Raw genomic sequence first — 50,484 nt, forward strand, 5'->3', positions numbered from 1 at the left:
GATCACCAGGGCCCGGATCCCGGCCGGGAGCGCCTCGCGTTGCCGCGCCACGTGCCGCCAGAGATCGTCCAGCTGATCACGGGCACGGGCTTCGGCGCCGTACAGCGCCGCCAGCCCCATCACCTTGGTTGCCAACGCCTCCCGAAAGTCGCCGTCGGCAAGTCCGACCTCTCGGACCCGAGCGATCCGCGCCAGCGCCTCCGCCGACTCGCCCTGTCGCCCGGTGATCAGGATCAGATCCGGCGCCAGCGTCCGCAACACCGCCAGATCCGGGACCTTCAGGGTACCGGCATCGGGCAGGCCGGCGGCCACCTCGGCGAGATAGTCCGGTAATCCGGCCTTGGGTACCGCCAGCACCCGTTGCCGCTGACCCAGGGCCACCAGGGTATCGAGGGCGCCGTGGTCATAGCTGACGACGGTGGGCCCGCTGCCGGGCGTGGCGCAGGCCGCCAGGCCCGCGACGGCCACGAGGGTCGCGGCTTTCAGACAGTTGAGCAGTTTCATGAATGTCTCCGATCAGAAATCGACGGTCAGGCCGAGGTTCAGGCGCCGGCCATCCAGCACCACGCCGTAGCTTTCGGTGGTCACTTCCTTGTCTCCGACGTTGTACAGGCCAGCCTTCACCCGGGCCTGGTCGGTCAGCCGGTAGTTCAGCCCCACATCCACGAAGCCGTACCCGGGCGTGCCGTCGCTCATGCTGGTGCGGCTCAGGTAGTCGCTGGTCCGGCCGCGGAGGTTGGTATCAAGCCACAGCCCCAGGCGGCTGGACGCCTGCCAGTCGAGGCCCGCGTTGAACATGTGCCGGGGCACCTGGTTCAGCGGCTCGCCCTCGAACTCGCCGGACTGCTGCTCCGAGTCGGTGAAGGTGTAGCTGGAGCTGAACCGCAGGGTGGAGGTGAGGTCGTAATCCAGGCTCAGTTCGACCCCCTGCATCATGGCCTCGTCGATGTTTTTGCGGGTGCTCAGGAACAGGTAGTTCCGGCCCTGATACTCACACTGCCAAGTGGACGGATCGTTGCGGTCGCCGCCGGGGTCGCAGAACCGATCCTCGGCGATCTTGTCCTCAAACCGGGTATGGAACAGCATGGCGCTGGCGTTCAGCCCCGTGGCACGGTCCCGGTACACGAAGCCGAATTCGTAGCTGGTGCTGGTTTCCGGCTCCAGGTCCTCGTTGCCGATGATCAGCGCCCGCGGGTAACCGGCCGGCGAGCCCCCGCCGCCGGTGCCCCGGCCAAAGCCCTCGGTGGCCTCGGGCAGGCTGGGCTGCTTGTAGCCGGTGGAGACGCCGCCCTTGAGCGTCCACGCCGGGCTCAAGTGGTAGTTGGCGTACAGCCTCGGGCTCAGGTGGCCGCCGAACAGTTCGTCGTCGTTGTAGCGCAGGCCGGTGGTGAGGTTCAGGTCGTCGGTGACCGACCACTCCACCTCCGTGAACACGGCGGCGATCCAGCGGTCGACGCTGGCGGTGGCTGTATCCAGGGTGCCGATCAGACCGTTGGTTTCATCCACCAGATCCTCGTACTTGTACTGACCGCCGAAGGTCAGCATATGGCGCCCCATGAACCAGGTGCCCTGAGTGTTGGCGGTGGTGACCTTTTCCTTTTTCTCGTCCAGCTGAACCCGTTCGGACACATCGTGCTGCAGGTAGGAATTCAGCAGCAGCCGGCCGTAGCGGCCCTGGTGGGTCAGGGCGTAAACGTCCTTGTGGTAGGTGTAGCTGGTTGCCGTTTCGGTGGCGGCGATGCTCAGCCCCGGGGTGTGCTCGTAATCGAGCTTGGAGGCGGTGTAACTCACGGCGAACTCGTTGTCGTCGTCGGGGGTCAGAATCAGCTTGGCGCCGCCCTGGCGTTCGTCCTTGTCCGGCATGCTCTCGGCATTGTCACTGCCCCCCTCGAAGTGGGACTCCTCCGCGCCCTCCCAGGAACCGCTCACCTGGGCCCCGAGCAGGCCGGGGATGATCGGGCCACCGGCGAACAGGGTGGCCTGTTGGGCATCCTCGTTCAGTTCGGAGAGGGACTTGGTGTACTCGGTGGTCACCGAGCCGGACCAGCGGTCCCCCTGCTTCCGGGTGATGATGTTGATGACCCCACCCATGGCCTCGGAACCGTACAGGGACGACATGGGACCGCGGATCACCTCGATCCGCTCGATCATCGACACCGGCGGCAGGGCAATCTGCTTGCCGCCGTCGTTGCCGTTGGTGTTGATGTTGCGGCCGGCGGACACCGGGCGGCCGTCCACCAGGTACAGGGTGTAGGCTTCGGTCATGCCGCGAATGGTGATGTCCTGGGCGTTGCCACCGCCGTTGACGTAGAGCCCGGGGATGTTCTTGACGGCATCGGTGATGTCATCGTACGAGCGCTTGGCCAGCTCCTCGCCGGAGATGACGGAAATACTGGCGGGGGCGTCCGAGATGTTCTGCTCGAACCCGGACGCGGTCACCACGATCTCGTCGAGCGACACCGCTTCCTCACTCTGGGCCCAGGCACCGGAACCGCCACCGGCCATGGCCACGGCGGAGGCCAACAGGGAAAGACGACGCATGACTATGACTCCTTACGTTGGGATGTTCGACACCATTAAAGATGCAAATGAATCTCATTGGCGTCGAACATTACCACAAGGTAAGTTGTCAGCGGTTGGTATGATGTGTTCCGGATTTCGCAACAAATGGCGCGGCCACCCCGGACGCGCCCCACCACGCCTCAGGCACCGCCGACCGGACGTGGGCAATGAATGCCCGCACCCGCCGGGGCAGGATGCCGTGGGGGTACAGCAGCGACACCGGCAACACCGGGCCCTGCCAGTCCGGCAGGCACAGCGCCAGAGTGCCCGGATGCGCCCGCAGCCGTCGCTCCACCAGCCAGTGCGGCATCAGGCCGAGCCCACGCCCCTTGGCGATGGCATCACCCTGAACACAGAACTGGTCTACCGTGAACGACCGCCCGGACGGGGCCAGCGGATAGGCGCCGTGGCGCGGGTGGCGCAGCACCAACCCGGCGTCGGCGGAACCGAGCATGTCCACCCAGGCGTGCCGCTCGAGGTCCGCCGGCGAACTGGGGTAGCCGACCCGGGCGAAATAGTCCGGGTGGCCGTAGATGCCTTGGGTCAGGTAGCCCAACGGCTCCACCCGCAGTGCGGTATCGCCGGTCGGGCCGAGCCAGACACAGACGCCGTCGGTCAGCTGCTCCGGTACCGAGCGCTGGGTCTGGACCGACACGTGGAGCGCGTCATGGCCCGCCATGAACGACTCCACCACCGACGAAAACCAGCCCCGGACAAAGGCCTCGTGGCAGCGCAGCACCAGCCGGCCGCTGACTTCCTCGCGCAGCTCGTCCAGTGCCTCCTGGCCGCGGGACACCAGATCCAGGATCTCCCGGCTGTAGCGGTAGAACATCCGTCCAGCCTCGTTGGGCGTCACCCGCCGCGACTGTCGACGCAGCAGCGGTTGCCCAAGCACCTCTTCCAGATGCTTGATGCGGCGACTGAGGGTGGACTTGGGCAGGTTCAGTTCCCGTGCGCTGGCGGTAAGGCTGCCGCTTTTCACCACGGAGACAAAGGCTTCCAACTCGTTCAGGTCATACATGGGCGGCCCCGTGTTCCAGGATTTGCAACCAGTTGTTGCACGCTAGCATATTCAAATTATGAATGCGAACAATTATCATTAGCTGATCACACTCACATACGACCCGCTATTCCCGGTTTCCACTGACTGTTTGCAAGGACCCCAAAGGCATGTTGACGCGTTTTCCCCGCTTGTCCGCCCGATACTGGCGTTGTGCCGCCACCCTGCTGCTGGCGCTGACTGCGTCCCTGGCCAGCGCGGCCCCCCGCACCTTGGACACCGCCTTTGGCGAGGTCACCCTCACCGGCACCCCGGAACGCGTGGTCACCCTGTACGAGGGAGCCCTGGATGCCGCCATCGCGGTGGGTGTGCAGCCGGTCGGCGCCATCGTGACCCGGGGCGGTAACCAGGTGGCGGAGTACATCCAGCCCAGGGTCGGCGACGTCCAGATCGTGGGCACGCCGGGAGAAACCAACCTCGAGGCAGTCATCGCCCTGGCCCCGGACCTGATTCTGGCATCCGCCCGCACCACCGAACCCCAGTACCGGCTGCTGTCCAGGATCGCACCCACCATCGTGCCGGACGTACCTGCCTTTCAACCGGACACCTGGAAACGGGAAACCCGACTGTTCGCCCGGGCACTGGACCGCGCCGAGGCCGGCGAGGCGGCGATCGCCCGGGTCGAGGCTCGGGTCCGCGAGGTTGCCCAGCAGCTGGACACCACCCTGGCGCCGGACCGGCGCGATGCCGCCCTGGTCCGCTGGATGCCCCAGGGCCCCCTGGTGATGAGCCGCGGCCTGTTCTCCGCCAGCCTGCTGCAGGCGGTGGGCTTTCAGGTGGACGACGCCGGCATCGTCGAGGCCGGACGCCCCCACAGCCATCCGCTCAGCCATGAGAACCTGGCCAAGGTGGATCGCCATGCCCTGTTCCTGGCGACCCTGAACGCCGACGGCGAGCAGGCCTTGGCCGCCGCCCGCCAGGCCCCGGCATTCCAGCGCCTGGAGGTGGCCAGGAACCACCGGATCGTTACCGTTAACGGCCAGCTGTGGACCAGCGCATCCGGCCCGCTGGCCGCCTTGGGCATACTGGACGACATCGCCGAGGCGCTGACCGACGGCCCCCTGGCCCGGCCGATGCCCTAGTGCTACGACAACCCGTTGCGTCTTTTGCCCGCCACTTCGGTCGCGGGCTTCTTTGCATCCTGGTATCCGCCATGACCACACGCGTTCGTTACCTGATCCCCTGGGGGCTTCTGCTGTTGGCGGCACTGGCCTCCCTGCTGTTCGGTGCCGGCTCCCTGCCCTGGCAGGAAGCGGCCTCGGCCCTGGTCGGCCAGGGCCACGAGGACGCCCGTTTCGTGTTGCTGGAACTGCGGCTGCCGCGCCTGGCGGTGGGCGCCACGGTTGGCTTGGCGCTGGGCGTGGCCGGCGCCCTGCTGCAGGCACTGACCCGCAATCCGCTGGCGGAGCCCGGGCTGCTGGGCGTCAGTGCCGGCAGTGCCTTCGCGGTATCACTGGCCATCCTGTTCGGCGCCAGCACCGCCACCCTCACCACCCTGGTGGCGCAGGCCGGAGCCCTGGCCGGCTGCGCCCTGGTTCTGGCGGCCACGCGCCTGCAGGGAACCGGCCAGGACCCGGTGCGTCTGGTGCTGGCGGGGGCCACGGTCACCGGCCTGCTGCTGTCGCTGACCTCATTGCTGATGCTGATCGACCAGCGGGCGGCGGATGAAATCCGTTTCTGGATCACCGGCAGCGTCGCGGGCCGGCAATGGCACCAGTGGTGGGCCACCCTGCCCTCCCTGGCACTGGCCACCGTCGTGATCCTGACCGTGATCAGGCCGCTGGCGTCCCTGGCTCTGGGCGAGCGGGTGGCCATGGGGCTCGGGCACCGGCCGGGGCTGATCCGGCTGCTGGTGATCCTGGTCGTGGCCCTGCTGGTGGGCGCCGCCACCGCCCTGGCCGGGCCGCTGGTGTTCGTCGGGCTGGTGGTGCCCTTCGCGGCCCGGGCGCTGGCAGGCGCCGACATCCGGCGAACCCTCTGGCTCTGCTTGCCCATCGGCCCCGCCCTGGTGGTGTTTGCCGACACCTTGTCCCGGTTGCTGGTGGCGCCGTCGGAACTGCCCCTCGGGGTGATCACGGCGCTGGTCGGTGCGCCGGTACTGATGGTGATTGTCCGCGCCCGGAGGATGCCGACCCTATGACCGTCTCGACGACCTCGCCCCCACCGGCCCGAAGCAACACCCGGATCACCGGGCACTGGTGGCTGCGGGCCGGGCGCTGGAGCCTGCTGATCAACCGCCGGGCGGTGGCCCTGAACCTGGTGCTGCTGCTGGTGCTGGCGGCCGTCTCGCTGGCATCCCTGGCCCTGGGCAGCCTGTCGATTCCGTTGCCGGAGGTGATTCGGGCGCTGCGGGGCGAGGGCTCCCCCGTGACGGCCCTGGTGGTGACCGAACTGCGCCTGCCACGCCTGCTGGCCGGGTGGGTGACCGGCGCCGCCTTCGCCCTGGCCGGTGTCGTGATGCAGACCCTGGCGCGCAACCGACTGGCCACACCGGGCATCATCGGCATCGACAACGCCGCCACGGCCTTCGCCGTGGCCTCGGTCGTGGGCACCGGCGTCAGCCTGGCCCCGCCGGCGATGGCGCTGACCGGCGCCGCCTGTGCCACCGCGCTGGCCTTCGGCTTGGCCGGCGCCACCGGCACCCGGGGCTATCGTTTCATCATTTCCGGAGTGGCCATCGGCGCCGTTTCCGGGGCCATCACCCAGGTCATGCTGAGCGCGGTGCCCCTCGATGCCGCCAACGCCGCCTACCCCTGGACCGTCGGCAGCCTCAATGCCCGCTCGCCCGACGCCCTCCGGCTGCTGGCCGTCGGCCTGGGCATCGGCTACCTGCTGGCCTTGGGGCTGCGGCGACCCATGGCGATCCTGCAGCTGCCGGAACCGGTTTCCACCGCCCTGGGCACACGCACCGGTCAGGTTCGCCTGGCCGGCCTGGCCCTGTCGGTACTGCTGACCGGGCTGGCGGTGGCGGTCGCCGGACCGGTGGGACTGGTCGCCCTGATCGCCCCGGAGCTGGCGCGCCTGGCCAGCCATCCCGGCCGCCTGCCGCTGACCGCCTCGGCCTTGCTGGGGGCGCTGCTGATGACGGTGTCGGACCTGGCCGGCCGGCTGCTGCTGTCGCCCCTGGAAATTCCGGTCGGCATCATCACCGCCCTGGCCGGCAGCCCCTATCTGCTCTGGCTGCTGCTGCGCCAATCCCCGGACATCAACCGATGACAGACGCCACCATGACTGACACCACCACCGCCCCGCTGTCGGCCCGGCACCTGACCCTGGCCCACGGCGAGCACACCATCATCCATGAACTCGACACTGCGCTGCCCGCCGGTCAGGTGACCGCCATCGTCGGCCCCAACGGCTGTGGCAAGTCCACCCTCCTGAACGGGCTTGCACGCATCCACAAGCCCCGGGGCGGGGCGGTGCTACTCAATGGCGCCGACATTCATGCCCTGCCGGCGCGGGAAGTGGCCCGCAGGCTCGCCCTCCTGCCCCAGGAAACCCATGCACCGGAAGGTCTGACCGTCGCCGATCTGGTGCGTTTCGGCCGTCACCCCCATCAGCGCTGGCTGCAACAGTGGTCAGAGGCGGACCAACGGGCACTGGAGCAGGCCCTGGCGGCAGCGGATGTGGCCGACCTGGCCGACCGCCCCCTGGACACCCTGTCCGGCGGCCAGCGTCAGCGGGCCTGGATCGCCATGAGCATCGCCCAGGAAACGCCGCTGCTGCTGCTGGACGAACCGACCTCGGCGCTGGATCTGGGCCACCAGATCGAGGTGTTCGAGCTGATCCGGAGCCTGGCCGGCCAGGGCAAGACCATTGCCATGGTGGTGCACGACCTGGCCAGTGCCTGCCGCTACGCCGATCACCTCATCGCCATGCGCGAAGGCCGCATCCTGCGCGCGGGCGCTCCCGCCGAGGTCGTCACCACCGAGCTGATCGAGGCGCTGTACGGCGTCACCTGCGACCTGATGCACGACCCGGCCTCGGGCAGCCCGGTCCTGATCAACCTCCGGCGGGTGGCGCGCTAGGTCCGCCCACTGCCTTCGTTTCGACACCAAACCATCATGGCTCTGAAAACTGGACAGGTCATTGTTGGCGAAGCCCCCTCACAAAGGAGTTGCCAACATGCTCAGAACACTCGCCTGGATCGCGCTGCCCCTGTTCGTGCTCGCCGGTTGCAACGACGACAATGACACCGATCGCGACACGGAAGCGGACGCCTTCACCGTCCACATCCTGCACATCAACGATCATCACTCCCATCTGGAGGAAGAGTCCCAGACCCTGGCGATCGCCGGCGCGGACACCACCTTCGCCCTGGGCGGTTTCCCCCGGGTGGTGGCCAAGATCGCCGAGCGTTCGGCGGCGCTGGACCCGGTCCTGACGCTGCACGCCGGCGACGCCATCACCGGCACCCTCTACTTCACCTCCTTCGAGGGCGAGGCCGACGCCGAGCTGATGAATCAGGTCTGTTTCGACGCCTTCGCTCTGGGTAACCATGAGTTCGACCGGGGTGATGAGGGCCTCAAGGCGTTTCTGGACATGCTCGACAGCGGCAGCTGCAGCACCCCGGTGCTGGCCGCCAACGTCAAGCCCCAGGTGGGCACGCCGCTGGCGCCGGTGTCCGAAACCGACTACCTCCAGCCCTACGTCATCAAGGAGCTGAACGGAAACCGGGTCGGCATCATCGGCATCGACATCGCCAACAAGACCCGGAACAGTTCCAGCCCATTGGCCAGCACCCAGTTCCTGGACGAAACCGAAACCGCCCAGGCAATGATCAACGAGCTGGAGGCCGCCGGCGTCAACAAAATCATCCTGATGACCCACTATCAGTACGCCAACGACCTCCAGCTCGCCCAGAACCTGTCCGGGGTGGATGTCATCATCGGCGGGGATTCCCACACCCTGCTGGGCGATTTTGACGACTACGGCCTGACCGCCGCCGGCCCCTACCCGACCGAGCGCACCGATGCCAACGGACACACCGTATGCATTGCCCAGGCCTGGCAGTATGCCTATGCGGTGGGCGAACTGAACGTCACCTGGGACAGTAACGGACACGTCACCGGATGCGACGGCACCCCGCACCTGCTGCTGGGCGAACCCATTGTGCGCGAGGACGGCAGCGGCACCGAGTACACCCCTACCGGGGCCGAGCGTGACGAGATTCTGGCCGCCCTCGACCAGGACCCGCAGCTGAGTCTGGTCACACCGGATACCGGTGCCACCCAGATTCTCGATGACTACACTCACCAGCTGGACGCCTTCCGCAACCAGGTGATCGGTACCGCCACCGAGGACCTCTGCTACGAGCGCATTCCCGGCCAGGGGCGCAGCCAGCTGCCCAGCTGCGCCGGCCAGACCGACGTGCGTGGCGGCGACATTCCCAACCTGGTGGCCCAGGCCTTCCTGTACCAGAGCAAAACCGCCGACGTCGCCATCCAGAACGGCGGTGGCGTACGCATCGACATTCCCGCCGGCAGCATCACCATCGGGGACGCCTACACCCTGCTGCCGTTCGCCAACACCCTGACCAACCTGACCATGACCGGCGCCGAGATCCGCCAGGTGCTGAACGAGGCGGTGGACTACGCCCACGACCCGGACGGCTCGTCCGGTGCCTATCCCTACGCCGCCGGGCTGCGCTGGCAGGTGGACATGACCCGAGCGGCCGGCGAGCGATTGTACAATCTGGAAGTCAAAGCCAAGGGAGAAAGCGTCTGGCGTCCCCTGGACGACGGCGAGATTCTGACGGTGGTCAGCAACAGCTTCACCGCCGGCGGCCGCGACGGCTATGTCACCTTCGGCACGGTCAGCGCGGACGGACGCGCCGAGGACACCTTCCTCGACTACGCCCAGTCGTTCGTAGACTATGTCACCGACATCGGCAGCCTGAGCAAGCCGGCACTGGAGGATTACTCCACCCAGTCCTACACCGCACCCTGACCTTTCCGGAGCCCGCCGAACGCGGGCGCCTTTCACTCTCCCGCTTGAAATTGCGCCCGGTTGCCGTCATCGTCCAATCACACATCGAACCCTGCCCCGACCGGAGCCGAACATGACCCGACCCACGATCCACGTCTTCCTGTCCCACGGCCTGGAAAGCGGCCCGGGCAGTACCAAGGTCCAGGCCCTGAAGCGGGTGGCCGAGCGTTTCCCCGGTGTTTATGCCGAGGCCATCGACCACCGGCCCAGCCGCGACCCGGACGAGCGCCTGAAGCAGATGCGCGCAGCCATGGCCCGCGCCGGCGCCGATCCCGAGCGAACCATTCTGGCCGGTTCCAGCATGGGCGGCTGGGTGTGCGCACAGACCAGTTCGGAGACCCCGGTGCTCGGCTGTTTTCTGCTGGCACCGGCGCTGGCCCTGCCCCGTTATCCACAATCTCGCCCGACCATCCGGGCCCGCCACTGCCAGATCATCCACGGCTGGAACGATAATGTTGTACCTGTAATGCCTGTTTTGGAGTTGGCCCGGGAACAGCAACTGCCGGTGCTGCTGCTGGCCGACGGACATCGCCTCGAACGCAGTGTCGGGCGGGTCGCCGAGGCGTTCGAGGGTTTCCTCCGGCGCTGCCTGCCAGAACAGAATCAGACCTAAATTCATTCACTTAGGATTCACGTAAAGCGCCGGAACGGGAGCAACCGGCGCCCGCCCGTTCCTTGCGAAACCCCGCCCGTTTTGCCAGTCTGTAATGATGCAACGATGGATGAAAGCAAATAACGAGCGGAGGCTACCCGATGAAAACCATGAATCACCTCAGGAAAATGGCCGGCGTATCCATGTTGGCGCTGGCGGGCCTGACCACGGCGAACATCGCCAGCGCGGATACCTGGCGCTACGCCCACGAAGAATACGAAGGCGACGTTCAGGACGTGTTCGCCTACAAATTCAAGGAATACATCGAGGACCACTCCGACCACACCCTGCAAATCTACCGCTTCGGCGAGCTGGGTGAATCCGACGACATCATGGAACAGACCCAGGCGGGCATCCTGAATTTCGTCAACCAATCCCCCGGCTTCACCGGCGCGCTGATTCCCGAGGCGCAGATTTTCTTCATTCCCTATCTGATGCCCACCGACATGGATACCGTGGTGAAGTTCTTCCGGGAGAGCACGGCCATCAACGAGGCGTTTCCGAAGCTGTACGCCGAGAAGGGACTGGAGCTGCTGAAGATGTACCCGGAAGGGGAGATGGTGGTCACGGTGGACGAACCGGTCACCAAGCCCGAGGACTTCAAGAACAAGAAGATCCGGGTCATGACCAACCCACTGCTGTCGGAAACCTACGCCGCCTTCGGTGCCACGCCGACCCCGCTGCCCTGGGGTGAGGTCTACGGTGCCCTTCAGACCAACATGATCCAGGGTCAGGAAAACCCGATCTTCTGGATCGAGTCGGGCGGCCTGTACGAGGTATCCCCGAACTTGGTGTTCACCGGCCACGGCTGGTTCACCACCGCCATGATGGCGAATCAGGACTTTTACAACGACCTGTCCAGCCAGGACAAACAGCTGGTCCAGGACGCCGCCGACTACGCCTTTGAAGCCATCATCGAGCACATCGATGGCCTGGCCGAGGCCTCCCTCGAAAAAATCCGCGCGGCCAGCGACGAAGTGACCGTCACCCGCCTGACCGACGAACAGATCGAGGCCTTCCGCGCCCGAGCGCCCCAGGTCGAGGAGAAATTCATCGAGATGACGGGCGAGCGCGGCAAGAAGCTGCTGGCGCAGTTCAAGGAAGACCTGAAAGCGGTTCAGAACGACTGAGCCTCAACCGCGGCCGGCGCCGGGCGGGTACCGGCCCTGGCCGCACGAACCCCGCTCCCGCCAAGGCATCTTCCCGCCGGGAGCGGCCTGACCGGGAGCAACCATCCATGACCGAGCCCTCTCCGGAGATCGAAGACGACACCGGCGCCTACCAGTCCGGCCTGCCGGGATTTCTCGGCACCCTCGATGTCTGGATTTCCAAGGTTGAAGCCGTCATGCTGGCGCTGGGTGTTCTGGCGATGGCGGTGAACACCTGCGCCAACGTCGTCGCCCGCTTCGTGTTCAGCGAAGGCCTGTTCTTTTCCGGCGAAATTAACCGGATCCTGATCATTCTGGTGACCTTCGCCGGCATCGGCTATGCCGCCCGGCACGGCCGCCACATCCGCATGTCGGCCCTGTACGACGCGTTCCCCACCCAAGTCCGCAAGGTGCTGATGATCGTCATCGCCCTGTTCACCTCGGCGGTGATGTTTTTTCTCTGTTATTACGCCTACGAGTACATCCAGACACTGTACAGTCGGGGCCGGATCCTGCCGGCACTGGGCTTCGAGATCTGGTGGATCTACATCTGGGCCCCGGTGGGGTTCGCCATCACCGGCATCCAGTATCTGCTCACCGCCATCAAGAACTTCACCACCCGGGATGTCTACCTCTCCACCGGGGTGATCGATGGCTACGCCGATACCGAATCCGAGGTCTGAAGCCGCCCGGCACACGGTTAAGGAACGTCCCCCATGGCAACCATAATGATGATAATCATGATCGGGCTCCTGCTCCTCGGGTTCCCGATGATGATCCCCCTGATCACCGCCGCGGTGGTCGGTTTCGTGATGATGTTCGATGGCTTCGGCCAGATGGGCACCTTCATCCAGCAGATGATGGGCGGCATCCGGCCGGCCTCGCTGATCGCCGTACCCATGTTCATCCTGGCCGCGGACATCATGACCCGGGGCCAGTCGGCCGACCGCCTGATCAACATGGTCATGGCCTTCATCGGCCACATCAAGGGTGGCTTGGCGATCAGCACCGCCACCTCCTGCACCCTGTTCGGGGCCGTTTCCGGCTCCACCCAGGCCACCGTGGTGGCGGTCGGCTCGCCGCTGCGACCGAAGATGCTCAAGGCCGGCTACTCCGACCCGTTCACCCTGGCCCTGATCATCAACGCCAGCGACATCGCCTTCCTGATCCCACCCAGCATCGGCATGATCATCTACGGGGTCATCTCCGAGACCTCCATCGCCGAGCTGTTCATCGCCGGCATCGGGCCGGGGCTGCTGATCCTGGTGATGTTCTCCGTCTACTGCCTGATCTACGCCTACAAGAACGACGTACCCACCGAGGAAAAGGCCAGCTGGAAGGCCCGTGCGCTGTCGGTGCGGGACGCGTCCTGGCCACTGTTGTTCCCGGTGATCATCGTCGGTGGCATCTACGGCGGCGTCTTCAGCCCCACCGAAGCGGCGGCGGTGTGCGTGCTCTATGCCTTCCTGCTGGAGTTCGTGGTGTTCCGGTCACTCCGGCTCAAGGACATCTACACCATTGCCAAGTCCACCGGCCTGATCACCGCCGTGGTGTTCATCCTGGTGGCGGTGGGCAACGGGTTTTCCTGGATCATCTCCTTCGCCCAGATCCCCCAGGCCATCCTGGCGGCGGTCGGCGTCAACGAGGCGGGCCCGGTGGGCGTGCTGATTGCCATTTGCGTCGCCTTTTTCATCGCCTGCATGTTTGTGGACCCGATCGTGGTGATCCTGGTGTTGACGCCCATTTTCGCGCCGGCCATCGAGGCCACTGGCCTGGACCCGGTGCTGGTGGGCGTGCTGATCACCCTGCAGGTAGCCATCGGCTCGGCCACGCCACCGTTCGGCTGCGACATTTTCACCGCCATCGCCATCTTCAAGCGGCCCTATCTGGAAGTCATCCGGGGTACACCGCCGTTCATCCTGATGCTGGTGGCCGCGGCCGGCCTGATCATCGCCTTCCCGGACATCGCGCTGTTCCTGCGGGACGTGGCGTTCCGGGATTAAGTGGAGAAGCCCCCGGGGCTTCCTGAGGAGGGATCATGTTCAAACGGATTCTGGTGGCCGTGGACGGCTCCAAGACCTCGCTCAAGGCCATGGATACGGCCATCGGGCTGCAGCAGCTGAGTCCCGACACGGAAATTCTGCTGCTCTGCGTCTACAAGCACCACAGTCTGTTCGAGGCGTCCCTGTCCATTGGCCGGCCCGTGGCAATGGACATTCCGGACAAGGTGCTGTCGGACTATGCCAAGGAAGTGGTCAACCACGCCAAGACGCGGGCCCGGGAACACGGTGCCACCCGGGTGCGGGGCTTCGTCAAAGCGGGGCGGCCCTCCAAAACCATCGTCAAGTTCGCCCAGGACAAGGACGCCGACCTGATCGTGGTGGGCACCCGGGGCACCAACACCGACAAGGACGGCCTGTTTCTGGGTAGCGTGTCCCACCGGGTGGCGTCCCACGCCAAATGCCCGGTACTGGTGGTCTGAGCCCGGATCAAAGCTCCGGCACTGCCGCCGCGACCACGCGGTTGCGGCCCTCGGACTTGGCCCGGTACAGGGCCGCGTCGGACTCCCGCAGCAGGCTCGCGAACACCTCCGTGGATTCCGGCCAGGTCGCCACCCCTACGGAAATGGTGATCCGCCCCAGATCCACCCCCTTGTCCATGACCGGTACCCGGGCAATCGACCCCCGCAGGGCCTCGGCCTTGTCCAGGGCCTCGCCCAGGCTGGCACGGGGCATCATCACCACGAACTCCTCGCCGCCGTAACGGCACACCGTGTCGCTTTCCCGGAACTGCTCCCGCAGCAGGCTGGCCACGAGCCGCAGGACCTGGTCCCCGGCCTCGTGACCATAGGTGTCGTTGAAACTCTTGAAATGGTCGATGTCCACCATCAGCAGGCTCAGGGCATGGCCGCTGCGTTGGGCGACGGCGCTTTCATGGTGAAACAGCTCGTCGAAATAGCGCCGGTTGCGCAGGCCGGTCAGCGCATCCTCGTAGGAAAAGCGCGCCAGATCCTCCCGCAGCAGGATCCCCGACAGGGTGATGCCAATCTTGTCCAAGAACTGCTGCAGAGACGCCAGGGTCTGGGACAGCCCCACCGCCTGGGGCGTTTCCAGTCCGGGCTCCGGCTGCACCAGCAGGATGCCCTCGGTCACCGAGCCGGCGCTGGCCGACTCCACATTCAGCCAGAAACAGTGCACCACCGGGCGCGACGGACCGTCGCCGGTGGCGCGCCCGGGCACCGCCCACTCCGATTCGGTGGGCAAGGGCACCGGCGTGTCCCCGCCCAGAATGTCCGGGAAATCCGCGTCGGCGCCGCCCCAGCGGCTGACCCGCTCGAACCGGTCCGGCGCAACCCGGCGATAAAAGGCCCCGCGCATGGGCTGGCACAGCGCCGGCAGCGACCGGACCAAGGCATCCAGACCCTGAGTCACGCCCTTGCAGTCCTGCAGGTCCGAGATCACATCCGCCAACTTGCGCGCCTTGTGGCTCTCCAGCAGCAGCTGGCGGGCACGGTCCTGCTCCCGCAACGCCAGCGCCTCGGCCCGGGCGGTGCGTTCGGCCACCTGCCGTTCCAGCGACAGGTTCAGCGCCGCCAGGTCCTTGTGCGCCCGGGAGTACTGCCGGATCGAGACACTGACCACCGCCACCGAGAATGCCAACGCGCCCCAGCTCACCGGAATCCGCTCCCAGGGCACCACACCGTGGGCCACGGCCATGTCCGCCACCAGCAAACCCGCGTACAGGCCATAGGCCACCAGAATCACCTGCTGCTCCCGGGACAGGCTGCGGTAGTGGCGGATGGCCACCACGCCCATCAGCAGCAGCGACACCAGGAACAGGCCGTCGAACACCGGGAAGGTGGAGGACAGGTCCAGCCAGCCGGCCAGGGGAAGCCCCAGGGCGCCGCACAGGAACACCAAGTGCAGCTTCCAGATCCAGTTCAGCAACCGGGACCCCGGTTGCCGCAGCCACTGCTCCAGCAACAGTGCCATGGCGACCGGGATCAGGTAATAGGAGCCGGCCGCCAGGTAGTCCCACATCAGCGGCTGGTAGGCGATGAGCAGGCTGGCCTGGCTCTCGGCCACCAACATCACCGCCGAGGCCAGGGCAAACAGGGCAATGCTGGCGAAGCCGCGCCGGTCCGTCTGGGTCGCCGCGAACACCAGGGAAATCAGGGCAATCAGGATCGACACGCCGGCAATGACCAGCGACTCCATCGAGGTGTTCAGAATGTTCAGGATCAGGTCCGGCTTATCCAGGATGGCCACCTCGCCCCAGAGACCGATGTCGGTGTAGTTGGAATACACCCGGAAATAGATGGGCTCGTTCTCGTAGCCAGCCGGCAGCTCGATGGCGTGCCAGGGCCAGCCTTCGAAGGCGCCCTGCCCCTCGGCGTCGAAGTGGCCGTACTGATACAGTTTCTGGCCCCGGAACCAAACCTGAACGATGATATCGACGCTGTAGATGTACAGCACCGGCGCCTGCCATTCGCCCTCCGGCAGGGTAATCCGGAACCACGCGTGGCGCCGGCCGTCACGGCCGGGCGGGTTGGAGGGAAAGTCGATGGCGTGCCACTGCTCCGGGGCATCTTCCAGTACCCATTCGGGCACGCCGTCGGCGGTGAACGGCGAATCGCCCCAACGGTACTCCCAGCCCTGGTCGAGGGCCTGGGCCCCTGTGTGGCCATAGGCCTGGGCCGACAGGCACAGCAGCAGCCAAGCCGGCAGGAACCATATCAACAAACCCGGGCGTCGTTCCAAGGGGGGCGTCCTGACTCTCGATGCGTCTAGTCAAGAGTATATGCATTCATTGTCGATTTGACGACCAGCGCCGCCGGGACGCCGGCCTGGGATCAGCCGTTGCGGGCACGCCCCCGGCCCAGAACGGCGAAGGCCAGCAGGGCGGAAGCCAGCATCAGCAACAACGCCACCGCGTTCAGCACCGGCGTCGAGCCCTCCCGCAACCGGTTGAACAGGGCCACGGTCAGCGGCGTGTCGCTGCCGGTCAGCATCACCGTGGTGTTGAAGTTCTCGAACGACATCAGGAAGGCCATGGCCGCCGCCCCGAAGATGGAGGGCATCAGCCAGGGCAGGGTTACGGTGAACCAGGCCACCACCGGGGTCGCCCCCAGGTTCAGGGCCGCCTCTTCCAGCTGCCGGTCAAACTTGCGCAGGCGGGCGGCAATCACCAGCGTGGCCAGCGTCCCGATGAACGCCACCTGTCCCATCACCACCAGGGGCAGACCGGGCCGGAATAGGTCCAGCTCGATGCCCCAGAGCCGGGAGGCCTCGTTCGCCAGGCCGGAATAGAACACCAGGATCGAAACCCCGAGAATCACGCCGGGGATCACCAGAGGCAGCAGCATCAGCAGGTACAGGAATTCCTTGCCCCGAAATTCCAGCCGTTCGAACAGCACCGCGTTGGCACAGCCCAGGGCGACACTGACCACGGTGACCCAGAAGGCGACACGGGTGCTGGTCCACAGGGCCGACAACAGAGTGTCGTCATGGAATAGCCCCGTACGGCCATGTTCACCGTTCGCCAGGTACCAGTCCAGGGTGAAGCCTTCCCAGGGCAATGACGGGAAAGGCGCGTCGTTGAAGGCGAACACCGCCGTCACCGCCAGCGGCAGTGCCAGGTACAGGAAGAACGCCACCATGTAGGCTAGGTAGAGGCCATCGAACCCGCGCGAACGGGGCACCGAGCGAATCATCGTCGCCTACCCCATGACCTTGCGCAGGGACTGGCCGGTGAGCCGCAACCCCAGCCAGACCATCAGCGATGACAACACCAGCAGCAGCACGCCCAGGGCCGCCCCCTGCTCCCAGTTAAAGCGGGTGATGAATTGGGTGAAGATCTGCTGGGTGAACCAGGCGCTGTCCTTGCCGCCCATCAGGATCGGCGTCAGGTAGCTGCCCAGGGTCAGCATGAACACCACGATGCAGCCGGAGACGATGCCGGGCATGGCCCAGGGCACCACCACCTCCCGCAACACCGTCAGGTGGCCGCCGCCCAAGTCGTAACCGGCCTCGACCAGGGTGTCGTCCATGCCTTCGAGGGTCGTCACCAGGGGCACCACCATGAACAGCAGGCCGTTGTAGACCAGGCCGACGATCACCGCGATGTCGTTATAGAGCATTTCCACCGGTCCGTCGGCCCAGCCCAGTGCCTGCAGGGCGGCGCTGAACACCCCGCTCTCCCGCAGCAGGATCATCCAGCCGTAGGTCCGTACCAGCTCGCTGGCCCAGAACGGTATCAGGCAGGCCAGGAACAGGAAGCCCTTGCTCCGGCCGCGGGCCAGTTTGGCGATGTACCAGGCCACCGGGAACGCCACCAGCAGGGTCAGAAAGGTGGTGAACAGAGACATCACCCCGGTGCGCACAAAGGTGCGCCAGTAGTAGGACTCGGTGAAAAAGTTCCGGTACTGGCTCAGCCCCCACTCCAGAGTGTCCCAGCTCTCGCGCACCTGGAACGACACCCGCAGCATCTGCAGGTGCGGCACCAGCACCAGCAGCAGGATCCACAGCAGGAACGGCGCCAGCAGCAACCACAGGGACAGACGACTGACCTGGCGGTTCATGGTTCCCCCAGGGCGAAGACCCGGGCCAGGGCCGGATCCCAGGCCAGGTACAGCGTGCTGCCCTCGGTCAGCCGGGGCGCGGAACCATCCTGGGGCAGGCGCGCGTACAGGGTCTGGTCTCCGTGACGGACTTCCACCCGGCTGTTGGCACCGTCGAACAGGGTGGTGCGGACCTCAGTCCGCACGGTGGCGTAGTCCGGGCGCAGGGCCTCGCCGGCCAGCACCAGGGCCTCGGGCCGGACAAACAGCGCCACCGGTGCCCCTTTGGCCGGCGCCTCGCCCGCCAGCCGGCCCCGAACCCGGGTACCGTCCGGCAGGCGCACATCGGCCAGCCCCGCGTCGAGGCCCACCAGCTCTCCCGACAGGCGGTTGTTGTCGCCAACGAAGCCGGCCACGAACGGCGTGGCCGGCTCCCGGTACAGCTGCTCGGGTGACGCCACCTGTTCGAAGCGACCGGCCCTCATCACCGCCACCTGGTCGGACATCACCATGGCCTCGGACTGGTCGTGGGTGATGTACACGAAGGTGGTGCCGAACGCCTTTTGCAGATGCTTGAGTTCCACCTTCATCTGCTCGCGCAGCTTCAGGTCCAACGCCCCGAGGGGTTCATCCAGCAGCAGCAGGGTGGGCCGCAGCACCAGGCAGCGGGCCAGGGCCACGCGCTGACGCTGGCCGCCGGACAGCTCCTGCGGGTTGCGGTCCGCCAGCCCCGGCAGGCCCACCTGTTCCAGCACCTCGGCCACCCGGCGCCGGCGCTCGGCGGCGGGGACCTTCTGGCGCTTGAGGCCATAAGCGATGTTGTCGCCCACCGTCATGGTGGGAAACAGCGCCAGATGCTGGAAGACCATGTTCACCGGTCGCCGGTTGGGCGGCACCTCGTTCATGCGCTGGCCCCGGATACGGATTTCCCCCTCGTCGGGCCGGTCGAATCCCGCCAGCAGGCGCAGCAGGGTGGTCTTGCCACAGCCGGACGGACCGAGAATGGAGAAAAAGGCACCCGCAGGCACATCCAGGGACACATGGTCCACCGCGGTGTGGGCACCGAAACGGCGGACCAGCCCCTGACAGGACAGGTCGGATTCCTGGGTCATGGCGTTCAGTTGGCGGCCTGTACCCGGTCCAGCACCTGCCCTTCCATCGTTTCCAGTCCCGGCGGTACCGGCGGATACCATTTGATGTTGTTGATGGCCTCGTCGTTGAAGCTGGCGCGGTAGGCGTCGCGCAGCTCCGCCTTGACGTAAGCTTCGGCGCCCTTGGAGGCGGTGAAGTTACCCGCGGCGTTGGTAATCCGGGCGGCGATCTCCGGCCGCATCACGAAGTTGATCCACTGATAGGCGGCGTCCTCGTTCTCGGCCCGGCGGGGAATGGCGAAGGTGTCGATCCAGCCCAGGGCCCCGGACTCCGGTGCCACAAAGCGGATCTCCGGATTCTCGGCGTTGAGCTTCCAGCCGCCGGCATCCCAGGCCATGGCCGCCTTCACCTCGCCGGTGCGCAGCAGAGCCAGCAGCTGGTCACCGCCGGTCCAGTACGTTTTCACGTTGGCCTTGCAGTCGATCAGGGTGTCTTCCACCTTGTCGAGGATGTCGGCGTACTTATCCGGGTCACCGTAGGCGGCAAAGGGGTCCATGCCCATGGCGAAGGCGAAGCCAATCAGAGTCGGCCGTTTCAGCCGGTAGCTGACCTGGCCGGCCACCGCCGGGTCACACAGGTCGGTATAGTCCTTGACCACGTCTGCCACGGAGCTGTGCACCACCAGACCACTGGTGCCCCAGACCGCAGGCACGCCGTAGTACTGGCCGTTGAGTTCGGTGGCTTCCTGGGTCGCCTTGACCATGGAGGGCTGCAGCTGGTCGGTGTTGACGCGGCTGTAATCAATGGGCTTGTAGATATTGAACTGGCGCTGGACGCCGACGATGCGGTCCTGACTCGGCTGGGCCAGGTCGAAACCGGCGCCGCCGGTGGCGCGCAGCTTGGAGATCATGTCTTCGTTGTTGGAGAGGGTCACCTTGACGTCGATGCCCGTTTCCTTCTCGAACTGGGCCACCACGTCGTCGGGGGCGTAGCCGCCCCAGGTGATCAGGCGGAGTTCCTGCGCCAGCAGGCTGCCAGAGAAACTGACAGCCGCCAGCAGCGTGGTACCAAGCAGTACGGATTTCCGTGTCGAACGCGATCTCATCTTTCCCATCCCTTGATAACGGTTAGCAAGCCAAGTGTTACAAATCGTTAAAAAGGAACTTATAGACCACTTTTGACAATTGTGTGAAATCAGACCACTTGGGGATGGGGGTCTACTGCCCGGATTTCAACATCTCCCAGTATTTGGCATAGACCTGAAGCGCCTCGTCGCCAATATCGGTCTGGAACTCGGCGTTCTTCATGTCCTCCGGCGCCGGATAGCTGGCGCGGTTGCTGGCCACCTCTTCCGGCAGCAGCGCCCGGGCCGCCAGGTTCGGCGTTGCGTAGCCGATTTCCTCGCTGATCAGAGCGGAGATCTCCGGCCGCAGCACGAAGCTGATGAACTTGTGGGCAGCGTCCGGGTTCTTGGCGTTCTTGGGAATCACGAAGCTGTCCAGCCAGGCGATGATGCCTTCCTTCGGGTACACATACTCCAGCGACGGCATGGTTTCCTGGGCCATCACCGCCTCGCCGTTCCAGATCATGCCCACATCGGTCTCGCCTTCCAGATAGGGCACCCGGGGTGCATCCGAGTTGAAGGTCCGCACCGACGGCATCAGCTCCCGGAGCTTCTCGTAAGCGGCCTCGATCTGCTGCGGATCGGTGCTGTTGCCGGAGTACCCCAGCACCCGCAGCCCCACGTGGAACACCTCGCGCATGTCGTTGGTCAGCATCACCCGGCCCTGGAAGCGCTCGTCCCACAGGTCCGCCCAGGCGGTCACCGGCTCGCCCTGGACATCGGCGGTGTCCACCGCCAGGCCGGTGGTACCCCACAGGTAAGGGATGCTGTACTGGTTGTCCGGGTCGATGTCGAGGTTGATCAGCTCGGGGTCGAGGTTGTCGAAGCCCTCGATTTTGCTGCGGTCGATCGGCATCAGCAGGCCTTCCTGGCGCATCTTGCTGACGTAATAGGTGGAGGGGACCGCCAGGTCATAGGCGGCGCTGTCGTCCAGCAGCTTGAGCTTGGCGTACATGGCCTCGTTGCTGTCGTAGGTGGTATAGACCACCTGGATGCCCGTTTCCTCCTCGAAGCGCGTCAGCACTTCCTGGGGCATGTACTCGGACCAGTTGTACAGATTGAGGACCTGGGGCTCCTCGGAACCGCAGGCCGACAGGCCCAGCGCCAGCGCGCCCGCCAGTGCGAGTTTCTTCATCGTTTGCTCCTTGTGAGTATCCATTGCGACAACATCAGCATCACCAGTGAAAACACCAGCAACAGGGTGCCCACGGCATTCACCTCGGGCTTGAGCCCCACCCGCACCATGGAATAGATGCGCAACGGCAGGATTTCGTAACTCGGACCGCTGACGAAGGTGCTCACCACCACATCGTCCAGGGACAGTGTAAACCCTAGCAGCCAGCCCGCCATCAACGCCGGCATGATCACCGGGATCAGTACCGTGCGGGTCATGGTGAAATCGCTGGCCCCCAGGTCCCGGGCCGCCTCCGGCAGGCGTTCATCGAAACCGCTGAGGCGCGCCATCACGGTGATCACCACGAACGGCAGGCAGAAGGTGACATGGGCCAGCAGCAGCGACACATAGCCCAGCTGGATGCCCACCAGCAGGAACAGCGCCAACAGGGAAATCGCCAGCACGATTTCCGGCGACATCATCACCACGAACAGCATGCCGTTGAGCACCTTCTTGCCGCGAAACCGGTACCGGTGCAGAGCCAGCGCGGTGAGCGCTCCGATCAGGGTCGACACGGTGGCGGCGGACAGGGCCAACCACAGGGAATTCCACATCGCCTGCACCATGGCGTGGTTGTTGAACAGGGACTGGTACCAGCGCAGGCTCAGCCCCCCCCAAGCGTAGCCGGTGCGGGAGTCGTTGAAGGAAAACACCACCAGCACCACGATGGGCAGATACAGCAGCAGGTAGACGGAGGCCAAGTAGGCCCGGGACAACCAGCGGGTCATGCCCCGCCCTCCTCACCGAGACGGCGCTTGCTGAGTTTGTGGGCGAACAGCAGGAATGCCATGGCCAGGGTCAGCAGAATGCTGGCGGCGGCGCCGAACGGCCAGTTGCGGGCATCCAGAAACTGGTTCTTGATGACGTTGCCCACCAACAGGTTGCGGGAGCCACCCAGGATGTCGGGTACGAAGAACAGGCCCATGGCCGGCAGCAGCACCAGCATCACCCCCGCCAGCACTCCCGGCAGGGTCAGCGGCACAATGACATGGGCAAAGGTGGCCCAACGCCCAGCCCCCAGGTCGTGGGACGCCATCAGCAGCTCCTCCCGCAGGTCATCGAACACCGAGTACAACGGCAGAATCATGAACGGCAGCAGCAGGTAGACCAGGCCGATGATGACCGCGCCTTCGGTGTACAGCAACTTCATCGGCTCGTCGATCCAGCCCAGCGCCAGCAGGGCGTTGTTAAGCAGCCCGTTGGTGGCGAGAATCAGTTTCAGGGCATAGGTGCGCACCAGGGAGTTGGTCCAGAACGGCACGATCAGCAGGAACACCAGCAGCACCTGGCGCTGCTTGCCGACCCGGGACAGCGCCCAGGCGAAGGGATAGCCCACCAGCAGGCAGGCCAGGGTCGTCATCACCGCCATGTACAGCGAGTGCAGGAACACCTCCAGGTAAAGCGGGTCCAGCAACTGGCGGTAGGCGTCCAGATTCAGTGGCAGGGACAGGAAACGGGCCGGATCCCGGCTCATGACGCTGGCCCCAACCACCAGCAGGTTCGGCGCCAGCACCAGGAACAACAACCAACCCCAGACCAGTATCAGCACCGCGGTTCGGAATGGCTGCTGCATGGGGCTAGGCTTCAACGGTGCGGTCCTCCGCCGGCGTCGGGTCCACTTCCTCGGGCAGCAGCCACTCCCAGCCGTCCACCCAGCTCACTTTGACCGGTTCGCCCAGCCGGTAATCGAAAGCCGGGTCGTCCTCGTCGAAGAACTCGCTGGCCAGCACTTCCGTGCCGTCGGCCAAGTGAATGACCGAATCCAGGGTGCTGCCCTTGTAGTTGCGCTCAACGATCTTGCCGGGCAGGCCGTCGGCATCGGCCGGGTCCAGCACCCGGATGTCCTCCGGGCGCAGCAACACGTGCAGACGCTGCCCCTCGGCAACGGCGAAGGTCGGCTTGCGCAGGGTGCGGGCGAGGCCCAGCACATCCACCCGCAGTTCATTCTCACCCACCGCGGTCACCGTACCGGGGAAAAAGTTGGTCTCGCCCACAAACCGGGCGGTAAACAGATTGGCCGGGCGCTCGTACACCTCCCGCGGCGTGCCCAGTTGCTGGATGCGGCCGTCCTTGAGCACCACCACCCGGTCGGACATGGACAGTGCCTCCTCCTGGTCGTGGGTAACGAACACGAAGGTGATACCCAGCTCACGCTGCAGGCGCTTGAGCTCCACCTGCATGGTACGGCGCAGTTTGTAGTCGAGGGCAGACAGGGGCTCATCCAGCAGCAGCACCTTGGGACGCTTGACCACCGCCCGGGCAATGGCCACCCGCTGCTGCTGCCCCCCGGAGAGCTGATGCGGCCGACGGTTGGCGTAGTCCTCCAGCTGCACCATGGCCAAGGCCTCGCGCACCCGCTGGCGGATTTCGTCCTTCGGCCGCTTTTCCATTTTCAGGCCGTAGGCCACGTTGTCGAACACCGACATGTGCGGGAACAGGGCGTAATGCTGGAACACCGTGTTCAAGGGCCGCCGCTCCGGCGGGGTGTGGGTCAGGTCGACGCCGGACAGGGTGATGGTGCCGGCGTCCGGCTGCTCGAACCCCGCCATCAGCCGCAGCAGGGTGGTCTTGCCGCAGCCGGACGGGCCAAGAAGCGTGATGAATTCGCCGTCGTAGATCTCCAGATCCAGCGAATCCAGTACGGTCTTGCCATCAAATTCTTTGCTGAGATGGTGCAGGGAAAGCAGTGTCTTGTTCATCGGCGCTGCCCACGAAGTGAGCGGCCTATTTTGCAAGAAACTGTCGCAAACCTAAAGGGGTGCGGGCTTCGGATTTTCCGGACGGTGCAAGCGCCCCGGCCCAGCAGGCCGGGGCCTGGGCGTCACTGGCCAGCGACGCTCTCCAGATAAGCCTTGTCGGAGATGTTGACCCAGGGACGGATCTGTTTCAGGTACTCGCGCTGGGAGGTGATGATGCGCTTGGCCATCGGGTCCTTCTCGGCGAACTCGTTCAGTAGCCGGTTGGTGGTCTCGCGCAGGGCCTGGATCACGTCCGGCGGGAACACCTTGTGCGTCACGTCGGGGTAATCCGCCTTCATGCGTGACCAGGCCACGCCGCTCTCATGCATGCTCTGGATGTACATATCGTAGGCAGCCGTGCGCATCGCCACCGTCAGGATCTGCCGGATGTCCTCGGGCAACCGCTCCCAGGTCTTCTTGTTGACCAGGAACTGGACCTCGGCGGACGGCTCCTGCCAGCCGGAGTAGTAGTACTTGGCGATCTGGTGGAAGCCCATGGGGAAATCCAGGGCCGGGCCGACCCATTCCACCGCGTCGATCACGCCCCGTTCCAGGGAGGTGTACAGCTCGCCCGGCGGCAGGTTGGTGACCGCCACGCCCAGCTCGCTCATCACTTCGCCGGCGAAGCCCGGCGTCCGCATTTTCAGACCCTTGAGGTCCTCCAGGGAGTTGATCTCCTTGCGGAACCAGCCGCCCATCTGGTTGCCGGTGTTGCCGCCCGGGAAGGACAGCAGGCCGTAGGGCTCATACACCTCCTGCATCAACTCCATGCCACCGCCATGATAGAACCAGGCATACATCTCCGGGGCGATCAGCCCGAACGGGATGGTGGTGAAGTACATGGCGTTGGGAATGGTGCCCTTGTAGTAGTAGGAGGCGGTGTGCCCCATGTCGTACTGACCATTGCGCACCAGGTCGAAGATACCGAAAGGCGCCTTGTGCTTGTTGGCGGCATCGATGCGCACCGTCACCCGGCCATCGGACATGGCCTCGGCCAGTTCGGCGAAGCGTTTGGTGGTGTCCCCCAGGATCGGGGAATTCGGGCCCCAGGTCTGGGCCAGTTTCAGGGTGTAGTGTTCCTCCGCCGAGGCCGAGAAGGACAAGGCCGCCAGCGCTAGCATACCCGCGGCAAGGAAGGTGTTTCGCAGACTCATTGTGTTGACTTCCGTTGTTATTGGTGGTGACTCCCGGTTGGAACCGGAGCCCCATCTTAGCATCATCACACCTTGAACTGACCAACCAGTTCGCGCAGGTTTTCGCCCAGGCGCGCCAGCTCGTGGCTGGCCTCGTTGGTCTGGGTGACCCCGGTGCCACTGCGCTGGGCCGCGTCGACGATGCGCACGACGTTCTGGTTGATTTCCTCGGCCACCTGGCTCTGTTGTTCCGCCGCGGTGGCGATCTGGGTGACCTGGTCGTGGATCTGGGTCACCGAGTTTTCGATGGTGCGCAACGCGTCGGTGGCGTGATTGATGCGTTCCACCGTGGCGTCGGAGCTCTTGCGGGAATTGTTCATGCGCTCCACCGCCGCCCGCGATTCGGCCACGAAGCCGTCGATCATTTCCCGGATCTGGTCGGCGGACTCGGCGCTGCGTTTGGCCAGTTGCCGGACCTCGTCGGCCACCACCGAGAAGCCCCGGCCGTGCTCGCCCGCCCGGGCCGCCTCGATGGCCGCGTTCAGGGCCAGCAGGTTGGTCTGCTCGGTGACGGCATGGATGACATCCAGCACGCCCTGAATCTCATCCGACTTTTCCGCCAGCGCGTCGATGGAGCGTGCGGTTTCCAGCATCTCCGACGACAGCTGGTTGACCGCACCCTGGGCGGCGACGATGGTGGCGCCACCCTCGCGGGCCATGCGATCGGCGTCGGACGCGGCGCGCTCGGCATCACTGGCGTTGCCCGCAATCTGCTGGATGGTGGCGGCCATTTCGTTGATGGCGGAGGCGATCTGGTCGGTCTCCGACCCCTGTTCCTCCACCGACTGGCGGGTCTCGTTGGCCACCGAGCTCAGCTCCTCGGCAGCGGACGCCAGCTGCTCGGTGGTCTTGCCGACCTCCCGCATGGTGTCCTGGATCTTCACCACGAAGTGGTTGAAACGCCGGCCAAGTTCGGCCAGCTCGTCGGTGCCATCCTCGGGCAGGCGCTGGCGCAGGTCGCCGTCACCGTCGGCGATGTCCTTCATCAGCTCCGACACCCGGTTGAGCGGCTGACTGACGGTACGCCCCACGAAGGCGCCGATCAGCAGGGACACGACAATGACCACGGCGGCGGTGAGCACGGTGGAGATCAGGGCATCCGCCATCGCCTCGTCGATCTCGGCCCGAGTGGCCGCCACTTCCGCCTCGATGTCGGTGACGTAGACACCCGCTCCGATCATCCAGTCCCAGCCGGGGATGACCGTGGAATAGGAGATCTTGGGCTCTTCCTTGCCGGAGGCCGGGTTGATCCAGGAGTAAGAATAAAAGCCGTCGCCCCCCGCCGCCCGGAACAGATCCGCCACCAGTTGGCGGACCTTCGGATGGGTGGTCGGGCCTTCCTTGGACGGGTCCGGCGCGTAGGCGAGATTGTAGACATCCCGGGTGTAGGCAAACACGTAGTTGGTCTTGTCGAAACGGATGGAGCGCAGACGCGAGGCGGCTTCCGCCTTGGCCTCCTCCTCGCTCAGATCCGGATCGTTCTTGGCTTCCAGCACCACCGCCTTGGCCGCTCCGACCAGGTCCTGAAGGCCGCGTTTGCGTGACTCGATCAGGCGGTCTTCCAGGCGCTGGAGCTCGGCCTGGCCGTTGGCTCGGATTTCACTGACGGTAATCCAGGACAGGACACCGGCGGTTAGGAGGACGGGCACCAGGATGGCCAGCAGCAGGCGGGTCCGAATGCGAAGGTGATTCAGGAAGCTCATAGGACCAATCTCTCAAAACTAATTATTGTGTGTTTGAATTATCCACGGAATTCGCCGGCGAACCGTTCCAGTTTGTAAAACGTCCGTAAACCACCCCGGGCGGGAGGACAGTCGCCACGAATCCGGTTAAGCTGTGCACAGCTCAGTTCGTCGCTGATTGCGTATCGACCGTTGCCGGAGAGACTTGAACGTCTTCCACGGACCCATTCATGAAGCAGCTGTTCCTGATCCGCCACGCCAAGTCCAGCTGGGACGATCCCCAGTGCCAGGACCGGGACCGCCCCCTCAACCCCCGGGGAGAACGGCAGCTGCCCCCGCTGGCACACGCCCTGGCCCACTGCGGCGCCTTCTCCGGCACGGTCTACGCCAGCGACGCGGTCCGCGCCCGTCGCACCCTCGAGGGCATCCTGCCCGGGGACCTGCCAGCACAGCGGGTGCAGGTGTGCCCCGAGCTTTACACGTTCGACTACCGGCGTCTATTACACTGGCTGCAGCGCCGGGACGATCCACAGGACACCCTGGCTCTGGTCGGCCACAACCCCGCCCTGCTGGAACTGGCCGCCACCCTGCTGGGCCAGCCGCTGGCAAAACTGCCGACCGCCAGCTTCGTCGAGATTCGGCTGCCGGTCTCCGCCTGGCGTGAGCTGGGCCCCGGGCAGGGCCGGCTGGAACGGCTGCTGACGCCCCGCGACTTCAGCTACGCCCAGTTCGCCCGCAAGCAACGCAAACATCCGGACAACCCCGGCAGCCTGCCCGCCACCCTCACCCACCTGCTGGCATGGATGCGCCGCCTGGAACCGGGCATCCGCACCGGCCTCGACGACGAGTTCCTGCACCAGTACCGGGTTGCCATCCGCCGCTCCCGCGCCCTGGCCGAGGCCCTACTGGACGTCACCCCCAACCCCACCCTGGCGCGATCGGTCCGCCATTTGCGCCAGCATGCCCGGGCGACGGGCCGGCTCCGAGACCTGCATGTTTTCCTGGCCGAACTGGCCACCTGGGACGACACCCGCGGCACCGCACCCCCGGCGCTGTCCGCCTGGCTCCGGGCCGAAGCCGACCGGGCACACCGGCGTTTCGTGCATCGGCTCGACGGCAGGCGTTACCATGACCATCTGGACGAATGGCAGCGCCTGATCGAATCGGGCCGCTTCCGCCGGCTGTCGGAACAGCTGGACGCCCGCGCCATCCGGCAGGCGGTGGCGCGCCGCATCCGCACGTTCAACCGGCACACCGTGGAACTGCTGCACACGGCGCCGGACGAAGACATCCATCGCCTGAGGAAACAGCTCAAACGCATCCGTTACCTGATGGAGCTGAACCCCGAGCACTGGCGGGACCGGCTGAAAGCACTCCGACAGCGCCAGGAGCTGTATGGCCGCTTCCAGGACCGCCACGTTCAGATTGAGTGGCTGGACAGCTTCCGGGCCCAGGCCCCAGCCAAGCTGGTGGCCGCGACGGCGCCTCTGAGGGGACGCCTGAGCCGGGACAAGACCGCCCTCCGGCGCCAGATTCTGGCCCAGGGAGGGTTGCTCTGAATCCGGACCGACACATACCGTAGTACCTTGAACCGCCGTACCCGACACTGGAGGACACACCATGAAAACCGCTCACGACCTGGTCGCCGAGGCCAAGCAGCACATTCAGGAGATCCCGCTGGCACAGGCCGAGGAGGCCATTCGCCAGGCCGACCTGTTGGTGGATGTCCGGGACCCGGACGAATACCGGAACAGCCACATCCCGGGCGCGATCAACATTTCCCGGGGCCTGCTGGAGTTCAAGTTCACCAACGATCCGTCCCTGGAAAACCGGGATCTGAACATCGTGCTCTACTGCAAGACGTCCGGACGCGCGGCGCTGAGCGCCAAGGCCCTGAAGGAGATGGGCTATCGCAACGTTCAGTCGATCGAAGGCGGCTTCGACGCCTGGCAAGCCGCCGGCAAGGCCACGGCCCAACCCGAACTGCCGGCCTTCGAGTAAGACTGGCACCGGCATCCCCGCAACGACACGCATCCCGTCACCACCATGGACAAGCGCATCCCCCTGCAGAACCTCCCGAACCGGGCCGACGGCCCCGAAGGCACCGTCTCCGACCAGGGGCTGCAGGCGGTGCTCGACAACCTGGATGCCCTGGTGTACGTGTCCGACCTGGACACCTACGAGCTGCTCTACATGAACGCCTACGGCCGCAGGATCTGGGGGGACCGGCAGGGGCAGAAATGCTGGCAGGTACTCCAAGGCAACGACGGTCCGTGCAGCTTCTGCACCAACTCCAAGCTGGTGGGCGCGGACGGCGAGCCGCGACCGCCCTACATCTGGGAGTTCCAGAACATTCTGGACAAACGCTGGTACCAGTGCCGGGACCGGGCCATCCGCTGGACCGACGGCCGGCTGGTGCGGATGGAAATCACCACCGACATCACCGAACGCAAGGAAATGGAGCTGGCGCTCAAGGCCGCGCACGCCAAGGCCCGGGCCGCAGCCCTGGAGGATGAACTGACCGGACTGCACAACCGGCGCGCGTTCTTCGAGCTGGGCAGCCAGATGCTCAAGCAGGCACGCCGGCGCCAGGCCCCCTTGGCCATCCTGATGTTCGATCTGGATCACTTCAAGGTGATCAACGACACCCACGGCCACGAAGCCGGCGACGCGGTGTTGCGCCGGGTCGGCCAGCTGCTGCGGGACCGGGTGCGTGAATCCGACATCGCCGCCCGCATCGGCGGCGAGGAGTTCGCGCTGCTGCTGCCGGACACCGACGAACGGGAGGCCACCGAGCTTGCCGACCGCATGTTGCGGCTGCTGCGGACCATCCAGGTCGATCACCGGCACAGCCTGATCCAGCCGACCGCCAGCTTCGGTCTGGCCATGATGGGCCCGGGCGAGCAGCATCTGGAACGGCTGCTGTCCCAGGCGGACCAGGCCATGTATCTGTCCAAGTCCCGGGGCCGGGACCGGCTCAGCCTCTACCCCGGTCCGTCGGCCGCCTGAGCGGGACGCTTAGGGGCGCCGGGTCACCGCCATGGTCAGGCGCGACACGCAGGTGGTCCGGCCCTGCTCGTCTTCCAGGCGGATGTCCCAGACCTGGGTCTTGCCACCAATGTGAATGGCGGTGGCGGTGCCGTACACCCAGCCCTTGCTGACCGGCCGAATGTGGTTGGCGTTGATCTCCAGCCCCACCGCCACCGTGTTCGGGTCACGCAGACAGCAGTTGGCGGCCATGCTGCCGAGGGTTTCCGCCAGCAGCACCGAGGCGCCCCCGTGCAGGATGCCGAACGGCTGCACGGTGCGCTCGTCCACCGGCATGCGCCCTTTCACGTAATTGTCGCCAACTTCCAGGTATTCGATGCCCAGATGCCCCACGGCGGTCTTCCGGCTGGCTTCGGTCATCTGTTCGATGTTCGGGGTAACGGTCCAGATTGCCATGAATAAGGGTTCTCCAAGGTGGAACTTTCTGTACGGTTGACTGTCCTCAGAAGTCTATACGGGTAGCATGCTCACCACCACGCTTTTGTCAGGGAGCTTACCGGGACATTCGTCCCAAACCATAAACCAGAGAGGGAACCATCATGAAACGATCCGGCATCGCGACCGCCTACACTTTTGCCGCCTGTCTCGCCTCGCCCGCGCTGGCGCAGATGAGCGTGGAGGACCAGATCGAAACGCGCCAGGCCGCCTTTCAGTTCGCGGCCTGGAACATGGGCAAGATCAAGGCTCAGGTGGTGGACGGCAGTGTCGCCTACAACCCCGAGCAGATGCAGGCGGCGGCCAACGCCGTGGCGGCGGTGGCGAACTCCGGGCTGGGCTCGCTGTTCGGCCCCGGCACCGGCATGGACCAAGCCGACGGCACCAAGCTGAAGCCGGCGTTCTTCGATGAGCCGGACAAGGCCCGCGAGATCGCCATCCGCTTCGCCCAGGAAGCCAGCAAATTGCAGGCAGTGGCACGCGCCGGTGACGCCGATGCCCTGGCCCAGCAGTTCCGCGCCGTGGGCCAGAGCTGCAAGGCCTGCCACGACCGCTACCGCGCCAAGTAACGGCGCGGCGCCATCCCGGTTACCAGCCCAGATCCTGGGGCGGGGGCGGAGGGGGTGGCAGCAGGCCGCCGGTGGCCAGCCAAAGCACACCGGCGGCCACCGCCACTGCGAACAGAAAAGCCTGGATTCCGCCGCCCTGGGCCTCCTCCGCCAGGGCGTCGGCCACCGGTTTCCAACCGGTGATCATGGGCCGCACCAGATTGTCTCCGCGAACCAGCCGGTAATACACCACCGCCAGCACATGCAGCGCCACCAGGCCGTACAGCAGCCACTCCGTGCCGTGGTGCCAGCGGGTCAGGCGCTCGCTCCAGTCGGACGATACCGCCGGGTACAGCGGCCCGTTGAAGGCAATGTCATCGCTGGCGAACAGCCCGGTCGTCGCCTGGAATCCGAACAGTCCGATCAGCGCCAGTACCGAAAGCGCCCCCAGCGGATTGTGGCCCACGCCCCGCCACTCTCCCCGCAAGTACCGGCGGATGGCTGCCGGGCCACGGACGAACTCGGCAAAACGGGCATGGGTCGAGCCCACCACACCCCAGACCAGCCGGAAACTGAGCAGAGCCACCACCATCAACCCGAAGCGCTCATGCCACGCCATCCAACCGGCCCCCAGCTTCGCCGTTACCACGGCTCCCACCACCGCCAACACCAGCAGCCAGTGACACAGACGGACCGGCAGATCCCACACCCGTATGGTTTTCATCACAACGCTTCCGACTCCATGTATTTCAAGACCAGGGCCTCGTAGGTCCCGTTCATCTCCAGCAGCTTCAGGGCGGCGCGAATATCCTCGGCGTAGCGGGCCGCCTCCGAGTGCCGGGACACGGCGATCCAGGACCGCTGGCCCGGCACAAAGAACGGCGACACCGACGCCGCCACGCCCTGGCGACGCAGGGTGTAGAGGCCGACCAGCTCCGGCGCGATCACCACGTCGACCCGGCCCCGGGCGAGCATCCGCGCAAGGTTATCATAACGGGCCGCCGACTCCTTGATCAGGTCCGGGTCCTGGTCGAAGCGGTTGAAATAGCGGGCCCCCTCCAGCACCCCGATCCGCTTGCCGTACAGATCCCCGTATCGCTCGATGCGATTGGCCTCGCCCAGATAAAAGAACAACCGCCGCTCCGGCGGAAAGGCGGCGGCCACGAACTCGAACATCGCCTCCCGCGAGGGGGTGCGCAACGGCCCCAGCATCACATCCACCTCGCCCCGCTCCACCATCAGCAGCACCCGCCGGAACGGGGCCTCGCGATAGCGCACCTTCCAGCCCAGGCGTTCGGCGATGGCCTCGAAGATATCCACGTACAGGCCACTGTGTCGGCCGCCCTCGACGATCCGGTACGGTGGCGCGTGATTGAGCCCTACGGTCACCGTCAGCGGCGGCACCGTCTCCGTGCCCTGCTGCGCGAGGCAGGGCAGGGAGAGGGTCAGAAACAGGAGGGGCATCAGTCGTGGCATGGCGGCGCGGGTGCTCGGACGGTCGGTGCGGGCGGTATCGCCGGCACCGGTTTACGGTCAGTATAGCGGGTTCGGCCGCCGGCGGCTTGAATCCACACCGGAGCGCCACCATTGCAAACGAAACGGGGCCTGCACCAGAGCAGCCCCGGGGAGCGTCGATCATGAACCTAGCCAATGCCACGCCGCAGGCGGCCCTGCTGGCAGACATTGTCGCCGGCAGCCAGCCGACCACCCTGGCCTGCTGTGGCGACACCGCCCGCTCGGTGGCCGAACCCTGGTGCCAGCGCCACCCCGACCGGCGGCTGCTCCGGCTGTCCGCCGACGCGCCGGACCTCGGCCTGCCCGGGGACCGCGTGCCGGATCTGGCCCTGGTCACCGAGACCCTGGAACGGCTGCCCCGGGAGACCGGAGCCCTGCTGCTGGGGCAGCTGCGCAACTACGGAACCCGGGAAATCGCGGTGCTGGTGCACGCCTCGGCACCCTGGACCTTCACCGACTTTCTCGGCCTCGGATTCCGGCGCCAAGCCCGGCTGCCGAGCGATCCGGACCTGACGCTGTACAGCTACAATCTCGACAGCTACAACCACACGCGGACCTGGAACAACCCGGAGCACTGGGCCAATCCGCACATGTGGGGCAAGGCTTGGTGGTGAGCCCCACCCCCGCTACCGTTGTCAGGCGCCCGGGTTTGCGCAATCATGCACCGACACCAACAGGAGGGAGGCGTCATGGCCCTGTTCAGCCAGAAACGCGCGGAACACGCGCTTGAGGCGGAGAGCCGCAAGGTCCACCGGGCCGATCTGGAAACCCTGCTGGAGCGCCAGCGTGCCATTGAAGCCAAGGTCAAGGCCAGCGGCCGGCTGAACCGCTTCGGCACCGACATTCGGCTGATGTTCTCGATGATCCGTGACTACTGGACCGGCCGCTACCGCAGCGTGCCCTGGAAGACCATCGCCGCGGTGGCCGGCGCCCTGCTATACGTGCTCAATCCACTGGACGTCATTCCGGACCTGATTCTCGGCTTCGGATTTCTGGACGACGCCGGCGTGGTGGCCCTGTGTCTGAAACTGGTGGAGTCCGACCTGCACCGCTACGCCGCCTGGAAGGAGCATCAGGAGGCGCACACGACAGACACCAATTGAACAAACGGTCGCCAGCGGGTAACCTCTGCTGCCAGCGCAACCCCTGGACCCACTCGATCCAATCCTCCGGAGACACCGTGGACTTCGCCACCCTGATCGGCCTTGTCGGGGCCATACTGCTGATCGCTTCGGCCATCATTCTGGGCGCCTCACCGGGGGTCTTCATCAACCCGCCGTCCCTGCTCATCGTCATCGGCGGCACGCTGCTGGTGGTGCTGTCGAAGTTTTCCTTCGCCCAGTTCTTCGGTGCCTTCAAGGCCGCCGTACGGGCCTTCAAGTTCAAGCTGCCGGAAACCCAGGCCAGCATCGAGGAGCTGGTGGACATCGCCAACGTGGCGCGCAAGGAAGGCGTACTGGGGCTGGAGGAGCGCGAGGTGAGCTCGCCGTTTTTGGCCCAGGGCATCCAGATGCTGGTGGACGGCCAGGATGGCGAGACCATCAAGCAGCTGCTCGGCAAGGAACGGCTGCTGACCCTGGACCATAACCGCTCCGGTGCCAAGGTGTTCACCGCCATGGCCGACGTGGCGCCGGCCATGGGTATGATCGGCACGCTGATCGGCCTGGTCCAGATGCTGTCCAACATGGAAGACCCCAAGTCCATCGGTCCTGCCATGGCGGTGGCCCTGCTGACCACGCTGTACGGCGCCCTGGTGGCCACCATGATCGCCACCCCGATTGCCGACAAGCTGTCCCTGCGGATGACCGAGGAAGCCCGCCAGCAGTCCCTCTACATCGATGCCCTGGTGGCGATCCAGGAAGGCACCAACCCACGGATCATCGAGCAGATGTTGTCCAGCTACCTGCCGCCCAAGGCGCGGAACAAGCTGGCCGAGGCGGAGGGCTGAGGCGGCGATGGACGAGTTGCCGGAAGAGGAGAAGCCCGGAATCCCCGCCTGGGTGGTCACCTTCGCCGACCTCATGTCCCTGCTGATGTGCTTCTTCGTGCTGCTGCTGTCGTTCTCGGAGATCGACGCCCAGAAGTTCAAGCAGATCGCCGGCGAGCTGTCCAAGGCATTCGGCGTCCAGCGGGAGGTACCGGCCCTGGAAATCCCCGAGGGTACCAGCCCGATTTTCGACCGATTCTCCCCGGCGCCGCCCGAGCCCACCGTGGTCAACCAGATCCGCCAGACGACCACCACCGAACAGCCGGAACTCCAGACCCTCAAGAGCCCGACCGAACAGGCCGTGGCCTCGGCCCTGCAGGAGAGCATGGACCAGCGCATGCAACGGATCGTGTCGGTCCTGGAGGACGCCATCAAGGACGGCCGCATCAACGTCAGCCAGGATCAGCGCCGGATCATCGTCCGGGTCGAAGAGCAGGGGTCCTTCCCCTCCGGCTCCGCCCAGATCACCTGGGAGTTCGAGGGTCTGCTGCTGGAAATGGCCGAGGTGCTGGCCAACATGCCGGGCACGCTGACCGTCGAGGGCCACACCGACGACGTGCCCATCCACACCGAACGCTTCTACTCCAACTGGGACCTGTCCGCCGCCCGGGCCGCCGCCGTGGCCAATGTGCTGCTGGCCCGGGACGGTATTGACCCCACTCGGCTGGAGGTCAAGGGCCTGGCCGACACCCAGCCCAGGGTTCCGAACGACTCACCGGAGCACCGCGCCAAAAACCGGCGCGTGGAGATCATCATCGACTTGTCCGGGCCGCTGCAGGAGGAGGAAATCCAGCTGCGTGAGCTGCTGAAAACCGCCCCGCCGGGCGATACCGGCGACGGGCTCAACGTAGACACCCACACCTCCGGGGATCTGCACTGGTAAGGCACCGGCCCGCCGACTTCACCAAATCGGTGCGCTCGCCCCAATATCGCACCCATAATGTGCGAAATTTCCAGGATATCCTCCGACGCCCGGGCCCATGCCCCCGCCAACCGCCAATCACGCCGACAATTGCCTCTTTTTGGAACATCTTTTGCTAACAATGCACCCCATCAAAGCATCAACGGCCCGAAGAGGCCGGAAAACCCCAGACTGGAGCCTTGCCCGTGGATATCACCAGTGCAGTACACACCCTCACTGAAAGCGCCAACACGCTGTTCATCCTGATCGGTGCCATCATGGTACTGGCCATGCACGCCGGTTTCGCCTTCCTCGAAGTGGGCACCGTGCGGCACAAGAACCAAGTCAATGCCCTGGTCAAGATCATGACCGATTTCGGCGTCTCCGCCGTGCTCTATTTCTTTGTCGGCTACTACATTGCCTACGGCAGCCACTTCATGACCGGCGCCGCCGAGCTGACCGCCAATAACGGCTACGAGCTGGTCAAGTTCTTCTTCCTGATGACCTTCGCCGCCGCCATTCCCGCCATCGTTTCCGGCGGCATTGCCGAACGGGCGCGGTTCTACCCAATGTTGGTGGCCTCCGGCCTGATCGTCGGCCTCGTGTATCCGTTCTTTGAAGGGCTGATCTGGAACGGCAACTACGGTTTCCAGAACTGGCTGGAGTCCCAGTTTGGTGCACCGTTCCACGATTTCGCCGGCTCCGTGGTGGTGCACGCCGTCGGCGGCTGGGTCGCCCTGGCCGCCATCCTGTTGCTGGGTGCCCGCAATGGCCGCTACCGCAACGGCAAGGTGGTGGCCTTCGCCCCCTCCAACATCCCGTTCCTGGCCCTCGGCGCCTGGATCCTGACGGTCGGCTGGTTCGGCTTCAACGTAATGTCCGCCCAGACCCTGGACGGTATCAGCGGCCTAGTGGCGGTGAACAGCCTGATGGCGATGGTCGGTGGCATCCTGGTGTCCATGGTACTGGGCCGCAAGGACCCGGGCTTTATCCACAACGGCCCGCTGGCCGGACTGGTGGCGGTATGCGCCGGCTCCGACCTGATGCACCCCGTTGGCGCACTGATCACCGGCGGAATTGCCGGCGCGCTGTTCGTGTATCTGTTCGAGTGGGCCCAGGCCCGGATCGAACGGCTGGACGACGTACTGGGCGTCTGGCCGCTGCACGGGGTCTGCGGCGTCTGGGGCGCCATTGCCTGCGGCATCTTCGGACAGCCCGGTCTCGGCGGCCTCGGCGGCGTCAGCCTCGGCGCCCAGCTGGCCGGCTCGGTGGCCGGCGTGGCGGTGGCCTTCGTCGGCGGCCTGGTGGTCTATGGCGGCATCAAGCAGGCGGTGGGCCTGCGCCTGAGCGACGAGGAGGAGTTCAACGGCGCCGACCTCAGCATCCATCGCATCGGCGCCAACGCCATCGACTGACCCCGCCCCTCTGGCCCGTCTTTTGCTATACCTAAGAGATACCGGTGCCATCCTTGCGGCACCGGTACCGGGCCAGAGGTGGAACCATGCTGATAGAACCGCCAGCCGAAGGGCTGTACGACGAACTTTTTGATTCCGACAACCGGGTGCGCCCCCACTGCCGCATGCTGGAGCAGTGGCTGATCCACAGCGACGAAGACCTGATCGCCGAAAAACGGCGCGAGGCGGACGTCCTGTTCCAGCGCCTGGGCATCACCTTCAATGTCTACGGCGAGGAGCTGGGGGCCGACCGGCTGATTCCCTTCGACCTGATTCCCCGGGTCATCTCCGCCGCCGACTGGCAGAAGCTTCAGGCCGGCCTGCGCCAGCGGGTCCAGGCACTGAACCGGTTCCTGTTCGACATCTACCACGATTACGACATCGTCCGGGCCGGGGTGATCAGCGCCGAGCAGGTGTTCGCCAACCCTCAGTACCAGCCGGGCATGCAACAGATGAAGTTGCCCCGTAACCTGTATGCCCACATCGCCGGCATCGACCTGATCCGCCACAACGACGGCGATTTCTACGTGCTCGAGGACAACCTGCGCTGCCCCAGCGGCGTCTCCTACATGCTGGAGAACCGGCGCATGATGATGCGCCTGTTTCCGGAACTGTTTGCACAAACCCCGGTGGCGCCGGTGGACCACTACCCCAACCTGCTGGGCGAAACCCTGCGCGCCGCCTCCCTCAAGCCGGATCCCACGGTGGTGGTGCTGACGCCCGGGCGCTTCAACAGCGCCTACTTCGAACACGCCTTCCTGGCCCGGCAGATGGGAGTGGAGCTGGTGGAGGGACCGGACCTGTTCGTGCGCGACAACCGGGTGTTCATGAAAACCACCATCGGCCCGCAGCAGGTGGACGTCATCTACCGCCGCATCGACGACGATTTCCTCGACCCGCTGGCCGGCAACCCGGACTCGCTGCTCGGCGTGCCCGGGCTCTACGCCGCCTACCGTTCCGGCCACGTGGTGCTGGCCAACGCCATGGGCACCGGCGTGGCCGACGACAAGTCGATCTACCCCTACGTGCCGGACATGATCCGCTTCTACCTCAACGAGGAACCGATCCTGAAGAATGTGCCGACCTGGCAGTGCCGCAAGGAAAAAGACCTGCAGTATGTGCTGGAACACCTGGAGGAACTGGTGGTCAAGGAAGCCCAGGGCGCCGGCGGCTACGGCATGCTGATCGGTCCCAAGGCCAGCCGGAAAGAACTGGCCACCTTCCGTGCCCTGCTCAAGGCCAAGCCTGAAAATTACATAGCCCAACCCACCCTGAGCCTGTCCACCTGCCCCACCTTCGTCAACGACGGCATCGCGCCGCGCCACCTGGACCTGCGCCCGTTCGTGCTGTCCGGCAAGAAAATCCAGATGGTGCCCGGGGGTCTGACCCGGGTGGCCCTCAAGGAAGGGTCGTTGGTGGTGAACTCGTCCCAGGGCGGCGGCACCAAGGACACCTGGGTACTGGAGGATGACCGATGCTAAGCCGAGCCGCCGCCAGCCTGTTCTGGATGGCCCGTTACCTGGAACGGATGGAAATCCAGGCCCGCCTGCTGGACGTCAGCCTCACCATGGCGCTGATCGACGTGCCCGAGGACCGGGAGGAGCAGCTCTCCGTGCCGCTGCTGGTGTCCGGGACCCGGGATCAGTTCTGGCAGTTCCACGACGAGGTCACGCCACAGCGCCTGATCGACTTCCTGCTGCTGGACGACCGCCACGACGCCAGCGTGTTCAGCATGATGCGGCACGCCCGCGACAACGCCCTGCACGTGCGGGGCAACCTCTCCTCCGATGTCTGGGAAAGCATCAACCGGACCTGGCTGGAACTGAAGGACCTGAGCCGCAGGGGCGTGCGCGAATCCAACGCCAGCTCGGTGTTCGACTGGGTGCGTGAGCGTTCGCACACCTTCCGGGGTGCTGTCTACGGCACACTGCTGCGCAACGATGCCTTTCATTTCCTGCGGCTGGGCACGTTCATCGAGCGCGCCGACACCACCGCCCGGGTGCTCGACATCCGCCATGTCATGGCTACCCAGTCGATGGCGGAACACTCCACCCGCAGTTTTTTCGAATGGACCGCGCTGCTGCACTCCCTGGCGGCCTTCGAAGCCTACCAGAACACCTATGGACACAACCTGGAACCGATGAACGTGGCCGAGCTGCTGGTGCTGTCGGCGGACGTGCCCCGTTCGCTGCACAGCGGTCTGAAGGAGATTTCCAGCCTGCTGGAGCAGGTGGAAAGCGGCCGGGCGCAGCGGGCAAGGCGACTGGCCTCCAGCCTGTACGCCAACATCCGTTACGGCGACCGGGACTACATCGCCGAGCGCGGCCTGCACAGCTATCTGGTGGATTTTCTTGGGCGAATTCAGCACATCGCCGACCAGATCCAGAAAGACTACATGGGATGGTAGGATGAGACTCCATATCAAGCACAATACCAACTACACCTACGAAACGCCGGTGCAAAACAGCATCCAGTACCTGCGCCTGACCCCCCGCAACACCCCTCAGCAGCGCATCCTGGAATGGACCCTCACCACCCCCGGGGAAACCAGCCAGATGACCGACGGCTTCGGCAACCTGGTAACCGTGATGACCCTAGACGAACCGGTCAGCGACATCACCCTGACCGCCGAGGGCGTGGTGGACCTGACCGGCACGCCGCTGACCCGGGACGACACCCCGTTCCCGCCCCAGGTCTTTCTCAGACACACGCCGCTGACCGAAACCAGCCCTGCGATCCGGGCCTTCGCCAGCCGCTACAGCCCGCACAAGCGCAGCCTGCTCAAGCTGATGAAGGACCTGCGGGACCATGTCCGCTTCAACCCCGGCGCGACCACCGTTACCCACACCGCCGCCGAGGCGTTCGAGCTGCAGGCGGGCGTGTGCCAGGACCACACCCACATTTTCATCGCCTGCTGCCGGCACATCGGCGTGCCGGTGCGCTACGTCAGCGGCTACATTCATTCCCAGGGGGACGAGCACCTGGCCACCCACGCCTGGGCCGAGGCCTGGCTGGGGCGCAGCTGGCACACCTTCGATGTCGTCAACACCCTCAGCGTTGCGGAGAGCCACATCAAACTGGCCACCGGCCTGGACTACCGCGACGCCGCGCCGGTGCGGGGCGTACGCAGCGGGGGCGGCACCGAGCATCTGGACACACGGGCCTGGGTGACGCAACCGGGCGACAACCAGTAGGCGGCAGGCCGGCGAAAAAAACGCTCACGACGCGCGCCGGTTGGCAGTAGACTACGCTGCAACACAGTGCCTGCAGGAGGGCCTTCATGACCTATTGCGTAGCCATGCGACTGGCCGAGGGGCTGGTATTCGCGTCCGACTCCCGCACCAACGCCGGGTTCGACCAGATTTCCACCTTCCGCAAGATGCACGTGTTCGAGAAACCCGGCGAGCGGCAACTGGTGCTGCTCTCCGCCGGTAACCTGGCCACCAGCCAGAGCGTCATCAGCCTGCTGGAGCGCCGGGCCGGTTCCGGTGACAGCAATCTGATGAACACCCAGAGCATGTTCGAGACCGCCGAGCTGGTGGGCCAGACCATTCGCGAGGTGACGCGCCGCGACAACCCCAACGGTGCCATGAGCCACGTCGATTTCAGTTGCTCGCTGATCCTGGGCGGTCAGATCAAGGGCGAGGCACCGCGACTGTTCAACATCTACCCGGAAGGCAACTTCATCGAAGCCACCGAGGAAACCCCCTACTTCCAGATCGGTGAGTCCAAATACGGCAAGCCCATCCTGGACCGCATCATTCACTACCGCCTCTCTCTGGAGCGGGCCTACCAATGCGCCCTGATTTCCTTCGATTCCACCATGAAGAGCAACCTGTCGGTGGGCATGCCGCTGGACATCGCCCTGTACCGGCGCGACCAGCTCACGCTGTGGTTCCGCGACCGGGTCACCGACCAGAGCGAGTACTTCCTCCAGCTCCGGCAGCAGTGGCATCAGGGGATCCAGTCGCTGTTCGCGAGTCTCGACCCGCCCGACGTGCCCTGAACCCCTCCAGCCAGGACAGCAGCGCCGGAATCACCAGCAGCACCAGCAGCGTCGACAGGCCCAGGCCAAAGGCGATGGAGGTGGCCATGGGAATCAGGAACTGCGCCTGCAACGAGGTCTCGAACAGCAGCGGCAGCAGGCCGCCGATGGTGGTCAGCGAGGTCAGCAGGACCGCCCGGACCCGCTGCACCACCGCCTCGTTCAGGGCCTCGGTGATGCCCAGGCCGTGCTGCCGCTGCTGACGGTAGAAGGCCACCAGAATGATGGCGTTGTTGACCACGATGCCGGACAGGCCAAACAGACCGAACAGGGACAGGATGGTCAGCTGCAGCCCCATCAGCCAGTGCCCCAGCAGCGCGCCCACCAGGGCGAAGGGGATGATCGCCATGACGATCAGCGGCAGGCTCCAGGATGCGAAAATCCAGGCCAGCACCACATACATCAGCGCCAGGCCAATGACCAGCCCGGTCTTCATGTCGGCCAAGGTGTCCCGCTGGTCCGCCGCGCGCCCCTCGAAGCTGTAGCGCACGCCATACCGGCGCGCAAGCTCCGGCAATACCGAGGCGTCCAGGCTGGCCAGGGTCTGGTCGCTGGTGGCCAGCCGGGTGTCCAGCGCCGAGCTCACCTCCACCGCCAGCCGGCCGTCGGCGTGGCGCAGGGCCTGGAAGCCCTGGCGGTGATCCAGCGCCATGACCTGGGCCAGCGGCACGAAGCGGCCGTCCGGCACCCGTACCGTCAGGCGTGACAGGGTCGACAACCGTTCCCGCTCCGCCCGCGGCAGCATCACACGCACCTCCACCTCGTCACGACCGTCCTGATAGATCTGGGCCACCCGGCCATCAAACGCCGCCCGCAACTGGCGGCCGAGGTCCTCGGTGCTCAGCCCCAGGGCCTCGCCGTAGGGACTGACTTGGTAAATCAGCTGCTCCCGGCCCCAGGGCATGTCGTCCTCCACATCCAGCACCCCCGGCAACGTAGCCAAGGCCTGGGCCAGCTCGTCGGCGGCCTGCTTCAGGGCCGTCGCGTCCTCGCCGGTCAGGCGCACGTTCACATCCCGCCCCGGCGGCCCGGCCTGACGTTCCGACAGCGTCAGGGTATCGATGCCCGGCGGCAGGACCAGCCGGCGCCGCCACTCCCGGATGAACTCCGGGTTTCGGACCGAGCGCCGGTCCGAGGGCACCAGCTCCACCAGCATCGAACCCAGTTCATCACCGCTGCGGCTGCTGCCCTCGGCGCCCTGGGTCGCCCCCTGAGTGGTCACCGCGTGCCGGATCAGGCCCCCCCCCAGGGCCTGTTCCGTCTCGTTCAGGGTGCGCTCCATCTGGCGCAGAAACGCCGCCACCGTACGCCGATCGGTACCGGCGACGAAACTGGCGTTGGCGTAGAGCACCGACGGCTCCGGAGTGGGAAAGAAATTGAAGCCGAGGCGACCGCCGGCCAGCAGGCCCAGAGTCACCGCCGACAACGCCAGGGCACTGGCGACGGTGATGCCCCGATGAGCCAGGCTGAGTGCGGACAGGCGCCGGAACGGTCCGTCCCGAAAACGGTCGAAGCCCTGTTCGAAGCGCCGGCGCCAGCGGGCCACCCGGCCGCTTCGATCGCCGCGGCCAGGACGGAAGGCATGGCGCAGGTGCGCCGGCAGCACCACGAAGCATTCCAGTAGCGACGCCGCCAGCACGCAGATCATCACCAGCGGGATGTCACCGAGGATGTTGCCGATCACACCGCCCACCACCAGCAACGGCATGAACGCCGCCACCGTGGTCAGGGACGAGGCCAGAACCGGCCACACCATGCGCTTGGCCGCCCCCTCCGAAGCGTACAACGGGTCCTCGCCCATGCGGGCGTGGGCGTCGGCATCCTCGCCCACCACGATGGCATCGTCGACGATCACCCCCAACGCCATGATCAGGGCGAACAGCGAGATCATGTTGATCGAGCCGCCCATCAGCCACAACACCGCCAGCGCCGCCAGAAACGCGGTGGGAATGCCCACCGCCACCCACAGGGCCACCCGCCCGGGCAGAAACAGGTACAGCAGGCAGACCACCAACACCAGGCCACTGAGGCCGTTTTTCAGCAGCAGCGAGATGCGGTCGTCGAGCAGCTGCCAGGTTTCATCGTAAACCTCCAGGCGCACCGACGGCGGCAGCACCGGCCGGGTGTCCCGCAGCCAGTCCTCCAGAACCCGGGCGGCGACCAGGGAGTTGCCGTTCTCCGCCCGTTGCAGCAACAGCTCCACCGCGGGCTGGCCGTCCCGTTCCAGGGTCGTCTGCCCGTCCCGCGCCTCCTGGCGGATGATGGCGATGTCGCCCAGGCGTACCCGCGCCCGTCCATCGCTGAGCACCGGGATACTCTCGTAGGCCTGGGGACTGCGCCGCTGCGCCACCGAGCGCAGCTCGCGGGTGGCGTCCTGCTGCGCCAGCAGGCCCGCCGGCAGGTCCCGGGAAATGGCCGCCACCCGGTCGGCGATCTGCGCCAGTGACAGGTTCAGGCTTTCCAGTCGCGCCACCGGCACCTCGATGCTGATCTGCTGTTCCGGCACGCCCCGAATCGTCACCCGGTCGATGCCCCGCTCCAGCAGGTCGGTCTCGTACTGGTACGCCAGCTGTCGCAGTTCGTCGCGCGCCACCGGGCCGTACAGCAGCACCCGGGCCACGGGTTCATAGCGGGCCACCCGGGCCACCTGCGGCGGCTCCGCCTCCGCCGGCAGGTTGGTGAATTCATCCACCTGCTGGCGCACGTCGTCCAGGGCCTGGATCGGGTCGGTCCCCTCGTGGAACTCCAGGGTGATGGCGGACACCCCCTGGGCGGAGGTGGAGGTCATCCGCTTGAGGCCGTCGAGGCTGCGCAGACGCTGCTCCAGGGGATCGGTGATGCCCTGCTCCACATCCTCGGCGGCAGCCCCGGACCAGAGCACCCGGACGCTGACCACATCCAGGGCGAAGGTGGGGAAAAACTGGATGTTCATCCGGTTCAGCGCCAGCACGCCGGCCAGCACCATGACCACCATGACCAAGTTGCCGGCCACCCGGTGATGAACGAAGAAACCGATCACGCCCCTACGACGCTTCATGAGCCCGGCTCCGGTTCCACCGCATCCACCTTCAGACCGGTAACCGCATTGGGCAAGTGGGTGACCACCAGCCGCTGGCCCGACGCCAGCGACGGGCCGGCAATCAGCAACCACGGGCTGCCGTCCGGCCGCCGGATCTCGCCCACCCGCTCCACGGCGACGCGGCGCAGGCGCTGCTGATCATCCACCAGGTAGACCCGATCGGCGCCGTACAGGGCACTGAACGGCACCGCCACCGTGTCGGCCCGGGCCGGCCGCTGCAGCAGGATCGGCAGCAGCGCCCCGGGACGGGGGCGTCCCGTGCCGGGCATCAGGCGCAGGATGGCCTCGGTGCCGGCCGGGCTGGCTTGGCCGGAGAAGCGGACCAAACGAAACCGGTAACCGCCCTCGGTGGCTTCCGCCCGCAATTCCGCGCCCGCGGCCAGGGCCTGTTCCAGCTCCGGACGGTAACCTTCCGGCACCAGCGCCCGAAGCTCCAGGCCGTCCTCCGGGTAGAGGGTCAGCAGCGGGGCGTTCCGTGCCACCTGATCCCCCGGCGCCACCCGGATATCGGTCACCACACCGGCAAACGGTGCCAGGACTCGGGCCCGATCGGCATCACGGCGGACCGTCGCCCAATTGGCACGGGCCTGCGCCAGCCTCGCCTCCAGGCTGGCCATTCGGGCCGGATGCTCATCAATCGCCCGCTGCCGGGTACGGACGGTCAGCTCCGCTCGGGCCAAGGCATCGGTGGCCGCCTCCAGGCTCTCCCGCGATGCCAGGTTACGGGCCAGCAGCGACTCCAGCCGTTGGAACTGGCGCCGGGCGTTGGCGAGGATGGCCTGCTCACTCTCCAGTGCCCGCAGATCGCTGCGGTGACGAACCGACTCGGCCGCGATCTGCGCCTCCAGATCCGCCACCTGGGCCTCGGCCTGGTGCAACAGGGGCGTGACATCCTCCTCCGACACCGCCACCAGCAGCGCGCCGGCGGCAACCGTGTCACCTTCCCGCACCGGCCGCTCGGCGACCCGGCCGGCCAGGCTGGCCACCACCGTCAGCTGGTCCGGGGCCACCACTTCCCCATACAAGGGCAACACCGGGGTATGCCGCGCCAGCGTCAGGGTCTGGACCCCGACCCGCCAGCTGCGCTCGGCCGGCTCCGCGTCCGGCGGCTCCGGCCGGGTCAGTCTGAGCAGCAGGAAGCCGGCCACGCCAGCCGCAAGAATCAACAGGGGGAGCCATCGTTTCGCCATCGTCGACATGTTCGGTCATGCATCCATGAGGGACAGGGAAAGTGATTGAAACTACTATACAATCTGAAGTCGTTTTCGGATCGCACCCGCATCCGCAAAGGCCATTCACGCACGGGGAGCCGGGAACCCATGGCGGCACACGATCATCTGCTCATGTTCAACGTCACGTTGCTGAACATCACCATCGTGTGCACCGTTGTCATCATCCACAACGAAGCCCTGCTGCGGCTGAGTTCGATTCTCTCCCGGATGCGCCAGAACCAGCACTTCCGGCTGATCGTCGCGGTGCTCGGCTGCCTGACCGCGCACGCCCTGGAAGTCTGGATCTTCGGTTCCGCCTACTATTTCATGCACCATGCCGACGGCTGGGGCACCCTGGTCGGCACCTTCAGTGGCAGCCTGCTGGACTGCGTCTACTTTTCCTTCACCACCTTCACCACCCTGGGCTACGGCGACATCGAAGCCCTTGGCCCGCTGCGGTTTCTGACCGGCATCGAGGCGCTCACCGGCTTTGTCCTGATCACCTGGAGCGCCTCGTTCCTGTACGTCGAGATGCAGCGCTACTGGCCCACCCGGTAACGGAACTATACCCGGCCGCGCCGGGCCAGGGCGTAATACAGCAGCGGCACCACCAGGATGGTGAACAGGGTGGACAGCGCCAGGCCGAACACCAGTGAGATCGCCAGGCCGTTGAAGATCGGGTCGCTGAGTATGAAGTACGCCCCCACCATCGCGGATATGGCGGTCAGCGCGATCGGCTTGATCCGCACCGCGCCGGCCAGGATCACCGCCTCCTCCAGCGACACCCCCTCATCCAGCCGCTGGCGGATGAACACCACCAGCAAGATCGAGTTGCGCACGATGATGCCAGCCAGGGCGATCATGCCGATCATGCTGGTGGCCGTGAACTCCCGCCCCAGCAACGCATGGCCGGGCATGATGCCGATCAGCGTCAGGGGAATCGGCGCCATCACGATCAGCGGCATCAGGTAGGAACGGAACTGGGCCACCAGCAGCACGAAGATCATAAACACCCCGACGCTGTAGGCCGCGCCCATGTCCCGGAAGGTTTCATAGGTGATCTGCCACTCACCGTCCCACTTCAGGGTGCCCTTTTCCGGCAGGGGCGGCTGGCGGATGAAGTGCTGCTCCGGCGCCGCCGGATCCTCCTTCAGCCGCTGCACCATGGCAAACATGCCGTACAGGGGGGAGTCCACCGCCCCGGCCATGTCGGCGGTGACGTAGGTGACCGGCAGCAGGTCCTTGTGGTAGAGGGCACCGAGCCAGTCCGCCTCCCGCACCTCGGCAACACTCGCCAGAGGCACCAGGGTGCCCTCCCGGCTGCGCACCGGCAGCGACAGCAGCGCCGCCGGCTGGGCCTTGTCGCCTTCCGGCAGCACCAGACGAATCGGCACCGGGTATTTGGCCTGTTCATCGTGCAGGTAGCTCACGCCCGCGCCGGCCAGGGCGGTTTGCAGGGCGCTGACCACCTGGGCCTGGGAGACCCCCAGGCGCGCCGCCCGGGCCCGGTCCACCACCACCCGCCACTGCCGGGTGGGAGCCTCCAGGGAGGTGTCGATGTCCACCAGGCCGTCGACCCGGCGCATGCCCTCGGCCACCCGCTGGGCCAGTTCCGCCCGGCGCTGGTCATCGGCGGCGTAGACTTCAGCCACCACCGGCGACAGCACCGGCGGCCCTGGCGGCACTTCCACCACCTTCACCGTCGCGCCGTGGCGTTCGGCGATGGCGGTGAGTGGCGCGCGCAGGGACTGGGCGATGTCGTGGGACTGGCGTTGCCGGGCCTCGGCCGCCACCAGGTTGACCTGGATATCACCGTGGTAGGGGTCGCCGCGCAGGTAATACTGGCGCACCAGGCCATTGAAGTTGATGGGTGAGGCGGTGCCGGCATAGGCCTGCCAGTTGGCCACCTCCGGCACGGTTTCCAGGTAGTGCCCCATGGCCAACAACACCCGCTGGGTCTGTTCCATCGGGCTGTCCTCGGGCAGGTCCACCACCACCTGCAGCTCGGACTTGTTGTCGAATGGCAGCATCTTCAGGATCACCGCCTGGAACACCGGCAGCGCCGCCGCCAGGACGGTCAGCGCCACCACCGCCAGCGCCAGCAGCCGGCGTCGCCAGGCATGCTCGCCCAGGAACGGCGACAGCAGGGCCCGGAACAGCCGCAGTGCCCGCGGGCTGACCCCCTCGGCCCCGGCCGCTCCGTCCCCGGCCGGCGGGTGCGGCTCCGGGCGCAGCAGGCGCAGGGCCAGCCAGGGTGCCACGACAAAGGCAACAATCAGGGAAATCAGCATGCCGGCGGAGGCGTTGATCGGGATCGGGCTCATGTAGGGTCCCATCAGGCCGGTCACGAAGGCCATCGGAATCAAGGCGGCCATGATGGTCAGGCTCGCCATGATGGTGGGCGAGCCAACCTCATCCACCGCCACCGGAATCATCTGCGCCACCGGACCACGGCTGCCCTGGATACGCCGGTGGATGTTCTCCGTCACCACGATGGCGTCATCCACCAGAATGCCAATGGAGAAGATCAGGGCAAACAGCGAGACCCGGTTGAGGGTGAAGCCCCAGGCCCAGGAAAACACCAGGGTGAGCAGCAGCGTCACCAGCACCGCCACACCGACAATCAGTGCCTGCCGCCAGCCCATGGCGGCCAGCACCAGCAGCATCACCGCCAGGGTCGCCGATACCAGATCGGTGATCAGTTTACGGGCCTTGTGGGAGGCGGTTTCGCCATAGTCCCGGCTGACCAGCACCTCGACGTCCAGCGGCAGCGCGCGGTTGCGCAGACTGTCCAGCCGCTCGCGGATGGCGCGGGTGATCTCGATGGCATTCTCGCCCGGCTTCTTGGCCACCGCCAGGGTCACCGCAGGATAGACCCGGTCGGCGCCCGGGACCGGCTGGCCGTCCGGGCCAAAGCCGATCAGCACGCTCTGGTCCGGTACCGTGCCACCGCGACGCACCTCGGCCACGTCGTCCAGGTGCACCGCCGCGCCCTCGTGCATGCCCACCACCAGCCGGCGCACGTCCCCGACCGTTGCCAGCAGGGTGCCGGCCTGGACCGGGATCGACAGGTTGTCCCGGGTCACCCGGGCCTCCTGACTGCTGGCGTTGGCGGCCTGCAGGGCATCGCGCAGGTCGTCCAGGGTCAGGCCGAAACCGGTCAGCAGGGCCGGGTCCAGGCGCACGTCCACCCGGTCCGGAATACCGCCGACAGTGTACACGTCACGGGTGCCCGGTACCCGCTTCAGGGCCACTTCCAGCATATGCGCCAGGCGGGTCAGTTCCTCACCGGCCAGGCGGTTGCCCGGATCGTACAAGGTCAGGGTCATCACCGGCACGTCGTCGATGCCCCGGGGCTTGACCAGGGGCTGGCTGGCCCCCAGATCCGAAGGCAGCCAGTCCTGATTCGAGTACACCTGGTTGTACAGCCGCACCAGCGCCTCCCGGCGCGACACCCCCACCTCGAACTGCACGGTGATCACCGCCTGGCCCTGGCGCGACACCGAGTACACGTGCTCGACCCCCTGGATCTCGCTCATCACCTGCTCGGCCGGCGTGGCGATCACGCTTTCCACCTCCCGGGCGCTGGCGCCCGGGAAACTCACCAGAATGTCGGCCATGGTGACGTCAATCTGGGGCTCTTCCTCCTTCGGGGTGACCACCACCGCCAGCACCCCCAGCACCACAGACAGCAGGATGGCCAGGGGCGTCAGTCGGCTGTCCTGAAACACCCGGGCGATGGCGCCGGAGGGCCCGACCCGGGCCGGCGTCCCGCTCACTGGTCTGCCTCCGCGCCGGCGGGCAACGCCAGCCACCCGGTGCCCACCAGCGCCGAGGGGTTGATCACCACCCGTTCGCCCTCGTCCACCCCGGCCAGGATTTCCAGCCGGTCACCGTCGCGCACCCCGGGACGAACCTGGCGCAGGCGCGGCCGGTCGCGATCGTCCAACAGCCACAGGGCCCGCAGCTCGCTGCGCTGGATCAGACTGGTCGCGGGCACCCAGAGAGTATCCCGCTGCGCCACCGGGACCCGTACCTTGACCAGCATGCCCGGGAACAACGAGCCGTTCGGCTCGGTCAGCGGCATGCGCAGGCGGAAGGTGTGGGTCGCGGGATCGGCGTAGGGATAGAAGGTCATGGCGCCGGTTTCCAGCACCCGTCCATCGGACAGGGTGACAGTGGCCCGGCGCTGGGAGCGGGCCAGGTCGGCGTACTTCTGGGGCAAGTCCACCACCACCCGCAGCTGCTCCAGGGACAGGCCGCTGAGTAAGGGCTGGCCGGGGCTGACGGCTTCGCCGATCTCGACATGCCGCTCGGTGAGGATGCCGCCGTAGGGGGCCGTGATGCGGGTATAAGCCAGCTGTTTCTCGGCTTCGGCCACCGACGCCTCGGCGCGCGCCACCCGGGCCTCTGCCGCCGCCAGGTTGTTGCGGGCCTGATCAAACTCCTGCTGCGACACCAGCCCCCGCGCGTGCACGGATTCGATGCGTTCGAACCGCTGACGGGCGTCCGCCAGCCCGGCCCGGGCTTCTTCCAGAGCCGCCTGGGCCTGGTTCAGGCGGGCCTGCTGCTCGCTGTCCTCCAGCTGCACGATCAGCGCCCCGGCCGGTACCGAGTCGTCGACATCGTAGGGCAGAGCCTGGACGGTGCCGCTGGTCTGGGCGGAGACGGTACTCTGCTGGACCGCCTCGATGAGGCCATCCAGCAGCAGAGTTTCCTCCGCCGGCGCTCGCGTCACCGGCACCACCGACAGCGCCGGCTCCCGGGCCGATGCCTGGGTTGCGAGCAGGCTCGCGGCCAGGGCCGCGAGCGCGAGGACACCAGGACGGATACCCATGGTCATAATTCCTTTTGGCTATTTCGTTATAACAGCATAATACAGAGGTTTCCCCCAGCGCGCATGGCCGGCGTCCGCAAAACGGCGTCTGCGCCGGTAAGCATCGTCCACGGCCGGTACCGGCGCCAGAAACGTTCATCGCGATTTACCGGGAAAGGCGGCTTTTTTCTGGTTCATCATCTCAGGCGCCCCCTGAGCTTCGGGCAGCACCCCTCCCCGACAGGTCATCGTCAGGTGACAGTCCGGCCGGACTTTTCTATCATAGGTGCCGACTGCAAGACCCATGTAAGGACGCATCATGGACATCAGGACCGATGTCAGCCAGCGCAGCGCCAACGCTGCCGCGGAAGCCCCCGCCCCGGTTCACATGACACATCGGGAGGGCCGCTGATGGACCGTTCAACCCCGTTGCCCTTCGAACCCAACACCACGCCACTGGGCCGGTACGGCGCA

45 protein-coding genes (1 of these 45 cut by a window edge) are annotated in these 50,484 nt (G+C 66.1%); 24 read left to right on the top strand and 21 right to left on the bottom strand.

Annotation, left to right across the window (positions count from 1 at the left end; translation table 11 throughout):
- The 3 genes from BTO32_RS03675 to BTO32_RS03685 form a co-directional block, all read right to left on the bottom strand.
- On the bottom strand, positions 1-504 hold the 5' portion of the coding sequence (locus BTO32_RS03675) for an ABC transporter substrate-binding protein (RefSeq protein ID WP_076723094.1). 381 nt of this gene lie to the left of the window's left edge; the window shows 504 of its 885 coding nt (coding positions 1-504); its start codon is at positions 502-504; the stop codon falls past the left edge of the window.
- A 12-nt stretch (positions 505-516) separates the two neighbouring features.
- On the bottom strand, positions 517-2,541 hold the full coding sequence (locus BTO32_RS03680; RefSeq protein WP_076723095.1) for a TonB-dependent receptor domain-containing protein: 2,025 nt from the start codon (positions 2,539-2,541) through the stop codon (positions 517-519).
- An 88-nt stretch (positions 2,542-2,629) separates the two neighbouring features.
- Positions 2,630-3,583, bottom strand: a complete 954-nt coding sequence (locus BTO32_RS03685) for a LysR family transcriptional regulator (RefSeq protein ID WP_076723096.1) — start codon at positions 3,581-3,583, stop codon at positions 2,630-2,632.
- Positions 3,584-3,732: 149 nt separating this feature from the next.
- Here BTO32_RS03685 and BTO32_RS03690 point away from each other — a divergent pair, with 149 nt between their 5' ends.
- The 10 genes from BTO32_RS03690 to BTO32_RS03735 all read left to right on the top strand — a co-directional run bounded on the left by BTO32_RS03690 (position 3,733) and on the right by BTO32_RS03735 (position 13,892).
- On the top strand, positions 3,733-4,704 hold the full coding sequence (locus BTO32_RS03690) for an ABC transporter substrate-binding protein (protein ID WP_076723097.1): 972 nt from the start codon (positions 3,733-3,735) through the stop codon (positions 4,702-4,704).
- 71 nt (positions 4,705-4,775) lie between these two features.
- The gene (locus BTO32_RS03695; protein WP_076723098.1) at positions 4,776-5,762 is read left to right on the top strand and encodes a FecCD family ABC transporter permease; all 987 of its coding nucleotides are present in this window, start codon (positions 4,776-4,778) and stop codon (positions 5,760-5,762) included.
- Positions 5,759-6,838, top strand: a complete 1,080-nt coding sequence (locus tag BTO32_RS03700) for a FecCD family ABC transporter permease (protein ID WP_175618633.1) — start codon at positions 5,759-5,761, stop codon at positions 6,836-6,838. Before BTO32_RS03695 ends, BTO32_RS03700 begins: the two co-directional genes overlap by 4 nt.
- Positions 6,839-6,849: 11 nt before the next feature.
- Positions 6,850-7,650: an ABC transporter ATP-binding protein gene (locus BTO32_RS03705; protein WP_076723145.1), complete on the top strand. Its 801-nt coding sequence runs from the start codon at positions 6,850-6,852 to the stop codon at positions 7,648-7,650.
- A gap of 97 nt (positions 7,651-7,747) precedes the next feature.
- On the top strand, positions 7,748-9,571 hold the full coding sequence (gene nadN, locus BTO32_RS03710; RefSeq protein ID WP_076723099.1) for an NAD nucleotidase: 1,824 nt from the start codon (positions 7,748-7,750) through the stop codon (positions 9,569-9,571).
- 112 nt (positions 9,572-9,683) lie between these two features.
- The gene (locus tag BTO32_RS03715) at positions 9,684-10,223 is read left to right on the top strand and encodes a YqiA/YcfP family alpha/beta fold hydrolase (protein ID WP_076723100.1); all 540 of its coding nucleotides are present in this window, start codon (positions 9,684-9,686) and stop codon (positions 10,221-10,223) included.
- 140 nt (positions 10,224-10,363) lie between these two features.
- The gene (locus BTO32_RS03720; RefSeq protein ID WP_076723101.1) at positions 10,364-11,392 is read left to right on the top strand and encodes a TRAP transporter substrate-binding protein; all 1,029 of its coding nucleotides are present in this window, start codon (positions 10,364-10,366) and stop codon (positions 11,390-11,392) included.
- Between the two features lie 107 nt (positions 11,393-11,499).
- The gene (locus BTO32_RS03725; protein WP_076723102.1) at positions 11,500-12,093 is read left to right on the top strand and encodes a TRAP transporter small permease; all 594 of its coding nucleotides are present in this window, start codon (positions 11,500-11,502) and stop codon (positions 12,091-12,093) included.
- Positions 12,094-12,126: 33 nt separating this feature from the next.
- Positions 12,127-13,413, top strand: coding sequence for a TRAP transporter large permease (locus tag BTO32_RS03730; protein WP_076723103.1), 1,287 nt, complete (start codon positions 12,127-12,129; stop codon positions 13,411-13,413).
- A 35-nt stretch (positions 13,414-13,448) separates the two neighbouring features.
- Complete coding sequence (locus BTO32_RS03735) at positions 13,449-13,892, top strand: universal stress protein (protein ID WP_076723104.1); 444 nt, start codon at positions 13,449-13,451, stop codon at positions 13,890-13,892.
- A 7-nt stretch (positions 13,893-13,899) separates the two neighbouring features.
- Here the strand turns inward: BTO32_RS03735 and BTO32_RS03740 are convergent, their stop codons facing one another.
- From BTO32_RS03740 to BTO32_RS03790, 11 genes are all read right to left on the bottom strand, one after another.
- Positions 13,900-16,170, bottom strand: a complete 2,271-nt coding sequence (locus BTO32_RS03740) for a GGDEF domain-containing protein (protein ID WP_076723105.1) — start codon at positions 16,168-16,170, stop codon at positions 13,900-13,902.
- 92 nt (positions 16,171-16,262) lie between these two features.
- Positions 16,263-17,123, bottom strand: a complete 861-nt coding sequence (locus BTO32_RS03745; RefSeq protein WP_076723106.1) for an ABC transporter permease — start codon at positions 17,121-17,123, stop codon at positions 16,263-16,265.
- A gap of 6 nt (positions 17,124-17,129) precedes the next feature.
- Positions 17,130-17,990 carry an ABC transporter permease gene (locus BTO32_RS03750; RefSeq protein ID WP_076723107.1) on the bottom strand — a complete coding sequence of 287 codons (861 nt, stop codon included), beginning with the start codon at positions 17,988-17,990 and terminating at the stop codon, positions 17,130-17,132.
- Positions 17,987-19,081 (bottom strand): ABC transporter ATP-binding protein, encoded by a 1,095-nt coding sequence (locus tag BTO32_RS03755; RefSeq protein ID WP_076723108.1) that lies wholly within the window; start codon positions 19,079-19,081, stop codon positions 17,987-17,989. Before BTO32_RS03755 ends, BTO32_RS03750 begins: the two co-directional genes overlap by 4 nt.
- A 5-nt stretch (positions 19,082-19,086) precedes the next feature.
- A complete protein-coding gene (locus BTO32_RS03760; protein WP_076723109.1) occupies positions 19,087-20,166 on the bottom strand; it encodes an extracellular solute-binding protein in 1,080 nt (359 codons plus the stop codon).
- 112 nt (positions 20,167-20,278) lie between these two features.
- A complete protein-coding gene (locus BTO32_RS03765) occupies positions 20,279-21,319 on the bottom strand; it encodes an extracellular solute-binding protein (protein WP_076723110.1) in 1,041 nt (346 codons plus the stop codon).
- Entirely contained in the window at positions 21,316-22,086 is a 771-nt protein-coding gene (gene potC, locus BTO32_RS03770) for a spermidine/putrescine ABC transporter permease PotC (protein ID WP_076723111.1), read from the bottom strand. The genes BTO32_RS03765 and potC overlap by 4 nt, the downstream gene beginning before the upstream one ends.
- The gene (potB, locus tag BTO32_RS03775) at positions 22,083-22,931 is read right to left on the bottom strand and encodes a spermidine/putrescine ABC transporter permease PotB (protein ID WP_076723112.1); all 849 of its coding nucleotides are present in this window, start codon (positions 22,929-22,931) and stop codon (positions 22,083-22,085) included. Before potB ends, potC begins: the two co-directional genes overlap by 4 nt.
- 4 nt (positions 22,932-22,935) lie before the next feature.
- Positions 22,936-24,057, bottom strand: a complete 1,122-nt coding sequence (potA, locus tag BTO32_RS03780) for a spermidine/putrescine ABC transporter ATP-binding protein PotA (protein ID WP_076723113.1) — start codon at positions 24,055-24,057, stop codon at positions 22,936-22,938.
- Between the two features lie 122 nt (positions 24,058-24,179).
- Complete coding sequence (locus tag BTO32_RS03785) at positions 24,180-25,250, bottom strand: TRAP transporter substrate-binding protein (RefSeq protein ID WP_076723114.1); 1,071 nt, start codon at positions 25,248-25,250, stop codon at positions 24,180-24,182.
- A gap of 65 nt (positions 25,251-25,315) precedes the next feature.
- On the bottom strand, positions 25,316-26,992 hold the full coding sequence (locus BTO32_RS03790; protein ID WP_076723115.1) for a methyl-accepting chemotaxis protein: 1,677 nt from the start codon (positions 26,990-26,992) through the stop codon (positions 25,316-25,318).
- A gap of 209 nt (positions 26,993-27,201) precedes the next feature.
- Here BTO32_RS03790 and BTO32_RS03795 point away from each other — a divergent pair, with 209 nt between their 5' ends.
- The 3 genes from BTO32_RS03795 (at position 27,202) to BTO32_RS03805 (ending at position 29,980) form a co-directional block, all read left to right on the top strand.
- A complete protein-coding gene (locus tag BTO32_RS03795) occupies positions 27,202-28,530 on the top strand; it encodes a CHAD domain-containing protein (RefSeq protein WP_076723116.1) in 1,329 nt (442 codons plus the stop codon).
- A 61-nt stretch (positions 28,531-28,591) separates the two neighbouring features.
- The gene (locus BTO32_RS03800; RefSeq protein WP_076723117.1) at positions 28,592-28,972 is read left to right on the top strand and encodes a rhodanese-like domain-containing protein; all 381 of its coding nucleotides are present in this window, start codon (positions 28,592-28,594) and stop codon (positions 28,970-28,972) included.
- 45 nt (positions 28,973-29,017) lie between these two features.
- Positions 29,018-29,980, top strand: a complete 963-nt coding sequence (locus BTO32_RS03805; protein WP_084206776.1) for a GGDEF domain-containing protein — start codon at positions 29,018-29,020, stop codon at positions 29,978-29,980.
- Positions 29,981-29,989: 9 nt separating this feature from the next.
- Here BTO32_RS03805 and BTO32_RS03810 read toward each other — a convergent pair whose 3' ends face one another.
- Positions 29,990-30,415: a hotdog fold thioesterase gene (locus BTO32_RS03810; RefSeq protein WP_076723118.1), complete on the bottom strand. Its 426-nt coding sequence runs from the start codon at positions 30,413-30,415 to the stop codon at positions 29,990-29,992.
- Between the two features lie 143 nt (positions 30,416-30,558).
- Between BTO32_RS03810 and BTO32_RS03815 the strand changes: the two genes are divergently transcribed.
- Complete coding sequence (locus tag BTO32_RS03815) at positions 30,559-31,023, top strand: c-type cytochrome (protein ID WP_076723119.1); 465 nt, start codon at positions 30,559-30,561, stop codon at positions 31,021-31,023.
- A gap of 19 nt (positions 31,024-31,042) precedes the next feature.
- Here BTO32_RS03815 and BTO32_RS03820 read toward each other — a convergent pair whose 3' ends face one another.
- Positions 31,043-31,726, bottom strand: coding sequence for a cytochrome b/b6 domain-containing protein (locus tag BTO32_RS03820; RefSeq protein ID WP_076723120.1), 684 nt, complete (start codon positions 31,724-31,726; stop codon positions 31,043-31,045).
- The gene (locus BTO32_RS03825) at positions 31,726-32,478 is read right to left on the bottom strand and encodes a substrate-binding periplasmic protein (protein ID WP_076723121.1); all 753 of its coding nucleotides are present in this window, start codon (positions 32,476-32,478) and stop codon (positions 31,726-31,728) included. The genes BTO32_RS03820 and BTO32_RS03825 overlap by 1 nt, the downstream gene beginning before the upstream one ends.
- A gap of 161 nt (positions 32,479-32,639) precedes the next feature.
- Here BTO32_RS03825 and BTO32_RS03830 point away from each other — a divergent pair, with 161 nt between their 5' ends.
- From BTO32_RS03830 to BTO32_RS03870, 9 genes are all read left to right on the top strand, one after another.
- On the top strand, positions 32,640-33,131 hold the full coding sequence (locus BTO32_RS03830; RefSeq protein ID WP_076723122.1) for a DUF6231 family protein: 492 nt from the start codon (positions 32,640-32,642) through the stop codon (positions 33,129-33,131).
- Positions 33,132-33,206: 75 nt separating this feature from the next.
- Positions 33,207-33,620 carry a YkvA family protein gene (locus BTO32_RS03835; protein WP_076723123.1) on the top strand — a complete coding sequence of 138 codons (414 nt, stop codon included), beginning with the start codon at positions 33,207-33,209 and terminating at the stop codon, positions 33,618-33,620.
- 77 nt (positions 33,621-33,697) lie between these two features.
- Positions 33,698-34,465: a flagellar motor protein PomA gene (gene pomA / locus BTO32_RS03840; protein WP_076723124.1), complete on the top strand. Its 768-nt coding sequence runs from the start codon at positions 33,698-33,700 to the stop codon at positions 34,463-34,465.
- Between the two features lie 7 nt (positions 34,466-34,472).
- On the top strand, positions 34,473-35,387 hold the full coding sequence (locus BTO32_RS03845; protein WP_076723125.1) for a flagellar motor protein MotB: 915 nt from the start codon (positions 34,473-34,475) through the stop codon (positions 35,385-35,387).
- A gap of 224 nt (positions 35,388-35,611) precedes the next feature.
- Complete coding sequence (locus tag BTO32_RS03850) at positions 35,612-36,820, top strand: ammonium transporter (protein ID WP_076723126.1); 1,209 nt, start codon at positions 35,612-35,614, stop codon at positions 36,818-36,820.
- A gap of 86 nt (positions 36,821-36,906) precedes the next feature.
- Positions 36,907-38,340 carry a circularly permuted type 2 ATP-grasp protein gene (locus BTO32_RS03855; protein ID WP_076723127.1) on the top strand — a complete coding sequence of 478 codons (1,434 nt, stop codon included), beginning with the start codon at positions 36,907-36,909 and terminating at the stop codon, positions 38,338-38,340.
- Entirely contained in the window at positions 38,334-39,266 is a 933-nt protein-coding gene (locus BTO32_RS03860; RefSeq protein WP_076723128.1) for an alpha-E domain-containing protein, read from the top strand. Before BTO32_RS03855 ends, BTO32_RS03860 begins: the two co-directional genes overlap by 7 nt.
- Before the next feature lies 1 nt (position 39,267).
- On the top strand, positions 39,268-40,053 hold the full coding sequence (locus tag BTO32_RS03865; protein ID WP_076723129.1) for a transglutaminase family protein: 786 nt from the start codon (positions 39,268-39,270) through the stop codon (positions 40,051-40,053).
- 86 nt (positions 40,054-40,139) lie between these two features.
- Positions 40,140-40,865 carry a proteasome-type protease gene (locus tag BTO32_RS03870; RefSeq protein ID WP_076723130.1) on the top strand — a complete coding sequence of 242 codons (726 nt, stop codon included), beginning with the start codon at positions 40,140-40,142 and terminating at the stop codon, positions 40,863-40,865.
- Here BTO32_RS03870 and BTO32_RS03875 read toward each other — a convergent pair.
- Complete coding sequence (locus BTO32_RS03875; RefSeq protein WP_076723131.1) at positions 40,768-43,941, bottom strand: efflux RND transporter permease subunit; 3,174 nt, start codon at positions 43,939-43,941, stop codon at positions 40,768-40,770. The genes BTO32_RS03870 and BTO32_RS03875 overlap by 98 nt on opposite strands.
- Positions 43,938-45,173: an efflux RND transporter periplasmic adaptor subunit gene (locus BTO32_RS03880; RefSeq protein ID WP_076723132.1), complete on the bottom strand. Its 1,236-nt coding sequence runs from the start codon at positions 45,171-45,173 to the stop codon at positions 43,938-43,940. Before BTO32_RS03880 ends, BTO32_RS03875 begins: the two co-directional genes overlap by 4 nt.
- A 129-nt stretch (positions 45,174-45,302) precedes the next feature.
- Between BTO32_RS03880 and BTO32_RS03885 the strand changes: the two genes are divergently transcribed.
- Positions 45,303-45,752, top strand: a complete 450-nt coding sequence (locus tag BTO32_RS03885) for a potassium channel family protein (protein ID WP_217696998.1) — start codon at positions 45,303-45,305, stop codon at positions 45,750-45,752.
- Between the two features lie 5 nt (positions 45,753-45,757).
- On the opposite strand, the gene BTO32_RS03890 is transcribed toward BTO32_RS03885, so the two are convergent.
- Both BTO32_RS03890 and BTO32_RS03895 read right to left on the bottom strand, forming a co-directional pair.
- Complete coding sequence (locus BTO32_RS03890) at positions 45,758-48,973, bottom strand: efflux RND transporter permease subunit (RefSeq protein ID WP_076723133.1); 3,216 nt, start codon at positions 48,971-48,973, stop codon at positions 45,758-45,760.
- Positions 48,970-50,031 (bottom strand): efflux RND transporter periplasmic adaptor subunit, encoded by a 1,062-nt coding sequence (locus tag BTO32_RS03895; RefSeq protein WP_076723134.1) that lies wholly within the window; start codon positions 50,029-50,031, stop codon positions 48,970-48,972. Before BTO32_RS03895 ends, BTO32_RS03890 begins: the two co-directional genes overlap by 4 nt.
- Positions 50,032-50,484: the final 453 nt, after the last annotated feature.

The sequence above is a fragment of the Marinobacter lutaoensis genome (genome assembly GCF_001981305.1).
GTDB classification, from domain to species: domain Bacteria; phylum Pseudomonadota; class Gammaproteobacteria; order Pseudomonadales; family Oleiphilaceae; genus Marinobacter; species Marinobacter lutaoensis.

Coding starts and splice junctions, on each gene's coding strand:
- BTO32_RS03805 (WP_084206776.1), top strand. CDS start 29,018: ATGGACAAGCGCATCCCCCTGCAGAACCTCCCGAACCGGGCCGACGGC.
- potC (WP_076723111.1), bottom strand. CDS start 22,086: ATGACCCGCTGGTTGTCCCGGGCCTACTTGGCCTCCGTCTACCTGCTG.
- BTO32_RS03700 (WP_175618633.1), top strand. CDS start 5,759: ATGACCGTCTCGACGACCTCGCCCCCACCGGCCCGAAGCAACACCCGG.
- BTO32_RS03865 (WP_076723129.1), top strand. CDS start 39,268: ATGAGACTCCATATCAAGCACAATACCAACTACACCTACGAAACGCCG.
- BTO32_RS03745 (WP_076723106.1), bottom strand. CDS start 17,123: ATGATTCGCTCGGTGCCCCGTTCGCGCGGGTTCGATGGCCTCTACCTA.
- BTO32_RS03875 (WP_076723131.1), bottom strand. CDS start 43,941: ATGAAGCGTCGTAGGGGCGTGATCGGTTTCTTCGTTCATCACCGGGTG.
- BTO32_RS03810 (WP_076723118.1), bottom strand. CDS start 30,415: ATGGCAATCTGGACCGTTACCCCGAACATCGAACAGATGACCGAAGCC.
- BTO32_RS03735 (WP_076723104.1), top strand. CDS start 13,449: ATGTTCAAACGGATTCTGGTGGCCGTGGACGGCTCCAAGACCTCGCTC.
- BTO32_RS03690 (WP_076723097.1), top strand. CDS start 3,733: ATGTTGACGCGTTTTCCCCGCTTGTCCGCCCGATACTGGCGTTGTGCC.
- BTO32_RS03835 (WP_076723123.1), top strand. CDS start 33,207: ATGGCCCTGTTCAGCCAGAAACGCGCGGAACACGCGCTTGAGGCGGAG.
- BTO32_RS03785 (WP_076723114.1), bottom strand. CDS start 25,250: ATGAGTCTGCGAAACACCTTCCTTGCCGCGGGTATGCTAGCGCTGGCG.
- BTO32_RS03825 (WP_076723121.1), bottom strand. CDS start 32,478: ATGCCACGACTGATGCCCCTCCTGTTTCTGACCCTCTCCCTGCCCTGC.
- BTO32_RS03895 (WP_076723134.1), bottom strand. CDS start 50,031: ATGGGTATCCGTCCTGGTGTCCTCGCGCTCGCGGCCCTGGCCGCGAGC.
- BTO32_RS03885 (WP_217696998.1), top strand. CDS start 45,303: ATGGCGGCACACGATCATCTGCTCATGTTCAACGTCACGTTGCTGAAC.
- BTO32_RS03725 (WP_076723102.1), top strand. CDS start 11,500: ATGACCGAGCCCTCTCCGGAGATCGAAGACGACACCGGCGCCTACCAG.
- BTO32_RS03820 (WP_076723120.1), bottom strand. CDS start 31,726: ATGAAAACCATACGGGTGTGGGATCTGCCGGTCCGTCTGTGTCACTGG.
- BTO32_RS03800 (WP_076723117.1), top strand. CDS start 28,592: ATGAAAACCGCTCACGACCTGGTCGCCGAGGCCAAGCAGCACATTCAG.
- BTO32_RS03685 (WP_076723096.1), bottom strand. CDS start 3,583: ATGTATGACCTGAACGAGTTGGAAGCCTTTGTCTCCGTGGTGAAAAGC.
- BTO32_RS03845 (WP_076723125.1), top strand. CDS start 34,473: ATGGACGAGTTGCCGGAAGAGGAGAAGCCCGGAATCCCCGCCTGGGTG.
- BTO32_RS03815 (WP_076723119.1), top strand. CDS start 30,559: ATGAAACGATCCGGCATCGCGACCGCCTACACTTTTGCCGCCTGTCTC.
- BTO32_RS03730 (WP_076723103.1), top strand. CDS start 12,127: ATGGCAACCATAATGATGATAATCATGATCGGGCTCCTGCTCCTCGGG.
- BTO32_RS03755 (WP_076723108.1), bottom strand. CDS start 19,081: ATGACCCAGGAATCCGACCTGTCCTGTCAGGGGCTGGTCCGCCGTTTC.
- BTO32_RS03855 (WP_076723127.1), top strand. CDS start 36,907: ATGCTGATAGAACCGCCAGCCGAAGGGCTGTACGACGAACTTTTTGAT.
- BTO32_RS03715 (WP_076723100.1), top strand. CDS start 9,684: ATGACCCGACCCACGATCCACGTCTTCCTGTCCCACGGCCTGGAAAGC.
- BTO32_RS03760 (WP_076723109.1), bottom strand. CDS start 20,166: ATGAGATCGCGTTCGACACGGAAATCCGTACTGCTTGGTACCACGCTG.
- BTO32_RS03750 (WP_076723107.1), bottom strand. CDS start 17,990: ATGAACCGCCAGGTCAGTCGTCTGTCCCTGTGGTTGCTGCTGGCGCCG.
- potB (WP_076723112.1), bottom strand. CDS start 22,931: ATGCAGCAGCCATTCCGAACCGCGGTGCTGATACTGGTCTGGGGTTGG.
- BTO32_RS03705 (WP_076723145.1), top strand. CDS start 6,850: ATGACTGACACCACCACCGCCCCGCTGTCGGCCCGGCACCTGACCCTG.
- BTO32_RS03860 (WP_076723128.1), top strand. CDS start 38,334: ATGCTAAGCCGAGCCGCCGCCAGCCTGTTCTGGATGGCCCGTTACCTG.
- BTO32_RS03880 (WP_076723132.1), bottom strand. CDS start 45,173: ATGGCGAAACGATGGCTCCCCCTGTTGATTCTTGCGGCTGGCGTGGCC.
- nadN (WP_076723099.1), top strand. CDS start 7,748: ATGCTCAGAACACTCGCCTGGATCGCGCTGCCCCTGTTCGTGCTCGCC.
- BTO32_RS03680 (WP_076723095.1), bottom strand. CDS start 2,541: ATGCGTCGTCTTTCCCTGTTGGCCTCCGCCGTGGCCATGGCCGGTGGC.
- BTO32_RS03795 (WP_076723116.1), top strand. CDS start 27,202: ATGAAGCAGCTGTTCCTGATCCGCCACGCCAAGTCCAGCTGGGACGAT.
- potA (WP_076723113.1), bottom strand. CDS start 24,057: ATGAACAAGACACTGCTTTCCCTGCACCATCTCAGCAAAGAATTTGAT.
- BTO32_RS03790 (WP_076723115.1), bottom strand. CDS start 26,992: ATGAGCTTCCTGAATCACCTTCGCATTCGGACCCGCCTGCTGCTGGCC.
- BTO32_RS03695 (WP_076723098.1), top strand. CDS start 4,776: ATGACCACACGCGTTCGTTACCTGATCCCCTGGGGGCTTCTGCTGTTG.
- BTO32_RS03870 (WP_076723130.1), top strand. CDS start 40,140: ATGACCTATTGCGTAGCCATGCGACTGGCCGAGGGGCTGGTATTCGCG.
- BTO32_RS03720 (WP_076723101.1), top strand. CDS start 10,364: ATGAAAACCATGAATCACCTCAGGAAAATGGCCGGCGTATCCATGTTG.
- BTO32_RS03765 (WP_076723110.1), bottom strand. CDS start 21,319: ATGAAGAAACTCGCACTGGCGGGCGCGCTGGCGCTGGGCCTGTCGGCC.
- BTO32_RS03830 (WP_076723122.1), top strand. CDS start 32,640: ATGAACCTAGCCAATGCCACGCCGCAGGCGGCCCTGCTGGCAGACATT.